General features: G+C 61.7%; 37 protein-coding genes (1 of these 37 cut by a window edge). 16 read left to right on the top strand and 21 right to left on the bottom strand.

Annotated elements, in window-relative coordinates:
• From GGR38_RS13405 to GGR38_RS13390, 5 genes are all read left to right on the top strand, one after another.
• Positions 1–105, top strand: a 105-nt coding sequence (locus tag GGR38_RS13405; protein WP_183626314.1) for a 4Fe-4S dicluster domain-containing protein, incomplete at its 5' end; no start/stop codon positions are given.
• Positions 106–128: 23 nt separating this feature from the next.
• Positions 129–257, top strand: coding sequence for a hypothetical protein (locus GGR38_RS24440; protein ID WP_281379414.1), 129 nt, complete (start codon positions 129–131; stop codon positions 255–257).
• A gap of 112 nt (positions 258–369) precedes the next feature.
• On the top strand, positions 370–1,272 hold the full coding sequence (locus tag GGR38_RS13400) for a hypothetical protein (RefSeq protein WP_183626312.1): 903 nt from the start codon (positions 370–372) through the stop codon (positions 1,270–1,272).
• Between the two features lie 214 nt (positions 1,273–1,486).
• Complete coding sequence (locus tag GGR38_RS13395) at positions 1,487–1,813, top strand: UrcA family protein (protein WP_183626310.1); 327 nt, start codon at positions 1,487–1,489, stop codon at positions 1,811–1,813.
• Between the two features lie 79 nt (positions 1,814–1,892).
• The gene (locus GGR38_RS13390; protein WP_183626308.1) at positions 1,893–4,025 is read left to right on the top strand and encodes a discoidin domain-containing protein; all 2,133 of its coding nucleotides are present in this window, start codon (positions 1,893–1,895) and stop codon (positions 4,023–4,025) included.
• 107 nt (positions 4,026–4,132) lie between these two features.
• Here GGR38_RS13390 and GGR38_RS13385 read toward each other — a convergent pair whose 3' ends face one another.
• Entirely contained in the window at positions 4,133–4,606 is a 474-nt protein-coding gene (locus GGR38_RS13385) for an Lrp/AsnC family transcriptional regulator (RefSeq protein ID WP_183626306.1), read from the bottom strand.
• Positions 4,607–4,965: 359 nt separating this feature from the next.
• Between GGR38_RS13385 and GGR38_RS13380 the strand changes: the two genes are divergently transcribed.
• The 4 genes from GGR38_RS13380 to GGR38_RS13365 are packed head-to-tail and all read left to right on the top strand — an operon-like array spanning position 4,966 to position 9,320.
• Positions 4,966–5,628: a haloacid dehalogenase type II gene (locus tag GGR38_RS13380; protein ID WP_183626304.1), complete on the top strand. Its 663-nt coding sequence runs from the start codon at positions 4,966–4,968 to the stop codon at positions 5,626–5,628.
• 59 nt (positions 5,629–5,687) lie between these two features.
• Positions 5,688–6,734, top strand: a complete 1,047-nt coding sequence (locus tag GGR38_RS13375; protein ID WP_183626302.1) for a phosphotransferase — start codon at positions 5,688–5,690, stop codon at positions 6,732–6,734.
• Complete coding sequence (locus GGR38_RS13370; protein WP_183626300.1) at positions 6,734–8,056, top strand: aspartate aminotransferase family protein; 1,323 nt, start codon at positions 6,734–6,736, stop codon at positions 8,054–8,056. Before GGR38_RS13375 ends, GGR38_RS13370 begins: the two co-directional genes overlap by 1 nt.
• A 58-nt stretch (positions 8,057–8,114) precedes the next feature.
• Complete coding sequence (locus GGR38_RS13365) at positions 8,115–9,320, top strand: acetyltransferase domain-containing protein (RefSeq protein ID WP_246404626.1); 1,206 nt, start codon at positions 8,115–8,117, stop codon at positions 9,318–9,320.
• Between the two features lie 32 nt (positions 9,321–9,352).
• Here GGR38_RS13365 and GGR38_RS13360 read toward each other — a convergent pair whose 3' ends face one another.
• Complete coding sequence (locus GGR38_RS13360) at positions 9,353–11,158, bottom strand: tannase/feruloyl esterase family alpha/beta hydrolase (protein WP_183626297.1); 1,806 nt, start codon at positions 11,156–11,158, stop codon at positions 9,353–9,355.
• 3 nt (positions 11,159–11,161) lie between these two features.
• Positions 11,162–12,670 carry a patatin-like phospholipase family protein gene (locus GGR38_RS13355; protein ID WP_183626295.1) on the bottom strand — a complete coding sequence of 503 codons (1,509 nt, stop codon included), beginning with the start codon at positions 12,668–12,670 and terminating at the stop codon, positions 11,162–11,164.
• 391 nt (positions 12,671–13,061) lie between these two features.
• On the opposite strand from GGR38_RS13355, the gene GGR38_RS13350 reads away from it, so the two are divergent.
• Positions 13,062–14,645 carry an MFS transporter gene (locus GGR38_RS13350; RefSeq protein WP_221227100.1) on the top strand — a complete coding sequence of 528 codons (1,584 nt, stop codon included), beginning with the start codon at positions 13,062–13,064 and terminating at the stop codon, positions 14,643–14,645.
• A gap of 66 nt (positions 14,646–14,711) precedes the next feature.
• Here GGR38_RS13350 and GGR38_RS13345 read toward each other — a convergent pair whose 3' ends face one another.
• From GGR38_RS13345 to GGR38_RS13330, 4 genes are all read right to left on the bottom strand, one after another.
• Positions 14,712–15,614: a glycoside hydrolase family 130 protein gene (locus GGR38_RS13345; protein WP_183626293.1), complete on the bottom strand. Its 903-nt coding sequence runs from the start codon at positions 15,612–15,614 to the stop codon at positions 14,712–14,714.
• A 4-nt stretch (positions 15,615–15,618) separates the two neighbouring features.
• Positions 15,619–16,410: an SDR family NAD(P)-dependent oxidoreductase gene (locus GGR38_RS13340; protein WP_183626291.1), complete on the bottom strand. Its 792-nt coding sequence runs from the start codon at positions 16,408–16,410 to the stop codon at positions 15,619–15,621.
• Positions 16,411–16,477: 67 nt separating this feature from the next.
• Complete coding sequence (locus GGR38_RS13335; RefSeq protein ID WP_183626289.1) at positions 16,478–17,566, bottom strand: flavin monoamine oxidase family protein; 1,089 nt, start codon at positions 17,564–17,566, stop codon at positions 16,478–16,480.
• Positions 17,567–17,583: 17 nt separating this feature from the next.
• Complete coding sequence (locus GGR38_RS13330; protein ID WP_183626287.1) at positions 17,584–18,330, bottom strand: SDR family oxidoreductase; 747 nt, start codon at positions 18,328–18,330, stop codon at positions 17,584–17,586.
• Between the two features lie 123 nt (positions 18,331–18,453).
• Here GGR38_RS13330 and GGR38_RS13325 point away from each other — a divergent pair, with 123 nt between their 5' ends.
• Positions 18,454–19,383 carry a LysR substrate-binding domain-containing protein gene (locus tag GGR38_RS13325; protein WP_183626285.1) on the top strand — a complete coding sequence of 310 codons (930 nt, stop codon included), beginning with the start codon at positions 18,454–18,456 and terminating at the stop codon, positions 19,381–19,383.
• A 60-nt stretch (positions 19,384–19,443) separates the two neighbouring features.
• Here the strand turns inward: GGR38_RS13325 and GGR38_RS13320 are convergent, their stop codons facing one another.
• Genes GGR38_RS13320 through GGR38_RS13310 form a run of 3 tightly spaced genes read right to left on the bottom strand, consistent with a single transcriptional unit; the run spans position 19,444 to position 22,398 of the window.
• Positions 19,444–20,268 carry an alpha/beta hydrolase gene (locus GGR38_RS13320; RefSeq protein WP_183626283.1) on the bottom strand — a complete coding sequence of 275 codons (825 nt, stop codon included), beginning with the start codon at positions 20,266–20,268 and terminating at the stop codon, positions 19,444–19,446.
• A gap of 40 nt (positions 20,269–20,308) precedes the next feature.
• A complete protein-coding gene (locus tag GGR38_RS13315; protein ID WP_183626281.1) occupies positions 20,309–21,682 on the bottom strand; it encodes a sensor histidine kinase in 1,374 nt (457 codons plus the stop codon).
• Positions 21,679–22,398, bottom strand: coding sequence for a response regulator transcription factor (locus GGR38_RS13310; protein ID WP_183626279.1), 720 nt, complete (start codon positions 22,396–22,398; stop codon positions 21,679–21,681). Before GGR38_RS13310 ends, GGR38_RS13315 begins: the two co-directional genes overlap by 4 nt.
• A gap of 133 nt (positions 22,399–22,531) precedes the next feature.
• Between GGR38_RS13310 and GGR38_RS13305 the strand changes: the two genes are divergently transcribed.
• The 3 genes from GGR38_RS13305 to eat all read left to right on the top strand — a co-directional run bounded on the left by GGR38_RS13305 (position 22,532) and on the right by eat (position 27,953).
• On the top strand, positions 22,532–24,103 hold the full coding sequence (locus tag GGR38_RS13305; protein WP_183626358.1) for a carboxylesterase/lipase family protein: 1,572 nt from the start codon (positions 22,532–22,534) through the stop codon (positions 24,101–24,103).
• A 73-nt stretch (positions 24,104–24,176) separates the two neighbouring features.
• The gene (locus GGR38_RS13300) at positions 24,177–26,366 is read left to right on the top strand and encodes a TonB-dependent receptor (RefSeq protein ID WP_183626277.1); all 2,190 of its coding nucleotides are present in this window, start codon (positions 24,177–24,179) and stop codon (positions 26,364–26,366) included.
• A gap of 210 nt (positions 26,367–26,576) precedes the next feature.
• Complete coding sequence (gene eat, locus GGR38_RS13295; protein ID WP_183626274.1) at positions 26,577–27,953, top strand: ethanolamine permease; 1,377 nt, start codon at positions 26,577–26,579, stop codon at positions 27,951–27,953.
• A gap of 39 nt (positions 27,954–27,992) precedes the next feature.
• Here eat and GGR38_RS13290 read toward each other — a convergent pair whose 3' ends face one another.
• The 4 genes from GGR38_RS13290 to GGR38_RS13275 all read right to left on the bottom strand — a co-directional run bounded on the left by GGR38_RS13290 (position 27,993) and on the right by GGR38_RS13275 (position 31,947).
• On the bottom strand, positions 27,993–28,793 hold the full coding sequence (locus GGR38_RS13290) for an ABC transporter ATP-binding protein (RefSeq protein WP_183626272.1): 801 nt from the start codon (positions 28,791–28,793) through the stop codon (positions 27,993–27,995).
• Positions 28,794–28,804: 11 nt separating this feature from the next.
• Entirely contained in the window at positions 28,805–29,743 is a 939-nt protein-coding gene (gene ntrB, locus GGR38_RS13285; RefSeq protein ID WP_183626270.1) for a nitrate ABC transporter permease, read from the bottom strand.
• Positions 29,744–29,755: 12 nt separating this feature from the next.
• Entirely contained in the window at positions 29,756–31,039 is a 1,284-nt protein-coding gene (locus tag GGR38_RS13280) for a CmpA/NrtA family ABC transporter substrate-binding protein (protein WP_183626268.1), read from the bottom strand.
• A gap of 419 nt (positions 31,040–31,458) precedes the next feature.
• Positions 31,459–31,947: a MarR family winged helix-turn-helix transcriptional regulator gene (locus GGR38_RS13275; protein WP_183626266.1), complete on the bottom strand. Its 489-nt coding sequence runs from the start codon at positions 31,945–31,947 to the stop codon at positions 31,459–31,461.
• Between the two features lie 95 nt (positions 31,948–32,042).
• On the opposite strand from GGR38_RS13275, the gene GGR38_RS13270 reads away from it, so the two are divergent.
• Entirely contained in the window at positions 32,043–33,212 is a 1,170-nt protein-coding gene (locus GGR38_RS13270; RefSeq protein WP_183626264.1) for an MFS transporter, read from the top strand.
• An 18-nt stretch (positions 33,213–33,230) separates the two neighbouring features.
• Here the strand turns inward: GGR38_RS13270 and eutC are convergent, their stop codons facing one another.
• From eutC to GGR38_RS13240, 6 genes are all read right to left on the bottom strand, one after another.
• Positions 33,231–33,986, bottom strand: a complete 756-nt coding sequence (gene eutC, locus GGR38_RS13265; protein ID WP_183626262.1) for an ethanolamine ammonia-lyase subunit EutC — start codon at positions 33,984–33,986, stop codon at positions 33,231–33,233.
• A complete protein-coding gene (locus GGR38_RS13260) occupies positions 33,979–35,379 on the bottom strand; it encodes an ethanolamine ammonia-lyase subunit EutB (RefSeq protein WP_246404624.1) in 1,401 nt (466 codons plus the stop codon). Before GGR38_RS13260 ends, eutC begins: the two co-directional genes overlap by 8 nt.
• Before the next feature lie 317 nt (positions 35,380–35,696).
• Entirely contained in the window at positions 35,697–35,864 is a 168-nt protein-coding gene (locus GGR38_RS13255) for a hypothetical protein (RefSeq protein WP_183626260.1), read from the bottom strand.
• The gene (locus tag GGR38_RS13250) at positions 35,861–36,211 is read right to left on the bottom strand and encodes a LacI family DNA-binding transcriptional regulator (protein ID WP_221227099.1); all 351 of its coding nucleotides are present in this window, start codon (positions 36,209–36,211) and stop codon (positions 35,861–35,863) included. Before GGR38_RS13250 ends, GGR38_RS13255 begins: the two co-directional genes overlap by 4 nt.
• Positions 36,212–36,366: 155 nt before the next feature.
• A complete protein-coding gene (locus tag GGR38_RS13245) occupies positions 36,367–37,389 on the bottom strand; it encodes an aromatic ring-hydroxylating oxygenase subunit alpha (RefSeq protein WP_183626256.1) in 1,023 nt (340 codons plus the stop codon).
• A gap of 90 nt (positions 37,390–37,479) precedes the next feature.
• Positions 37,480–38,445, bottom strand: coding sequence for an AraC family transcriptional regulator (locus GGR38_RS13240; protein ID WP_183626254.1), 966 nt, complete (start codon positions 38,443–38,445; stop codon positions 37,480–37,482).
• A 342-nt stretch (positions 38,446–38,787) separates the two neighbouring features.
• Here GGR38_RS13240 and GGR38_RS13235 point away from each other — a divergent pair, with 342 nt between their 5' ends.
• Positions 38,788–39,537, top strand: coding sequence for a dienelactone hydrolase family protein (locus tag GGR38_RS13235; protein ID WP_183626252.1), 750 nt, complete (start codon positions 38,788–38,790; stop codon positions 39,535–39,537).
• Between the two features lie 290 nt (positions 39,538–39,827).
• Here the strand turns inward: GGR38_RS13235 and GGR38_RS13230 are convergent, their stop codons facing one another.
• On the bottom strand, positions 39,828–42,104 hold the 3' portion of the coding sequence (locus GGR38_RS13230; protein ID WP_183626250.1) for a TonB-dependent receptor. It continues 72 nt past the right edge of the window; the window shows 2,277 of its 2,349 coding nt (coding positions 73–2,349); its start codon lies off the right edge, out of view; it ends in the stop codon at positions 39,828–39,830.

Below are 42,104 nucleotides of genomic sequence, written 5' to 3'. Positions count from 1 at the left end.
CAGAACTGCGTCCATTGCAAAACCTGCGACATCAAGGACCCCACGCAAAACATCACATGGATCGCGCCCGAAGGCGGCGGCGGGCCCAATTATCCGAATATGTGAAGAAGGCTGCATTGATGGGATGAATGCTGATTATCCATGTCATCGCCTTGCCCGGCCTTGCTGCCGTTGAGGAACGGGCTTCCTTCCCTGCGGGCTCGATGATAGCTTCGGTCAAGGCCGTCGACCGGGGTGACGTCTGCATCGCGGTCTGAGGGCCGTGTTCGGTCACAGCGGGCATCGATATGAGGCTGCTGCTGAAGAAGGGGCATTTGGCGTGATGGCGGAGACGGGCGGCCACGCGTTCATGAAGGTCCATAGGCGACAATGAGCGCAGACATAGCACTGGCCTCTTTGTTCGCATGGGACACGGGGGCGGCCATCCCGCCCGACAGCTATGCCCGCCTGCGCGAAGATCCTGCCTATCCGCGCGCAGTCCGCCGGCTGATCCGAACCATGCTTGAAGCCGCTGCTGACGATCCGGCCCTGGACGGAATTTTCAAGGATGCCGGACGAAAGGTCGCTGCGCTGGCGGCTGCGCATCTGCATATGTCGGGCGGGATATCTCTGCCGCGTCTGAAGACCTTGATGGCGGAATTCGGGCTGGCCAGTCCCGGACGAGCCCGTGCACTTCTCCACTACATGATCTATCTCTGCTTTGTGGAGCCTGTGCCGGTGAGGGAGGCTGGCGCACCGGCGCGCTATCTCGCCACGGAGAAGTTTCTGGCCACCTATCGTAGGCATCTGGCGTTGCTTGCAGAAGCTTTGGCGATCCTTGCCCCGGCGGCCGGGGAAATCGCATCAGACATCGAAAATCCGGTCGTGTTCGACAGCTTCATCCGGCATCTCATGCACGGCTTCCTCTGTGAAACCCGTCAAGGCCATGATGTCGAGGCTTATCATCACGTGTTCCTGCACCGTAATGCCGGAACCCAGATCCTGTACCAGCTTCTTGATGCGGCGCCTGATCGCGTCTTCCCGCCGGATGCGGCCGTTCCCTTCGCGATCGCCACGCAGGCGCGCCGGTTCAAGGTATCGCGGATGCATGTCCGCCGGATGCTGGCGGCGGGAGAGACGGCGGGCCTGATTGCGGTCAAGAACCGGGCGGTCCTGTTTACCCCTGCGGGCCGAACGGCGGTGGAATGGGTCTTTGCGACCAAGGTGATCGTTTATCTGGGCGCGGCGGCGCGGACTTTGCGCGACCGTGCCGCAGGCGGCATCGCCGCCTGAGCAGAACGAAGCGCAGGCGGTCAAAAATGTGCCATTGGGGCAGCCGCAATTTCGCGCTAATTCTATCATCGAGACGGGCAAGGGTTCGTTTTTTTCAGCGATTTTGCGCCGCCGATGAAGCAGAATTTCCCGACAACCTGCGTGCCCGACCTCCGCAAGGCTGCGAGCGCGCAACCGCCTGTCCGTTCGGCAGGCCCAACGCAGGAGCAGATCCATGGCCAAGATCATCATCACGCTTGCCGCCGCCGCTCTTGGCAGCAGCATCACTCCTGCTCTGGCCTACGGCAGCCTCAATCCGGCCGATCCTGCCGTGCAGCCTACGCCGGTCGCCGTGGCCTATGCCGATCTGAATCTGGGCTCAACGGCCGGGCAGGCCGCGCTGCATCGGCGGATCGTGCAGGCCGCCGCCCAAGCATGTCTGAATGCCGGTGACGGGCTCAGCGCTCCGCGCGCGGTGTATGAACAAAGAGCATGCCGCGCCCGCGCCATGTCGGGCGCGGAAATCAAACTGGCCGCGCGCGGGCTGCCTGTGATCCATTGATCGAAGCTCCAAAACGCGGGCCCAGCCCGGCTCATGCTGTTACGCCTGTTGATTACTGCTTTCGGACGTTTATTAGCGCATGCGCTTTCCGTTCCGAATCTGCCGTCGTCGCCTTCTGCCGATCCTGCTTGGTCTTGCCTGCCTCGATCAGGCGCCGCTGCTCGGCAAGGACACCCTGCCGGTTTCCCTCGTAGTCCATACAGAGGATACGTCGGGCCGTCGCTTTGATCCGACCGAAGCTCTGGGGGCCGGGATCGATGGCGGCATCGGCGGCGCGGCAGATCGTCTTTTGACCCGGCACAATGTCGCCGCAATGCGCAGTGCCCGGCTGACCCGACTGACCTATCGGTTGCGCACTGAGCTGGGCATCGAGAACTGGCACTGGAATCCCGAGGGGCAATGGAGCGATCCCGCCCACCAGCAGGGCTACTGGACATCAAGCGACCGCGCAAAGAAGCCGATCCGTGTCTCATGGGGCTACAAGCTCCCGCGTCGGGGCGATACGATCGATAATGCCAATGATAGCGATTACTCCCGCCTGACCGACGGCGACGAAACCAGCTTCTGGAAGTCCAATCCCTATCTCGATGCCGCCTTCCTCAAGGATGGCCGACCGCATCAGCAATGGTTGCTGCTCCGCTTTGACAACCCCGTCGATATTGACGCTGTCCGGATCGCCTGGGGCACGCCTTATGCCACTGCCTACAAGGTCCAGTACTGGTCGAGCGACAATGACTATGGGCCGGGGGCGCATTGGGTCACCTTTGACCATGGCGTCCTGACCGGCGGGACGGGCGGCGATGTCGTGCTGAAACTGGCCGAACACCCGGTCAGCGTCAAATATCTGCGGGTTCTGCTCGAACAAGGATCGCATACCGCGCCGCCGGGGGCCAGGGACTGGCGCGACCGGGCCGGTTTTGCCGTGCGCGAGATCGGCGCCGGGCGGATCGGGCCGGATGGCAGGCTGGTCGATCTGGTCCGCCATGCCGCCGACAAGACGGGGCAGACATTCACTCATGTCTCCTCCACCGATCCGTGGCACCGCGCCACGGATCGCGATCCTCGCCTTGAACAGCCCGGACTGGACCGGGTGTTTCACAGCGGTCTTGGCAACGGTCGACCGATCATGCTGCCGGTGGGCGTGCTGTACGACACGCCCGAGAATGCGGGGGCGGCGCTGCGCTATGTGCGCTGGCGGCACTATCCGGTGACCCAGGTGGAATTGGGGGAGGAGCCGGACGGGCAGTTTGGCAATGCGGACGATTATGCCGCGCTCTACCTTGCATGGGTGGACCGGCTGCGGCCCATCGCCCCCGCCATCCGCTTCGGCGGCCCCAGTTCCCAGAGCGCGTTGAGTGAAACCTGGCTCAATTCGGACCCCGACCGCTCATGGAACCACCACTTCATTCGGGCTTTGCAGGAGCGTGGCCGCCTGTCGGGCCTGCAATTCTACTCTTTCGAATTCTACCCCTTCGATGACATCTGCCACGATATTCCCGTCAAGCTTATCGAGGAAGATCGCCTGATGGAGCGCCTGATGGCGCGATTGACCGCCGAGGGGGTGGGGCCGGAAATTCCCCGGATTATCACCGAATACGGCTTTTCCGCCTATTCCGGACGCGCCATGGCGGAAATGCCCAGCGCCCTGCTGATGGCCAACATCCTTGGCCAGTTCTTGAGCGAGGGGGGCAGCGCCGCCTATCTGTTCGGCTATGGTCCGAACGTGCCGGTCAACCAGAACATGCCCTGTGCCGGTTATGGAAACATGGCCTTGCACATGGCGGACCGTAACGGACAGGCGGGCACACCTTTGCCCAGCTATCACACCGCACGCCTGCTGACCGGCGATTGGTTGATGTCCAAAGGCATGCATCAATTTTTGCCGGTTGAGATTTCGGGGGGCTCCGATCCGGCGGTCCGCATCTTTGCTGTTCGTCGCCCTGACGGACAGCTTGGCCTGCTGGCCATCAACCGCAGTCCGGATCGCACGGTCGATCTGCATATCATGGCTCGGGACGCGAAAGGGGAAACGCGCCCGATCGCCGGTCGCGTGAATGTCAGCCTCTTCGGGCCTGACCAATATGCCTGGATCGATCAGGGGCCGCTCAGCCGTCCGGCCCGTTCCGTCCCGCCGGTAAGCACGTCGTCCCATATGCGCAATCTAGACTTAGTTCTGAAGCCAATGACTCTGGCGGCTGTGATCGCGCCCTGATCGATGGCGCGGGTTTCGGAAATGGAGGCCGAAACCCGTGCGATTTCAGGTGACCGACAGATCCGTGCCTGGTTATTGGCGTATAGACATGCCGGTTGAAAAATCGGTCAAAAAAGCTCCTCTATCGGATAGCCTTCCCGAATGATCGGTGTACCCAGAACAATATAGCTGGAAAACTTTCCTATTCCTGCGTCGCTTAGCAAAAGTGATTCCATGATGCCGTGATAGTGACTGACATTGCGCGCGACGATTTTTACCAGATAATCATAGCCGCCGGTCACATGATGGCATTCGACGATTTCACGGATATTGCGGGCGCGCTGAAGGAAGCGTTCGAAATTGGCAACGCGGTGGCCTGTCAGTTTGATTTCGGTGAACACTGTCACATATTCACCCAGCATTTCGAGCGCGATACGGGCGCCGTAAGACTTGATGTAGCCAAGGGTTTCCAGTTTCTTCACCCGCGACAGGCAAGGGCTGGTGGAAAGGCCGACCGCATCGGCCAGCGTGACATTGGTCACGCGGCCATGTTCCTGAAGATAGGATAATATCTTGAAATCGATCTGATCGAGCTTTTCCATTTCATTCCCTAACGGACCGCCGGCGCTTTTGCGCCAGAAAATCGGCAGCGGTAAACACGGTCAAATTTAGGCTTGTCGCGGCCGCAGTTTCCACCGGGAAATACGGCGGAAACGTCAGATAATCGCAGCGCCGGATTCAAAAATGCCAACTTTATGCCGCTTGGAATAACGGATCGAATCGCGCATGCGGATACGCGTCAGGATGCATGCAGCTCTTGAGTTCACAATGCTCCGGACCCGTTTCGTCGCAAGGCCGTGCGGCAGGATAAAATCCTTCCGGCCGCCGCGACAACGGCAGAACGCCATGCTGCCTCGGGTCTAATCTTGCTCTTGTCAGGAAAAGCAAGGTGCGATCTTTCATGTTCAGGCCCAAATACATCAGTTTCGACTGCTATGGCACCATGATCAACTTTATCATGGGGCCGACCGCGCGCACGATTTTTTCAGACCGGATCGACCCGGCCGGAATGGATGACTTCATCGATTCCTTCCGCGCCTATCGCCTGGACGAAGTATTGGGCGCGTGGAAGCCGTTCTACGATGTCATCGCCAATGCCGTCGAGCGGGCCTGCATCAAGCATGGCGTCCCATATGAAGCGCGCGATGTGCAGGCGCTCTATGACGCCGTGCCCACATGGCAGCCCCATGCCGATGTGCCGGGGCCGTTAAGCCTGATTGCCGAACACTATCCACTGGTCATCCTTTCCAACAGCATGGTGGATCTGATCCCGCACAGCGCGCGCCATATCGGTGTGCCTTTTCATGCAGTGCTGACGGCCGAGGAGGCGGGGGCCTACAAGCCACTGATGCGCCCGTTTGAATATATGCTCGATCGGTTGGGCTGCGCGCCCGAGGACATGATGCATGTTTCATCAAGCCCGCGCTATGACCTGATGACCGCCCATGATCTGGGCTTTGGAGCGAAGGTCTTCGTGGATCGCGGGCATGAGGCGCCGACCGATCACTACGGCGTCACCCGCATCAGGGATTTCAGCGAACTCCCCGCCCTGCTTGGCCTTTGACAAAAGAACCGGCTGCGAGGCGAAAAGCCGCATCGCAGCCCATAAAACATAGGCGGAAGATGCTGCTCGACCCCACTCTGACCACCCAGCCGCCGCAGCTTACCAAGCAGGATGCGCAAGTCTTGGCCCGGCGTTTCTATGGCCGCGATCTGATGGCCTCTGACCTTTCCGGAGAGCGCGACCGCAATTTCAAAATGGTGGGTCAGGACGGCAGCCAGTATCTTCTGAAAGTTTCGAACCCTGCCGAAGCCCGCGATATTGTCAATCTTCAAACCTGTGTTCTCAATCACCTGGCGGGTAATACTTCAGGCTTGTCGGTGCCGCGCCCCGTGGCCGCGCTTGACGGATCTTATGAGATGCCGATCACGCTTGATGACGGGCGGGCCTCCATCCTGCGCATGCTGACTTTCCTGCCCGGATTGCAACTCGGGCAATCCAGACGGACGGCGCCGCAGCGGCGGGCCCTTGGCCAAACCCTCGCCAGACTGGATCAGGCGCTCGAAGGCTTTGCGCACCCTGCCGCGCAGCATGATATATTGTGGAATGTCGCAGCGGCCCACCGCTTGACCGGCATGATCGACAGCGTCGCTGATCCATCGGGCCGCAGGCTGATGCAGCGCTTTATGGCGCAGTATCAAACCGAGACGCTGCCGCAACTCCGGTCTCTGCGGGCGCAGGTCATTCATAATGACTATAATCTTGGCAATGTGCTGGTGAACCCGGCCCAAACCGACCAGATTGCCGCGATCATCGACTTTGGCGATGTCGTCCATGCCCCGCTGGTGGGGGAAATCGCGACGGCGGCCGCCTATCAAATGGCCGACGGGGCCGATCCCCTGCTCAGCGCCGCCGAGATTATCGGAGGCTTTCACGAGGTGCTGCCGCTGTACGAGGCAGAGCAGGCGGTTCTGCTCGACCTTATCACCGCGCGGTTCATGATTACCGTTTTGATCACCGAATGGCGCGCCGCCCGTTATCCGGAAAATCGCGAATATATCATGCGCAACAACGGCCTTGCCTGGGCCGGGCTGAACCATCTGGCGGGCCTTTCCCGCGATGAGGCAAGCCGACAATTGCTGCAATTCTGCCTGTCAGGAGACGAATAATGAGTGTTGTAGACCTGTCCTCAGTCAACGCCTTCATCCCCGGCCAGGTTGAGCTTGACCCTCATGAAGCGCGCATGGTCGAGCAACGCACGCGCCTGCTGGGCCCGGCCTATCGGCTGATGTATCAAAAGCCGCTCCATTTTGTGCGGGGCGAGGGCGTGTGGCTTTATGATGCCGATGGCCGCCGCTATCTCGACACCTATAACAATGTCGTCTCGTTGGGGCATTGCCATCCCGATGTGGTGGAGGCGATCACCAGACAGGTCGCGACGCTTTGCACGAACACACGCTATCTGCATGAAACCATTCTCAAACTTGCCGAAGGTCTGTTGTCGACAGTGCAGTCTGATCTGTCGCACATGATGCTGACCTGCTCGGGCAGCGAAGCGAATGATCTGGCCTATCGCATCGCCAAGGTCCGCACGGGCGGCACGGGCGTCATCATCACCGAAACCGCCTATCACGGCATTACCGATGCCGTTTCGCAATTCTCCCCGACCCTTGGCACTGCGGTTCCTCTGGGCGCCCATGTCCGCACCGTGGCGGCGCCCGCCGCCTATCGCAGCGGCCCCAATGTTGCCGAGCGCTTCACCCGCGACGTGGAGGCCGCCATTGCCGATCTTAAGCGCCATGGCATCCAGCCTGCTATGTTGATCGTGGATTCGATCTTCACCAGCGATGGAATCCTGTCCGAAGAGCCCGGCTTTCTGAAAGGCGCCGTCGAGGCGATCCGCAAGGCGGGCGGCATTTTCGTGGCCGACGAGGTTCAACCCGGTTTTGGCCGCACCGGCAGCCACATGTGGGGCTTTCAGCGACATGGTGTTGATCCCGACATTGTCACGCTGGGCAAGCCGATGGGCAACGGACAGCCGATTGCGGGATTGTTGACGCGCCACGATGTCGTTGAAAAATTCGGCAACAACTCGCGCTATTTCAACACTTTTGCTGGCAATGCCGTGTCATGCGCCGCCGCCGCCGCCGTCCTGAAGGTCATCCGGCGCGACCGGATCATGGACAATGCCCGTGATGTGGGCGCCTATCTGCTTGAGCGTGTATCTGCGCTGCGTTCGCGCCATGATTGTCTAGGCCATGTTCGCGGGGCGGGGCTGTTTGTCGCGGCAGACATCGTTTCCGACCGTGAAACGCAAGCCAATGACCGGGCGCGCACCACCCGCGTGGTCAATGCGATGCGCGACAATGGCGTTCTGATCAGCGCATGCGGGAAAGATCACAATATCCTGAAAATCCGCCCGCCGCTGATCTTCAGTCGGGAAAATGTCGATCTGTTCGTCGACGTACTGGACGAGGCACTGGCGGTTTGAATCGATGGTCATCTTTGGCACGACATAAATATTCCGCCCAAGAATAGAGGTGAAGCATATGGCGAGCAGTATTCCCGCTCTTTCCGGCTCTGTCGGTATGGTTACGCCCGAAAAAACGGCGTCTGCGGCGGGTCTCCGGCTCGCCAATATTGATGCGCTGCGAGGTTTCGTGATGGTCCTCATGCTGCTGGACCATTTGCGCGAAACATGGTTCGTCAATTATGTGGTGACCGATCCGATCGACGCCAATACGATCCTGCCCATCATAGGCTATGCCCGTTTTGTGGTGAGCTTCTGCGCTCCGATCTTTGTGGCGCTGACGGGGCTAGGCGTCTATCTTTTCAGCATCAATCATACCGTCGAGGAAACCACCGCCTATCTTTTGAAGCGGGGCTTTCTGCTGATTGCCATTGAGCTGGCCTATCTCTCGCCGCTCTATTGGGGGATTGTGCCCCAGCCAACCTTTTGGCTACAGGTGATCTGGTGCATCGGTCTGTGCATGATCGCGCTGTCTGTGTTGATGCGTCTCCCACGCCCCGCGCTGATCGGTTTTGGCCTGATCGTGGTCGGTTTCCACAATCTGCTCGATCCGATCCGGCTGACGCAAGGCGACGCGCTGTTTCCGCTATGGGCGGTGCTGCACCAAAGAGATACGATTGCTCTTCCCTTCGGCTTTGTGACCAAGACGACCTATCCTATCCTGCCTTGGCTGGGCGTCATTTCGCTGGGTTTTGGCATCGGCAACTGGTTTCGCCCGGATGTCGCGCCTGATCTGCGACAGCGGCGACTGCTGCTGCTCGGCTTTGGCATGATCGGCGGTTTTATTGCCTTGCGCCTGCTCAACATCTATGGCGACAGGCCATGGCATGTGGTCGATGGCGATGCGGTCCGCACCATCATCAGCTTTATCTCGATGACCAAATATCCGCCATCTTTGCTGTTCCTGCTGCCTACGCTCGGCACCGGCGCGCTTTTGCTGGCCCTGTTTGAACGGATCAACGCTTCGCGGCTGGTCGCTGCGCTTGCCGTGTTTGGCGGCGCCCCGATGTTCTTCTACCTGCTTCACCTTACGGTCCTGCGCATTTTCTATCACAGCGCTTTGGCGATCTGGGGGCCGAACAATGGCAAGGCCTACATGTTTGACAGTTATGGTTGGGTGTTGGTCTGGTATGTGGCCCTGATAGTTCCGCTTTATATCCCGACCGCCTGGTACGCCCGCCTGAAGCGCCGCCGCCGCGACATAGTTTGGCTCAAATATTTCTGAGGGCGGCTTTTCAGGGCGCATTTCGGGTTCCGCTAGTTCTGAACGCAAGTGAAGCTGGCGGCGCTGTCCACCGAACCGGTTCCGCGATAGCGCGGCCAGAAACCAAATTCGCACATAGGCCGTGTGCGGTAGGCGTCCTTGTTGGCATCCACCGCAATGGGGCGGTCGGGCGCGCGGCCCGTTTCCACCCAGCGGTTGAGCTTATCAAGACCGTCAAACCGGGCGTTGAACAGGCCAAATCCGTGGCCGAAGCCGGGTATCACATAGAAGCGCATGAAAGATTGGAGATTGACCTTGCCTTGGCGGGCGAGCTGTCGCTCGTAATACGCCTCGCTGTTGTGCGGGGTGATGAAGTCATCAATAGTGCCATGCGTCAAAATGATCTTGCCGCCCTTGCGACGGAATGGCGTCAGGTCGACATCTGTCACGTCCATGATCTGTCCCGACTGTTGCACGCGCGCTTTCCACTCATCTGGCCTGAAGGCGAGCGGATCGAACCCCGGCTGACGGGTAATGACATATTTTATGGTGCCCGAACCGGCATTGTAGAGCAGCGGATCGGCTGAAGTCGGCGGATTGGTGGGAACGGGCCGCAAGCCCAGTGTCGAGGGGCCGTGGAACAAGGAACCTTCCAGCAGCGCCCAGCGCGGAAACACCTCGGAACCGGCAATCGGGAAGCCGGGGCGGAACGGGGAAGTGATCTTCTCCACCGCCGCAATCTGCGCGTCCGAAAGGCACACGTCCCCGGTGTCTTTGCCGTCGGCGCAGCGCAGTTTGGCCCGAACGGTGGCGATGTTGAATCGGCTGTTGCAGCCCTTCACATTGCTGATGATCCCGTCTTGGGCTCCGTCAAGACTGTCGCAGGCGGCATAGACCGCGTCGGTCAGCAGTTTGGTCTTGGCAGGGTTCAGCCATCCCGCGCCGCCGTTTTCGTAGAGGGCCTTGCCGACATTCCATGATCCCAGATGCAGCATGGTCACGTTATAGGCCGGATAATTGGCCACCACGCCGTCATAATCGGCGGGATAACGCGCCGCGGCATCGAGCGCCTCGTGCCCACCTTGCGATGCGCCGATGAAATAGAAGCGCTTGGGGGCGCTGCCATATCGCGCTCTGATGATGGTCATGGCCGCATCATGGGTCTTTTTCACGGACTGTTGGCCGAAATTCAGCAAGGCCTCGTCGTTAAGGGCGAAACTGCCGTCAAAACCGGCTGCTCCCATGTGTCCGCCGTCGCTGCCCAGAGTGACATAACCCTGCGCCAGAGGATTGCGCACCGAATCCGGCTGCAGCGCCGCATGGCCCAGACCTGTTACCAGCACACCGTCAAAACCGCCGCCGCCGAGCTGGACCGCTTTGCGGTTCCAGACAGTTGGAAGGTTGACTTCAAACTCCATCTTCGGCGCATCCGGGGACGCGGGCAGAATGAAGCCCTTCACCTCGCAGAATTCGCCATTTGCGTTCGATGAGTCCGGCAGAACAAGCCGCGTGGTGCTGACCACCGCGCCAGAGCTCGGCAATCCGATTTTCGAAGCGGGGATCGACATGCCGGCCAGCCCCGCGCAGGCGTCGGAGGCGGTGCGGACAGATGGCGCAGCGGCATGGCAGGCCGTCACGGCAAAGACATTGACGCATGTCGTGACGGTCAAGCTTGCGAAAAATCGTTTGCTGCTCATTGCATCTCCCCCTTTTCCCGATTCACCACGCATCAGGGCGTCGGATGGTTCCGGTTGGATACGGCCGAACCCGCGTTTCCGCAAAGAAAGACCGCGATGAGAGCGCAGCCGGTTCATGACTTGCAGCGCTCCCAGCCGGTATTCCTGAAATTCCGCCTCCATGCATCACTGATGCTTTAATTCAGGCTTGGTCAGGTTCCATTGCGCCAGATTGCCACGGCTGCGGCCATAATCGATCAGGCAGGCCATATAATCGGGAAAAAATTGGAGAGGGTGATGCAGAGCGTCGACCTCGCTTTGCCACTGTCCGCAGGTCCGCCCAAGATAGACATGCGCCACCGGGTTTTCACCGGGTCGGCCATCGGGGGCCACGATGTTCTGGTTTGAAAGATAGGCCATCGACAGTTTGCCCGCTGCGGCCTCCACTTGCCCCACCGACAGATTATAGATCTGGGTTTCCAGCAGATCGTTGACGGTGCGCAGGCCCAGCCCGATCAATTTCCATTTCGTGGTCGGGATCGCGGGATCGCCCTCCGTCCACGGCGGCGTATCCAGAAAAGTGTTGACGATCAGGGTCAGATCAGACCCATCGCTTCCCTTGGGAAGGAATACCCCGAAACGCGCGCCGCCGTCGATGAACATATGCTGGCGCGAGGCAATATCGGACGGTTTGTCCTCGTCATCAAACTCGCGATAGCGCAGCGTTACCGGCATGGCCCCAACCGGCACGGATGACGAAGCGATCAGCGCGGAGACATAGGTGTTGCGCACCAGAGTCATGCGCGTTTGACTGGCTTCTCCTTCGAAGGCCTTGAGCGCCAGCCCGGTCAGGTCGAGGGCGTAGCCATTGCCGTCGTCCACATCGGTGACTCCGACCAAAAGCACACGGCCACGACAGGCTTCGGTGGCCAGCTGGGTGATAGTGTCGGGGCTGATCATCCTGAACAGGCGTTTGCGTAAAGGAGTAAGCTGGGCGCGGGCGCCGTCGGTTATCAGCGAGAGGTCGCCCAAGGAACCAAGTTTGAGGATTTCACCTTCTCGTCCAATACTATAGGCCAAAGCAAGGTCTTCAAGATTGCTGCGCCCCTTGACCAGAGGCGGCTGGTTGCCCGCCCCCGGCAAACTGTGCAAAGGCAGCGCTTTGGGGTTGATCCAGCTGTAATCCCGGTCCTTTGCCACAGGCTGGCGCGCCAGAAACACAAAGGTTGATTGCAGCGAGCCTGTACTCACCCCGGTCACCACTTCGGGTTCCGGCGGCAATTGTCCCTTGTCCTGCAAGCCGAGGAACAGGCCCGCGCCAAATGTACCATGCGGACCGCCGCCCGACAGCACTATGGCATAGCCCTTGGCCAGCGGTTTTCCGGCATCGCCGGAAATGTCCTTTTGCATCAGATCGGCGCAAATTCCGGCATGGGTGCTCATGTCTCGGTCGCGAGCGGTGATCACAGTTTGCGCGAAGGCGGACAGGCGGGCGCCCTGAACCGGCTGTGGCGCAGGGGCGGCGGGCATACCGACAGGTCTTGCCGTGCCGTTTCCAGTCATTTGCTCGTTAAGGTTGGCGGGAATGCGCTTGGCCGAAATGGCGATATTGCCATTGAGCGCCGGGCGTTGATGTCCGCAGGCGGCGAGCAGCGAGAATATCAAGGCGGCCAATAGAGGACGAGAGAATTTCATGATACCTCCGCTTATTGGTATTTTACCGTCGCAAGGCAAAGTATTCATTAAAGGTTGAATCCATCATTTTAACGAAAATGGTCTTTTATATCGAATGACAATCAAAGCAAAATGCGCCTGCTTTGCCGGAGAGTAAAGCGGCCACATTCGAAATGAGCCGAAATTGGCTGTTGAGGCGCCGCCAATCTGTCGTCATCCGGCTCAGTTCCAGTTTTCAAGGTCAGTTCTATAGCTGATGCAGCCCAACCGGCCCTTGCCGTATCGGCAAGGCTCAAAATAGTGACATATCTCTTCGCCATTTCTGCCTCCCACATGGCCATATGGAGACCCTTGCGGCTTTTCCTTGACCCGCGATGTGATTATCACCGTCCCCACGGGAGAGGTAAGGCCAATGGAACAGATGAAAAGCACGCTATCGGATCGACAGGCGGTATGGGCCTTTATTGCGGGTTGCATCGCTGTAACATTGGGCGTTTGCGCTCATTGGCCGATGTTCTCGATGGCGCGGGCGATGAATTATCAACTGGCGGGCATGCCGATGGACAATGCCATGCTTTTCGGCATGGCGCTGATCGTTGTGGGAACAGGGGTGGCCGCCTATGGGTTGTTGCCGCGTGATGTGGCGGCGCAGCGCGAAAAGGCCGCCGACATTGTCGTGGCCGCGCCCGAGGATGCCCATCTGGGCCCTGCGCATTGGGGCCTGATGGGTGTGCTTACGCTGGCCCTGATCATCGATGTGATGAAACCGGCCTCGCTTGGCTTTACGGTGCCGGGCATGATCAGCGAATATGGCGTGCCTAAAAAGACCGTCTCTCTGGTGCCGTTTTTCGCGCTGGCGGGCACGGTGGTGGGATCGGTGCTTTGGGGGTGGATAGCCGATCTCTATGGACGCAAGGCATCGATCCTGCTCTCGGCGGTGATGTTTGTCGGCACTTCGATTTGCGGGGCCATGCCCAGCCTGGCCTGGAATATCGCCATGTGTTTCATGATGGGGGCTGCGGCGGGGGGCATGTTGCCGGTGACCTATGCGCTGCTGGCCGAAATGATGCCCAACCGGCATCGCGGCTGGAGTCTGGTGCTGGTGGGCGGATTGGGCGCGGTGGGCGGCTATTTCGCGGCCAGCGGCCTGTCGGCCTTGCTTCAGCCGGTCTTTGGCTGGCGGATACTTTGGCTGGCCAATCTGCCGACGGGGCTCACTCTGGTCTTGCTGGGCGCCTTCATCCCGGAGTCGGCGAAATTCCTGCTGGCGCGTGATCGTGTGCAGGAAGCCGAAGCGGTGATGCGCCGGTTTGGGGCCAAGGCGCGGCGGGCAAATGCCGTGGCGGAAAACGGACCGCGCGGGTCCCATGCGCTCGTAGGCTTTGAGCTTTACGGCAAACTGACTGCGCTCAGCCTGTGCGCGCTGTCTTGGGGGCTGATCAATTTTGGCCTCTTGCTGTGGCTTCCCGCCGATCTGGTGGCGAAAGGCTATTCGGTGGGCCTGTCCAGCCGCCTTCTGGCCGAGAGCGCCTTGATCGCCTTTCCGACGGTATTCATCGCCGCGCTGCTTTACAGCCGGTGGAGCACCAAGTGGTCGCTGACATCGATGATTGTCCTGACTCTGCTCGGACTGGGGCTGGTCCTGCGGCTGGAACTGGTGGGCAGCGGCAGCCCGGTCCTGCCTGTTGCTCTGCTGATCGTCGGCACGAACGGCATCATTGCCATTGTCTTGCCCTATACGGCCGAGAGTTTTCCTTTGCGGGTGCGCGGGCGCGCCACGGGCTGGGTGGCGGCTTGGACCAAGGGCGGCGGATTGCTGGCGCAGGGATTGACCATCAGCGGCATCATGCTTTCGATGCGCGTATCATCGCTGCTGGTGATGCTGCCTACATTGCTGTCGCTTTTTCTGATAGCATGGTTCGGGCGGGAAACGCGCGGGCGCGATCTGCGTGATCTGGACGCGGCCCACGACCTGATCTTTGAGGCTTCCACCTAGGCGCGGATCGCGCGCTTTCCCGGCCGGCGCCTTCCTCCATCTGCATTGCCCGCCGCTTGGATGACCTCAGCGGTCATAGCGCCTGATCCGCGCACGCCGCAAGATGCGGTCTTCGAGTGAATAATAGAGCCATATGTCATCACCGCCGACCACACAGGAGGCGGCAAAGGCAATGTCGGTGTCGGCCCGGTCGCGGGCAGGGGGCGGCACCAGCAAGGGTTCTATGCCGCGCGCGGTGACGCGGCTGAAATTGGGGGTAAAGCTGATCCACCCGATACGCCAGCGCGCATCCATCGTGGCGCCATTATAGAACATGACAGGGTCGCAGCCTGGCAGCTGCACGACGGGACCGGTCGAAAGATGCCAATTGTCCCAGGCGCTGTCACGGACCGAAAAGGGGTCCTTCACCACCGTCCAGGGGCCTCCGGCGCTTGGCCCCACCGCCAGCCCTATCCGCGATGCATTGTCCTTGGCATATTCATAGAACAGGCGAAACTCTCCGTCGCTTCCCTGAACCAGCGTCGCCTCCTTGATATTGCCCTCGCCCGGCGGGGCCTTGAGCATCACCCGTTGCCATGTCAGATCAATCAGGTCCTTGCCTTTCGCCAGCAGCAGCGCGCCTTGAGAGCGACCGGCATCCACCCCGGTGTAATAGATGAGATAATCGTTTCCGGCCTGAACCAACGTGGGGTCCTCGCACCCTCCGGCATCATCGGCCATGCTGCCTGGGGAAAGGGTCGGCGCCTGTGCCATCTGAAAGCACAGGCCATCCTGCGAGGCCCCCGACCAGATCACCCCCGTCGGGTCCTGCGGGCCAAGCGGGCGAGGCAGCACCCGCACCAGCAGCCGATAAAGATCACCGTCCTGCCAGACAAAGGGGCTCATCAGATCGTGATGGGCCAGACGCCCCTCCGGCCCGGCAATATCGAGCGTGACGTCCTGCAATTCTTCCACCACATAGGCCGCCATCGCGTCAGGCCCCCAGCGCCACGGTCAGCGAAAGCGCGCCGTCAACGGTCACCGTAGCGCCCGTGATATAGTCGGCGGCAGGCGACAGCAAAAAGAGGATCAGATGGGCCACATCCTCGGGTGTGCCTGCCCGCCCCCATGGAATAGCCGCCTCCTTCGCCTTCAACTCTGCCGGATGGTCAAGCGCGCTCTGGTTCATAGGGGTCAGGATCATGCCCGGAGCCACGCCGTTGACCGCAATATGCTGGGGCGCCAGTTCCAGCGCCAGAGTCGCCGTCAATTGCGCAAGGCCGCCCTTGGCCACATCGTAATCAAGGCCGCCCGGGCGCGGGGCCCTCTCGTGGATCGATGAAATGTTGACGATCCGTCCCGCCCGTTTCGCCGCCGTCAGCGCACGGACAAAGCGGCGGCAGGTGAGAAACGGGCCGTAGAGATCGGCCTTCAACAGCCGGTCAAACTGGGCCAGCGCCATATCACGCAGCAGAATGCCCGACATGTTGAGCCCCGCTGCATTGACAAGCAGATCGGCCACGCCAAATTCCCGCTCTGCCACGCTGAACAGCGCTTCGACATCCTCTTCCTTGCCGACATCGGTCTGGATCGCCATGGCCCGCCCGCCATGCGCCGCAATCTGGGCCACCACCGCATCGGCGGCGTCCTGATCGCGCAAATAGGTGAAGGCGACAGGCACACCGGCGCGCGCCAGCTTGAGCGTGGCCATCCGGCCGATGCCGGACTCGCCGCCGGTCACGATGGCGATGGATCGGTTTGGAAACGGGATCTGGAAATCGGGCATGTCGTTTGAAATGCGCGGATAGGCATAAGGTGCCGTAAACAGGATTTTGCGGCGGTCGATTGGCGTTTCATGTCAGAATGGCTTGGGCCGCCCGCTCCGCCGCCACCGCCGCGCCTGCCAGATAGCCGGGCTCAACCGGGCTTGTCTCACTGCCTGCCGGAACAAGGCGGCTGGCCCAAATGCCGGTCACCCATGGTTCGTCGGATGGTGTGATGTATCCCCCGGCAAATCTGTCCGCGTCGGTCGCGGTCAGCGGATCTGCTGCCCAGTCCTTGATCAACGTTGCCTGCGGGTATTTTGCCTGCGGGCCAAAGATTCGCGCCAATTGGCCCAGACATGCGCCCGTCAGATCCGCTTCGCCCCGCGCGGCCCGTTGTTCGGCGGCCACACCGATGAAGCCCATCAGCGCTGCTGCTCCCGACACGGTTGTGGCGTCATGCATTTCCACAATCGGCCCGACCATGCTCTGCGCGGTGCCGGACAAGCCATCTTCGCGCCAGAAGGGGCGATCATAAAAGGCGAAGAACTTGGCATGGGGCGCCATCCATGTCGGCGTGGCGCGCCAACGGGCCATGGTCTGATCGGGCATGGCGGGCAGAAATTGCACCGTAGCCGCCAGCAAGCGGGGCGGAACCGCCGCCACAATGCGCCCGGCATGCACAAGGCCGGTCCGCCCGCCGCTGTCGCGTGTGATCAGCACCACGCCATCATCGCTCAGGCGTGCCTCTGTCACCTTTGTGCTCAGGCGAATCCGGGCGGGTTCAACCTGCGCGGCCAAAGCGCGGATCAGCGCCGCCGATCCCCCTAGCAGGCGGCGCGATTGCGGCTCCTGCCGGATCGGGCGGAAACGATGGGATGGTTCGCGCGACATGCGCTCGAACACGACATCGCCTTGGCTGTGCTGAAGGAAAGAGCCAAGGCCCAGTTCGTCCACCAGCCTGCCGATATCGGGCTGGGTGTCGGGCCAGAACCACGAAGGGCCAAGATCAAATCCATCCGGGCTGGGGTGGCCATGGGCATCCACCGTAATGATGCGCCCGCCCAATCGGTCGCGCGCTTCAAGGACCACGCAATCAAGGCCTGCCTTTTTCAGCAGACCCGCCGCCCGAAGCCCCGCCACCCCCGCGCCGATAATCGCCACGTCTGCTTGTGTCATTGTTTCATCCTTATGAGTCAAAGCTCCGCCCGGCCGCCATCCATCACCATTTCTGCCCCCAACATATAGGATGAGGCATCGCTGGCCAGAAAGACCACTCCGGCCGCGATTTCTTCGGCACGCCCCATCCGGCCCATGGGCACCTGTGCGCCCACACGCTCGGCATAGGCGCGAAACGCTTCCTCGCTCTGGCCGCTCTGGCGGTGGAGCGGGGTTTCGATGGAGCCGGGGCTGATGGCGTTCACGCGGATCCGGCGGGGCAGCAATTCGGCCGCCATGGTGCGTGCAAAACTTCGCACCGCTGCCTTGGAGGCGCTGAGCAATGCCCGCCCCGGTGCGCCCACCTGATTGAGCCATGAGGTGTTGAGGATGATCGAGCCGCCTTCGCGCATGAGGGGCAGCACGGCCTGCACCGTGAAGAAGGTTCCCTTCACGTTGATGTCCATGATGCGGCTGTAGGTGGCTTCGTCGCATGTTTCCAAAGGGGTTGCGATGGCAAGGCCCGCATTGGCAAACAGAATGTCGAGATGGCCAAATTTCGCGTCCACTGCGTCACGCATCCGCTGCAGGTCATCGAGATTGGACACATCCCCCTCGATGATGAGAACATCGCTCCCCAGTTCGGCCCGCGCCGCCTCCAGAGCGTCGCGACGGCGGCCTGTGATCGCCACCAGTGCGCCTTCGCGCCGCAACGCCCGGGCGCTCGCCAGCCCGATGCCGCTGGAGCCGCCGGTGATCAGTGCTGTCTTGTCTTGGAGCGTCATGGTCAAACCCTTGTCGTGGTGGCCCGCCATGGAGGAAGGGGGGGCGCGAGACGAGGCAATCGAACAACATCGCAAAGAAAGAAAAACTTTCTCGTGAGGCCCGCAAGGTCTATTGGCCATGATATGCGCCATCTCACCCGCCTCAAATCGCTTCAGGCCGTCGAGGCCGCCGCTCGCCACGGCAGTTTTGTCGGTGCCGCCGCCGAACTGGATGTGACGCCCCCCGCCGTGGGTCAGTTGGTGCGCTCGCTGGAGGATTGGGTGGGCTATCGCTTGTTTCGCCGCTCGCGCTCAGGGGCGGAGCGCCTGACGCCGGTGGACGAGGCGCGCGAGGCGCTTGAGGATATCGCCAAGGGTCTTGATCTGCTCGAAGCGGGCTTGAGCAAACTGCGCGGTCGTCATGCGCGCTCGGTGGTGCTGGTCACGGCATCTCAGGCCTTGGTGGCCAACTGGCTGCTGCCCCGGCTGGAGGATTTTTCCGCGCTGCATCCCTCGATCGATGTTCGCCTTGATGTTTCGGACCGGGTTATCGATCTGGCTCATGGCGAAGCGGATATCGGCATCCGCTGCGGCCTTGGCGATTGGAAGGGCGTGCGCGCAACCCGTCTGATGGGCGAGGAGATCATCGCTGTCTGCCATCCGCGCCTGTTGCCCGCGGATCAGGCGCCCACCGCCGGCTGGATTGCCGAACAGGTGTTGGTGCATGACGCCACGCCGCATCCGGGCGGGGATTTTCCTTCCTGGTCCGATTGGCTGGCGCGCAGCGGGGCCAACCAGACGACCGCATCGCGAGAGCTGAAGATCAATTCCACCTCTGCCGTTATTCAGGCCGCCCTGGCCGGGCGCGGGGTGGCCTTGGTGCGTAGGGCTTTAGTCATGCAAGACCTGGAGGCGGGCAGATTGCTGCACCTGATGCCGGATTGCCGCTGGCCCGTGGCATGGGCCTATTTTGCAGCGGCGGCCCCCAAGGCGCTGCGGCGCCATGAGGTAAAGGCGTTTCATGACTGGCTGGTCCACACCGCCCATTCCAGCAGCTCACCGCAGTCGGACTGAGGCCGGATCGGGGCGGTCCGGCACGGATGACGGCAAATCCCGCCGCCGTGCCTGGGCCTATCATGCTCCCAGAAAACCGACCTGCCGCAGCCATGCCTCGCACAAAACAGGCCAGAGGGAGACCGGCTGGTTTTTCGTATCAAGCGCGAAGCCATGCGGCGCATCAGCGAATATATGCAGCTCTGTGGAACCTCCGGCGGCGTGCCATGCCGCGCGGAGCCTGAGCGCATTTTCTATGGGCACAACCGGGTCGCTGTCCGAATAGACAATGAAGGCAGGCGGTGGCGAGGACAAAAGCTGTGCGTCGGGCTGAAGCCTGTCATAGAAGGCCTGCTTTTCGATCGGAGGCAGCGGTGGTTTGTTGGGGATGATCGTGCGGCCCTTGGCGTTGGTCGAAATCGGCGCATAGCCAATGATCGCCAGATCAGGGCGTGTCGGCGGGGATGGCTGCGGCCATTCCTCAGGATAGGCCGCAAACAGGCAGGCCGCCAGATGCCCGCCCGATGACAGGCCGACGACACCGAGGCCATCGGGGGCAAGGCTGCTGGCGCGGATCAGGCGTAGGGCTTCCATCGCATCGTCAAGGGGCGCTGAAACCCCATGGGTGGCGTTGGGAAAGCGATGCAGCAGGACGAAGGCGTAAAAGCCAAGACCCGTCAGCCAGTGTGCGACCTGAACACCTTCGCGCCCGGCCATGAGCGCGACATAGCCGCCGCCGCCCAGCACCAGCATCGCGCGCCCATTCGGCCGGGCGGGGCGAAAGCCAAGCAGCACCGGCTGCTCAACCCCGGTTACGACCGCGATCTCGGGCGCGCAGGTCGGATCCTCAAACGTCACCGCAGGCGTTTTTGCCCTCAAGGGCCAGACCAAGTCAGCATTCAGCATGTTTTACCTCAAATGTGGCGCGGGCAGCTTAGGGCGACATTCAAGTATTTTGCAATCCATCGGGCGATGCTACGGCCCCGCTCAGCGTGACGGTGGCGGCCAGACCATCGCGCGTGTTCGCCAGCGCAACGCTGCCCCCGAAAGTCGAGGCCTGCGCGCGCGCGATGGTGAGGCCGATGCCGGTGCCGCCGGTCTGCCGTGATCGGCTGGCTTCGCCGCGCACAAAGGGCAGGAACATGCGTTCCAGATCATCGGGCGGGATGCCCGGCCCCTTGTCGCGGATCACGATTTGGACCATGCGCTCTTCGTGAATGCATTCAAGCACGGCCGACCCGCCATAGCGCAAGGCATTGTCGGTGAGATTTTGCAGACAGCGGGCCAGCGCGCTGGGTTTGACTCTGACGCAGACCTTGTCGACCCGGCCAAGGCTTGCGGCTTTTCCCTCCTCCTGCGCATCCTCGACAATGCTGGTCAGCAGAGAGTCAAGATCAAGCCAGGCCCAGTCATCAGCGGATTCACGCGATTGTGCGAGGGCCAGCCCATCGCCGACCATCCGCTCCATTGCGGCCACATCGGCAATGATCTTGGCCTGCTCGATGGATGCAGGCATCGCTTCGGCCCGCAGACGCAGGCGGGTAAGCGGGGTCTGAAGGTCGTGGCTGATGGCCGCCAGCATGTCATCACGTTCCAGCATCATCGTGCGGATGCGCTGCTGCATGGCGTTGAAGGCATCGTAAGTGTCGCTGACGTCGCGCGGCGCATCGGCGGAAATGGGCGCGGCGTTGATATCCTCGGCAAAGCGGCGCGTGGCGTCCTTCAGGCGCCGCATGAAATTCAGCGTCATCCGGGCGACGAAACTGGCGATGATGAGGCTGGCCAAAGTGGTGATCGCCAGCGCGGAAGGCGCGAAGGCCAGACCGCCGCCATGCCGGGCCGACAGCACGGGAAGGCCAAAGATGAAGGGCCGCCCGCTGGGCGCGCGCATCACCACCAGCCAGCAATCGGGCAGGTCCTTGAAGAAACCCCGCGCGCCGGACGCCTGCACCGCGTGATAATCGCCAATGCAGTCGGCCACCTTGCCGTGCAGTCCGATGGCGGCGCTGGTCGTCGGCAATCTCTGGCGCAGCATGGCCGTCAGGTGATCGTCGGGGCCGGCATCGGGGGGAAGATGGCGCAGGAAGCGGGCGCCGAAAATCCTGCCATGCTCCAGATCCTGCGTGGTCTTGGCCTCGTCGCGGGCGAAGCGCGAGGCAATATCCTCCGCGCTCATCACCAGACTGCCGTACTGGACCGCTTCGACCCCCCGGCGGCGGTATTCCTCGGCTCCCCACAATGCCAGCGTGCAGGCGATGCTGGACCCCAGCGCCAGAATGAAGGTCATTTTCGCGGCCAGCGTGTTGAAACGAAACATCATTCGTAGCTCACATCGGCCGCCAGCATGAAACCGCGATTGCGCACCGTCATGATCAGATGCGAACCATCGCGCTCACCGGCCAGTTTGCTCCGCAGGCGCGAGATGCGATTGTCGAGCGAGCGGTCGAAATAGACCGTCTCGCGCCGCTCGGGCATCAGGTCCTCGCGGCTCAGTTCGATCCGGGGCGCGTCGATCAGGCGCTTCAACAGGTCGAACTCGCCGGTCGAGACCATCACGATCCGATCATCGGAGGTGACCAGTCGGCGCTGGACCAGATCGAGCCGCCATGGGCCAAAGCGGGCATAGCGCAGCTTGCCGGTGGTCATGCTGTGCCATGCCGTGGCCCCGCGCAACAGATTGCGGATGCGGGCCAGCAATTCGCGCGATTCAAAGGGTTTGGCCAGATAGTCATCGGCGCCCCCCTCCAGCCCGACAATGCGGTCGATGGCGGAACCCTTGGCCGTCAGCATCATGATCTTGTTGGCATACCCGGCCTGACGCAATTGCGCGCAAAAGGCCAGACCATCGCCATCGGGCAGCATCACATCGAGCAGGACCAGCGCGGGCGGCGCCTCGCGAATGCGGGCCGAAGCACGGCTGAGCGTGCCGACGGATTCATTGGCGATCCCCGCCTGATCCAGCAGGTTGGCCAGCAATTCGCGTAAGTCGCCATCATCCTCGACGATCAGGACGCATTGTTGTTTAGCATCAGACATGCCCCTCTCATACATCACATTTTCGCCTCCGATGAGGTGATGAGACAAACTGATACATACCGGCCCAAGACTTGCCCTGCGCTCCATGCCATCAAATTGGAATTAAGGTTCCATAATGAAAAAGGGAAGAGAGATGCAAGGCAAGGCACGACTTTTCGTGGCGGTGCTGCTGTGCGCGGCCGGTTCAGCGCAGGCCGGGACGGTTGAGACGACAGGGGGCATGGTAAAGGGCATCGATGATGCCGCGGTCAGCACCTATTACGCCATCCCTTACGCGGCCCCGCCGGTGGGCGATCTGCGCTGGCGCGCACCGCAAAATGCCGCGTCGTGGCAGGGTTTGCGCGATGCCACGCGCCCATCGGCCGAATGCTATCAAGGCCCGCCGGGGGCGTTTGGCCCCTATAGCGCGGAATTCATGATTAAGGGCAATGTCTCGGAAGACTGCCTTTACCTCAACGTCTGGACCCCGCGAAAGGCGAGCGGCAAGCTGCCCGTGTTTTTCTATATCCACGGCGGCGGTTTTGGCAGCGGGTCGGGCACGATCCCGGTCTATGAGGGCCGCAATCTGGCCGGTCGCGGGGCGGTGGTGGTGACCATCAACTATCGTCTGGGCGTGTTCGGCTTTCTGGCCCATCCGGAACTGACCCGCGAATCCGGCATGGCTTCCTCGGGCAATTATGGCCTGCTCGACATGATCGCGGCATTAAAATGGGTGAAGGCCAATATTGCCCGGTTTGGCGGCGATCCGGATGATGTCACCATCTCGGGCCAGTCCGCAGGGGCGGCGGCGGTCAATGATCTGGTGCTTTCGCCGCTGGCCAAGGGGCTGTTTCAGCGCGCCATTGCGCAGAGCGGGTCGGGCATCGGCATCCGCTCCGCGCCGCTGGCTGAGGCGGAGAAGGTCGGCGCTGACCTTGCCGCCAAGGTCCACGCCGTCAACATTGCCGATCTGCGCAAGATCGACGCCGCCACGCTGGAAAAGCTGACCAATGTTCCGCCGCCGTCCACCTCAGGCACTATGCGCATGCCTGCCATTTCGTTTGCGCCCAACAATGATGGAGTGGTGCTGGCGGGGGATCCGGGCGATGTGAAGGCGCCGGTGCAGTCGCTGGTGCCTTTCATGACCGGGTTTAACGCCGATGAGGCGCTGCCAACCGGCGAGAAGATCACGCCTGCGGTGTTCGAGGCTAATGTGAAGGCGCGCTATGGCGCTGTGGCCGACCGGCTGATCGCGCTTTATCCCCATGCCACCGATGCCGAGGCGGAGGCCTCGTCGCGGCTGCTGGCGCGTGATCGTTATATGGCCAACCTCGTGCTGTGGGCCGAAGGGCGCGCCGCCAACAGCGGGCAGCCGGTTTACACCTATCTCTTTACGCAGCCCTATCCGTCCCTCGGCGGCAAGAGCTTCGGTTCGTTTCACACCGCCGAAGTACCCTATGTCATGGGCGCTCTGGGCAAAGGCGGACGCGTGTTTACGGCGGCAGACGAGGCCGTATCGCGCCATATGCAGGACCATTGGCTGGCCTTTATGAAGACCGGCAACCCCTCGCTGCCCAACCTTGTCTGGCCGCGCACCGGCAGCAGCGAGGCCCGCGTCATGGCCATCGGGCCGGATGGCGGACTGCGCCATGGCGTATCGAGCCTCGAACGCTTCATGGCCTTGCGCGATTTCGTGACCGGCGGCGGCCAGCTTTCCCTGTTCTGAACAACAGGCACCCCGCTGGCCCTGCCTTGGGCTGGCGGGCAATAATCCGAATTAAAAAAGGGGAGGATATTCCATGAATTCGCACGTCCTGAAGGCTTCGGGCGGCATTGGCGCGCTCGCATTTGCCTTGATAGCCATACCCGCCGCCGCGCAGAATGCCGCGTCGGTGGCGCCCGCCAATTCCGATATTGTCGTCACCGCCATGCGGTCGGAAAGCACGTTGCAGAAAACGCCGCTGGCGGTGACGGTCTATTCGGGCAAGGATCTGTTGCAGCGCGATGTTACCAATATCAACGCCCTACAGGCGGTCGACACCAGCCTCCAGATCACCAATAACACCGGCACCGCCTTTATCGGCGTGCGCGGCACGCAAAGCACCAATACCACCGAGGTCGGCAATCCCAGCGTCAGCGTTGCGCGTGATGGCTTTTTCACCAACCGTCCGTTCACGCTGGGCCTGTCCTTCTATGATCTGGCGCGGGTGGAAATCCTCAAAGGTCCGCAAGGCACTTTGTTTGGCCGCAATTCCACCGGTGGCCTTGTCAACATTATCACCGCCAAGCCCAAGCTGGGCAAGGCCGAGGGCTATGTGTCGGCCACTGCTGGCAATTACGCTTTGGTCGGCGGAGAAGGGGCGATCAACCTGCCCATCGGCAAGACGCTGGCCATCCGCCTTGCCGCCTTTGGCCGGTCGCGCGACGGCTATCGGGAGTTGACGGGCCTGAACGGGCGGGGGGATGATGATCGCTCGGCCTCGGGCCGCGCGCAGGTCTATTGGGAGCCGAGCAGCGCCTTCGACCTGCTGGTCAGCTATCAGCACGACAAGCAGCGCGGCGTGGGCGATGTTCAGGCGATCGGTACGCTGGGTTCGACCTTCACCGGCGATCCCAAACGCTTTGCTGGCTATGAGCCGACCTCGATCCGAACCGATGTGGATCGCGTGACATGGGTGGCCAATCTGCACAACCTGCCCTTTGACGGGACGCTGACCTATGCGGGCGGCTATGACAACACCCGCTATCGGCGCGTGGGCGACACATCGGGCGTTGATCCGACCGGCACCTTTGTGCTGACCCAGTTCGGCACCGATCAGCATGTGCGCACGCAAAACCATGAGGTTCGTTTTGCCACCTCCACCGCCAATCGGTTTTATATCCAGATGGGGGGCTTCTATTTCCGGGAGGAAAATGGTCCGCTGACCTCAGGCCAGATCATCAAGAGCGGGACCTATGCCGATCAATATGTGATCAGGTTCAACTATAACGTGGTTTCCATGTCCAAGGCTCTGTTCGGACAGGCTTCCTATGCCGTGACGCCCACGATCAAGGCCACCGTCGGCGGGCGCTATTCGTGGGATTCGGTGACGCGCACCGGATCGAATGATCTGCGCTGCGATATCGCCGGGATACCCTCGTTCCTCTATGGCGCCTTGGGCTGTGCCGGAACGCCGCCTGTGCAGAATACGCCCGCCAATGGTCGGCAAACGGCCTCCAAATTCACCTATCGGCTGGGGCTGGATTGGGACGTTACGCCCCAGAACATGCTCTATGCCAAATTCGATACCGGCTATAAGCCCGGGGGCTTCAGCACCGATCCCACCAATCCGAACAACCAGTTCGGCCCGGAAACGGTGCAGTCGTTTGAATTTGGTTCGAAAAACCGCTTCTTCGACGGGCGGCTGACCTTCAATGCCGATGTGTTCTATCAGGTGCTTGATGGGTTTCAGGCCACATTGCCACGCAGTCTGGGGGCCGGAACGATCAATGCGGGCAAGACCAATACGTATGGCGCCGAAATCTTCGCCCGTGCGGCGCTGACCTCCTCCACCCATATCGACCTCAGCACCACCTTGCTGCACAGCCGCTTTGACAAGAATGTGGCCAAAGTTGACGATGGTTCGGGCACGCTGATCAACATCAGCGACAACCGTCTGCCCAATGCCCCCGATGTGGTTATTGCCGGGGGTATCGATCAAGACATTGCGTTGGGCCACGGCAAGGTGACGCTGCGGCTCGATGGGCGCTATTCGTCGCAGGTCTATTTCGATTTCGTCAACCGGGCCGACACGCGCGCACCCGCAGTTGCGGTCGGCAATTTCACCATCGGTTATGAACAGGGGCCATGGCGCCTTCAGGCCTTTGTCAAGAATTTCACCGACGCTCTGGTCTATGCGCGCATCAACCGCACCAGCCTGATCACTGCCCAGACATGGCAGTTTCAGGCGCCCCGCACCCTAGGCGTGCAGGGCACCTATCGCTTTTGAATCCTTTGCGGGTGCGATGTTCTGTCGCACCCGCCTTTATCGGCAAGGCTTGCGGCCTTTGCATGGATTATGGCGTCCCCTCGCGCCGTCGGTTTGCCCCTGGAGTGGGCAAAGGGGGGAATTCGGCCCATTGCGGACCTCGTTCAATGCGTGCGTGATGCAGCCCTGCACGGAGACGGTCGTCAATTCCGCTGAGCACGGGGTCTGATCATGAAACAACAAGGGGACGTGACGCTTGCGAAGAGTCTGGGCAGTTTTCAATTATGGGGCATTGCCGTTGGGCTGGTGATATCGGGTGAATATTTCGGCTGGAGCTATGGCTGGGCAACAGCCGGAACACTTGGCTTTCTGGTAACGACGATCTTCATCGCCGCCATGTATGTGGCCTTCATTTTCAGCTTCACCGAACTGACCACCGCCATTCCGCATTCGGGCGGTCCCTTTGCCTATAGTCGTGAGGCGTTCGGCCCCTTGGCCGGGACGGTTGCGGGGATGGCCACGCTGATCGAATTCGTCTTTGCGCCGCCCGCCATTGCGCTGGCGATCGGCGCCTATCTCAATGTGCAATTCCCCGCAATTCCGCCCAAACTGGCCGCGCTGGGGGCTTATGTCGTGTTTATGGCTCTCAATATTGTCGGCGTACGGATCGCTGCAACCTTTGAACTGGTCATCACCTTGCTGGCCGTGGGTGAATTGCTGGTGTTCATGGGCGTGGTCGCGCCTGCCTTTGAATGGCGCCATTTTGCAGCCGCAGGATGGGCTGGACAGAGCAGCTTTGCCGCCACTTCGCTGTTTGGCATTGTGGCTGCGGCGCCGTTTGCCATCTGGTTTTTTTTGGCCATCGAGGGCGTGGCCATGGCGGCCGAAGAAGCGCGCGATCCGCATCGAACTATTCCGATTGCCTATATCACCGGCATCGTCACGCTCACGCTGCTGGCCTTTGGTGTCATGCTGTTTGCGGGCGGATCGGGCGATTGGCGCAGCCTGTCCAATCTAAATGATCCTTTGCCGCAGGCGATGATCCGCGTTGTCGGGCAATCCAGCTCATGGCTGCATATGCTGGTCTGGCTGGGCCTGTTCGGGCTCATCGCCTCGTTTCACGGCATCATCATGGGCTATTCGCGGCAGATCTTTGCTTTGGGCCGGGCGGGCTATCTGCCGCATTATTTTGCGCGGCTTCATCCGCGTTTCCGCACGCCGCATATTGCCGTTATGGCGGGCGGATTTGTGGGCATCGCCGCCATCTTCAGCGACAATCTGATCACCGTCGGCGGGTCCTCGTTGACCGCGGGCATCGTGACGGTGGCGGCCTTTGGAGCGCTGACGATCTATATCATGAGCATGGCCAGCCTGTTTCGCCTGCGCCGCAGCCACCCCGCGATGGAGCGGCCCTATCGCGCGCCTCTATACCCGTTTCTGCCCGCAATCGCTTTGATATTGGCATTGATTGCGACGATCTCGATGGTCATTTTTAACCCGGTCATCTTCGCCATCTTTGTCGCGATCATGGTCGTAGGGGTTTCCGGCTCGGTCCGGTTTCGCCACCGCCATGCCCGGATTTCTGCGGGATCTTCGCAGGCAGCCTGATGGTGTCTTGCGCACCATCAGGCTGCGATGAGGCTTGCTTCAGGCCGCCTGCGCGGGGTTGCGATAGCGTTCGTGCAGGAAGTGGATGATTTCGCTGCGCGCATGGGCGTAATTGGGCAGGTCGATAACGCTGAGCCGATCACGCGGGCGGGGCAGATCGACCGCAAGATCCTGACCGATGCGCGCGGCCGGGCCGTTGGTCATCATCACCACGCGGTCTGACAAGAGCACGGCCTCGTCCACATCATGGGTAATCATCAGCACGGTGTTGTTGAGCCGCGCCTGAAGCTCCATCACCACATCCTGCAAGGCGGCGCGGGTGAGGGCGTCGAGCGCGCCAAACGGCTCGTCCATCAGCAACACGCGCGGCTGCATGGCAATGGCGCGGGCGATGCCGACACGCTGCTTCATGCCGCCGCTGATCTCGCCGGGGCGCTTCTTGGCGGCATGGCCCATCTGAACCAGTTCCAGATTGTGCTGCACCCAATCCTTCTGCTCGGCCTTGCTCTTGCCATTGGCGGTCTTGGATACAGCCAGAGCGACATTCTCCTCCACTGTCAGCCAGGGCAGCAGCGAATGGTCCTGAAACACCACGGCGCGATCCGGGCCGGGGCGGTCGATCACATCGCCGTCAAGAAAGATCACCCCCCGCGTCGGCCTGTTCAACCCGGCCACGGCATTGAGCAGGGTGGATTTGCCGCAGCCCGAATGGCCGATCAGCGCCACGAACTGGCCCTTTTCGATGTTCAGGTCGATGCGGTCGAGCGCGCAGAACAGGCCGTTCTTGGTGGGGAATTCAACGCTCACGCCTTCAAGCGCGAGATAGGAACGTTGCTTCATGGGTGTGATCCTTATCCGTTGCGGGCAATCAGGCGGCCAATGGCGCCAACGATGCGGTCCAGCGCGAAACCGACCATGCCGATCCAGACCAGCGCGACGATCGTGTCCGAAAGGAGCGAGCTGTTATAGCTGTCCCAGATGAAGAAGCCGATGCCGGTGCCGCCCTGAACCATCTCGGCGGCCACAATGGCCAGCCAGCTCATGCCAACGCCGATGCGCAGGCCCGTGAACATGTGCGGCACGCAGGCGGGCAGCACGATGCGCACGAAATATTCCATCGGGTTGAGCGCCAGCACCTTGGCCACGTTGCGATATTGCTGGGGGATGTTCTGAACGCCGACGGCGGTGTTCATAATGATCGGCCAGATCGCCGTGATGAAGATGAGGAAGATGGCCGATGGCTGGGCCTGCTGGAAAATCGCAAGGCTGATCGGCAGCCATGCCAGCGGCGGCACGGTGCGCAACACCTGAAACAGCGGGTCGAGCGCGCGGAAGGCATATTTGTTGGTGCCCACCAACATGCCCAGCGCGACGCCGACAATGGCGGCCAGCGTATAGCCTTTCAGCACGCGACCCAGCGATTTCATAATATGCGCGCCAATGCCCACATCGCCGCCATCCTGAATGTCGGGGATCAGACCGTGGAATTCCACGCCTTTGAGCGGATGCATGATGACTTCATGCGATTCCGCCCAGACTTTGGATGGGCTGGGCAGCGCCGAGTCCGGCCCACAGGCCAGCGTCCAGAAGGCCAGCAGGAACGCCAGCATGAAACCCGTGGGCAGCACCGCCGAGGCGAATTTCTGCGCGGCGACTGCGAGGGGATGGGTGGGCTTTGGCATGGGTGGAAAGAACCTGCGGGCAATGGCTGTTTCGGGATAAGGCAGGATCACCGCCTCGCCCGTTGTAGAAACGGGCGAGGGGCTAGCTATGTCGAGCTTGCTGGCCATGGACTGTCTCCCTTAAACGCGCTTGATGGCGAGGCTTTTGAGATAGGCTTCCGGGTGGCCGGGATCGAAGGTCTTGCCGTCGAAGAATTTTTCGACGCCCCGGCTGTCCGAAGGCGGCACAGGAACCCCGCCCACCTTGGCGGCGGCCGCGCGCCAGATGTCGGCCCGGTTGACCTTGGCGATGGCCGCGCCCTTGTTCAGGTTCATCGGCAATTTGCCCCAGCGCTGCTCCTCGGTCAGGAACCACATGTCGTGGCTCTTGAAGGGGAAGGAGGCGTTATTGGCGAAGAACTTCATCTTATAGGGCGCGTTGCCCTGCATGCGCCCGTCGCCGAAATCGAAATTGCCCTGAAGGCGGCTGGCAATGTCGCCCACCGGAACCTTGAGATAGTCGCGGCCCGAGATCATCATGGCCAGACGGCTGATATTGGCGGGATTATCGGCCCATTTCTGCGCTTCGATGATCGCGGCGGTGATGGCGATGGCGGCGTTGGGATGCGCGGCCACCCAATCGCTGCGCATCGAAAAGCTCTTTTCCGGGTGGTTCATCCACATCTGGCCGGTCGAAACGGCGGTATAGCCCAGCTTCTGATCGACCAATTGCGCATTCCACGGTTCGCCCACGCAAAAGGCGTCCATCGTGTCGGCCTTCATGTTGGCCACCATCTGCGGCGGCGGCACGGTGATCAGGTCAATGTCCTTGTCCGGATCGATCCCGCCCGCGGCCAGCCAATAGCGGATCCACAGGTCATGCGTGCCGCCGGGGAAGGTCATGGCCATGGTGATCTTCTTGCCGCCCGCCTTCTTGCTCGCGATCACGCCCTTCATCTTGGCGGCGTTGATATCGGCCTTGGCGGCCATATAGGCCTTGTCCACGCTGATGCCCTGACCATTGACGTTCAGACGGGCAAGGATGCTGATCGGCGTGGCCTTGGCCTGAACTCCCAGCGTCAGGAAATAGGCCATGGGGGTCAGCAGATGTGCGCCATCAATGCCGCCGCCCCCGCCGCCCAGCACCAGATTGTCGCGCGTTGCACCCCAACTTGCCTGCTTGGCCAGTGTCACATCGGGCATGCCATATTTCGCAAACAGGCCCAGCTCCTTGGCCACGATCAGCGGTGCGGCATCGGTCAGCGCGATGAAGCCCAGCTTGGCGCCCTTGACTTCGGGCGGGCCTGCTGCAGCCATGGCCTTGCCGGCAAAAAGCGTTTCGCCGGCCGCGGCGGCGGCCAGACCGGCCCCGGTCTTGAGCAGGCGGCGGCGGCTGAGAGTGGTGAAGTCATCGTCTTTTGCCATTGTCCCGTTCCCCTTGTTTGCACGATCCAGTCTTTATTCAGCCAGTTTTGACGAGGTAGGGCGTTGCGGGCGCAATTTATCGTCGCCGAAATCGCCGCTTTTGCAGGATTTCAGCGCCAATAGACCCAAAAACGCAAAAAACCGCCTCGATCTGATTTCCATTCTGGAAATAGATCGGGCGGCGCCATTGCCACAAAACTGCTGCTATTCCGTTTTTTTGGAAAGACCCGTCCTTGGATGATTCCCGAAATGCGAGTCAAAATTAATTCTGTATTGGGCGATTCCGCAAGTATCTATTGCAGTGCAGCATAGGAATTACGTCATTTGGCGTACACATGCGCGGACGGTGGTGCGCGGTTGAGGTCCGTCATTTGCGGGTTTTGTATTCGCTTCAATTGCTTCCGCCGCGCCCTGCGCGATCACCCCTGTTGCCCTGCCAACAGCTTTTCCAGCAAGCGCGAGAGCTGCTCCCTTTCTCCGTCCTCCAGGACGGCCAGTGCCGCCTGCTGGTTGGCGACATGGGTGCCCACCGCCCGATCTATCAGCGCCAGTCCTTCGGCGGTCAGCGCGACCAGCGTGCCGCGTTTATCGGCCGGATTGGGCTGGCGGGTCACAAACCCGGCCTTTTCCAGTCGGTCGATCCGGTTGGTCATGCTGCCCGATGAAATCATGGCGGCCTCATACAGGTCGGTCGGGGTCAGGGCATAGGGCGCGCCGCTGCGGCGCAGGGTGGCCAGCACGTCGAACTCGCCCGGTTGCAGGCCAAAACCGGCAAAGACCGGATTGAGCCGGTCGCGCGCGATGACCAGCGCGGCCTCGCCCAGACGGCCCAGCAACACCATGGCGTCCGTATCGAGATCGGGCCTTTCGCGGGCCCATTGGTCGGCGGCTTTCTGGGCACGATCCATGGCGATCACCTATCTTGACGTCGAGATAAATATCTCTACACCGAGATATATCGAACCCATGCGCGCCCTGCAAGGCCTGCGCAAAGGAGCCCGTCATGACCCGTTCCCGCCCCGGCTGGATATTTCCGGCCGCGATCCTGCTTGTCGGGATCAATCTGCGTCCCTCCATGGCGGTTATCGGCCCGCTGCTCGACAGGCTGCAACAGGATACCGGCCTGTCGGACACTGGGGCCAGCCTGCTCACCACGCTGCCGGTCGCCTTGATGGGGGCGATCCTGTTGGGCGCGGGGCGGATGCGTGCCCTGTTGGGCGAGCGGGGTGGGATTGCCTTGGGGTTGGCCCTCATTCTGATCAGTGATGCGGCGCGCGGCCTGTGGCCCATGGCGAATGTCCTGTTGGCCACGGCGCTGTCCAGCGGCATGGGCATCGCCTTGGTTCAGGCCCTGATGCCTGCGGTTATCCGTCATCGCGGCGGGCGGCGCACTGCGGGTCTGATGGGGCTTTATTCGACCGCGATTATGGGCGGGGCGCTGATGTCCGGGATGGCCGGGCCGTGGTTGGCGCAGGCTTGGGGATGGCCGGTGGCGCTGGGCCTATGGGCGGGGCCTGCTCTGGCCGGATTGCTGGCATGGCGCGGCGTGGCGGAACCAAGGGCGGCGGCAATATCCCGCGCGTCATCGAGGCTGCACCTTTCCCGTTCGCTGCGTGCCTGGTTGCTGCTGGCGTTTTTCGGGCTGGGAACGGGCGCCTACACGCTGGTTCTGGCTTGGCTGCCGCCGTTTTACACGCGATTGGGCTGGTCCGCGCAAGGGGCGGGCGGGCTGCTGGGGGCGGTGACCTTTGCCGAAGTGATGGCGGGGCTGGCCGTGTCCTTCTGGATCGACCGCGCGCATGATCGCCGCCCGGCGCTTTTCTGTGCGATTGCCGCGCTCTTGCTGGGGATGCTGTGTCTGGCTCTGGCGCCGCTGGGGCTGGCATGGCCGGCGGTGGTGCTGGCCGGACTGGGCATCGGCGCGTTGTTCCCGCTCTCGCTGATCGTGGCGATGGACCATGGCGAAGGGCCGGACGAGGCTGCCGCCGTCGCTGCTTTCGTGCAGGGCGGGGGCTATGTTCTGGCCGCGATGCTGCCGCTGCTGGCGGGGTTTCTGCGCCAGAATTTGGCCGACCTTGCCCCCGTCTGGTGGCTGATGGCGCTGCTTAGCCTTGTTCTGGGGCTGATCGCCATGGGCCTGCGGCCAGGCGACCGCATCGGGCCTTCCGCCTGATCAATGTGGCGCAGGCATTCAATATGCGGGGCCTTCTCCCGCCGTCAGAGCCTCTCCGCCCGCCAGCGCTACCCCCGTGCATCGCGCTGCGCGCGCGCGCGACAGGATGCGGACGATTTCGTCGGCCGCATCGGCAATCGACCAGCCATGGGGCGGGCGGATATTGGAAATGCAGTTGCGCTCACTGTCCAGCCTGCCGCGCCGGGGCGCCCAGGTGAGATAGGCGCTCAGGCTGTCGGCGGCGGACAGGCCGGGCCTTTCGCCGATCAGCACGACCACCATTTCGGCGCCCATCGCCTCGCCGATCTCGTCGCCCAGCGCCACGCGGGCCTGATGGGCGATGACCATCGGCCCGATCCGCCAGTCATGCCTAAGCCGCTCGACCATCGCCCGTGCCAGCGCAGCGCCATGCGCCATAGTGGCGGTGGCCGACAATCCATCGGCGATCACGATGGCCAATTGCGCCTGTTCGACCTGCAAACGCGCGGCATCCTCGGGCCGCAATCGCCGTCCCAGATCCGGGCGCAGCAGATAGGTCGCGCGGTCGGGAGCAGCGCTGTGAACGCTGATCGTGGGCCAGCCTGCCAGCCCCTGCTCCACCGCGCCGGGCGTCAGCGCATCATACACCGCATCACGCGCCCGCGCATGGGCCAGTTGAAATTCCAGCATGGCGGCGGTCGGCACCGAAGATCCGACCCGGCCGATGGCGACGCGGGCATTGGTGAAAGCGCGCAGTCTCTGACGCAAAGGCGCTATATCCGGCCGATCAGCCACAAAGTCCTCCCAGCGCCGGCACGCTCCGCACCGAGGCCAGGAACGGATCGCCGCGCAGCAGTTTCCCGCCCGGATCGGTCAATCCCATCCTTTCCAGCCATGCGGCAAATTCAGGCGCAGGCGCCAGCCCCAACACCGAGCGCAGATAGAGCGCATCGTGGAAACTGGTCGATTGATAACCCAGCATCACATCGTCGGCCCCCGGCACGCCCATGATAAAGCTGACCCCGGCCACGCCAAGCATGGTGGCGATCGTGTCCATATCATCCTGATCGGCTTCGGCATGGTTGGTATAGCAAATGTCCAGCCCCATCGGCAGGCCCAGCAATTTGCCGCAGAAATGATCTTCCAGCGCGGCGCGCAGGATCTGTTTGCCATCATAGAGATATTCCGGCCCGATAAAGCCCACCACCGAATTGACGAGCAGGGGGCAATAGCGTCGCGCCACCGCATAGGCCCGACATTCCAGCGTCTGCTGATCCACGCCATGATGCGCGTTCGATGACAGGCACGATCCCTGACCCGTTTCGAAATACATCACATTCTGCCCCACCGTGCCGCGCGCCAATGCCTGTGTTGCGTCATGGGCTTCATCCAGCAGCGCCAGCGAAATGCCAAAGCCGCGATTGGCCGTCTGCGTCCCGGCAATCGACTGAAAGCACAGATCGACCGGCGCCCCCGCCCCGATCAGCGCCAGCGTATTGGTCACATGCGTCAGCACGCAGGTCTGGGTCGGCATGTCCATCCCCATCCGCAGATCGTCGAGCAGGGTGAGCAGGCGGGCGATGGTGGGCAGATCGTCGGTGGCCGGATTGATGCCGATCACCGCATCGCCCGATCCCATCAGCAGACCATCGAGAATGGAGGCTGCCACGCCTTGGGGATCGTCAGTCGGGTGATTGGGCTGAAGCCGGGTGGAAAGCCGCCCGCGCAGGCCGATCGTGTTGCGAAAGCGGGTAACATTTTCGATCTTGCGCGCGGCAATGACCAGATCCTGATTGCGCATCAGCTTGGACACTGCCGCCGCCATTTCCGGCGTGATCCCGCCTGCGGCCGAGGCGAGGGCCGCTCCGTCGGTGGCATCGTCGAGCAGCCATTCGCGAAAACCACCAACCGTGAGGTGGGCAATCGGAGCAAAACCGGCGCGGTCATGGCTGTCGATGATCAGCCTTGTCACCTCATCGCGCTCGTATGGCACCAGTTGATCTTCGAGAAACAGGACCAGCGGCAGGTCGGCCAGCAGCCAGCGCGCGGCCACCCGCTGCTGCGCACTGCCCGCCGCGATGCCCGCCAGTTCATCGCCGGAGCGCGCCGGCGACGCGCAGGCCATGACTTCGGCAAGGCTGTCAAAGCGATAGCGCGTTCCGGCCAGATCAATGCGATAGGCGCTCAAATTGGATCTCCCTGCATTGACCGGCAATATGGGACTTATCGAGAGGCGGGCTGCCAATCCGTAAAGATAACATGCCGATGATGCCGGAATGGGGCCCCCTTGTCAGGCCCTGTTTTCCATTACGCAGGTCGAAATGTCCTTGAGCGATGCGGTGGAATCATCGCCTACAAACACATCGCAGATGGCTTCAACCTGCCCCTCCTCGGCCGGCGCCACACAGGTCCTGGCAATCGAGAAATCGGCGTCTTGGATCAACGCCGGCCCAGCCATTCCCGCAGCCGCGCCCGCAGCGGTTCATCCCACAACACCAGCGACGGTCAGGCCACGACGACCAGGAAAGGCACCAGCAGCAGACGGATCCCCAGCATCCGCTCATCGGAAGGGTGCTCGTTGATGACGTAGTTCATCCAGACGTAAAGGAAGGGGAAATGGGTGACATAAATCGGATAGGAAATCCGCCCGCTCAGCTTGCACAGGCCCATCATGCCCCGGCCCGCACCAGCTCCCCGGCCAGAGCCAGCGCTTCCTGCCGCGATACCGCCTTTGATCGCCGGATCAGCAGTTGCAGTCCCCGCTCGGCCGCCGCCACGGTAATGGCGGCAATGGCGCCGCTGATGAACATGCTCTCCACATCGAAATGGATGAAGCCGATGCGCGCAATCGCCGCTCCCTTCAGGCGCAGCCCCATGGGATCGGGCCTATAGCCCAGCGCCTCGATTGCCTGCATCACCCTTTCGCGCGTTGCCTCGGCCAATTTGCCCTTGCCGTTGAACACATTGGACACGGTCATGGTGGATACCCCGGCGTGTCTGGCCACGGCGGCAATGGTCACGCGTTCTTTTCGGGGCTCCTGCGGCGGCATGGGGGTGGCCCTAACATCTTGAAGCCTGCTGCGCGATACGATTTTGCCAAAGCCGGACCAGCCAACTGCCGATATGCGCGGGTCTTGCTGTATCTGGTTCCGCTTGCCTGCTTCACCGCTTCGCGTCAGCCGTCGGGCTGCTCGGCCCGGATCATGGCGCCCAATTTGCGCCGGGCCCGGATTGCACCGGCATCGGGGGCGAGCACCAGGGGCCGCAGATCCATGAGTTCGGCGGTGCCAATCGCTTTTTGCTGAGCCTCGACCATGGGCTTGTCTTCCTCGGTAAAAACCCGCGTCACCAATTGTGCGACCATCGCATTGTAATCCGCATCATCCTTGCGAAATTCGCGGCAATTGGCGAAGAAGTAATGCGTGGTTGCGGGGCCTTCGGGGGTCATGATGTGAAAGGCATTCGTACTGATGGCGGCCCCGTCAGGCCCGTCGATCCGGATGGTCAGTTGCATGGCGCTGGGGGCGGACCAGACGACCTGCGTGACCTGTCTGGCGGGGGCGGATGGATCGGGCATTTCGCGGGCAAAGGCGGGGGGCACGGTGTCGGATTCCACCTGCCAGGTGATTGTCACCTGCCGCTCATCTTCGGACACTTTGGCGGTCGAGCGCGAGATGGAGCCGCCGCCCAGCGTATCGGCGTGAAGATAATCGACATGGCTCAGATCCATGATGTTGTCCGACAGCAACTGGTAATTCGCCTCGACATGCAGATAGCCTTGCATCTGCGCGCTTGCCGGTGCTTCGGACAATATCGCATAGTCGGGAATGAGCGCCGGGTCTGCCCTATCGGTATGACCCATCCACACCCAGACCATCAGGCCCCGCTCCTCGACCCGATAGGAGCGGATGGGCGCATTGGGGGGGATGCGCCCATCGCCATGAGGATTATGCAAGCAATGCCCATCGGGCCCGAAAGTCAGTCCATGATAGGGACATTGCAGCCTGTCTCCCCGGCGCTGCCCCATGCTGAGAGGGACGAAGCGATGGCTGCAACGATCCGCCAGCGCGTGGATCGCCTGATCGTCATCGCGGTAGAAGACGATCCGCTGTTCCAGAATGGTGCGCGATAGCAGCGCTTCGCCATCAATCTCGCGGGACCATGCCGCCAGATACCATGCGTTTTCCAGAAAGCCCAAGCACCCTCTCCCTTGTATCGTTGGGGCTGAGATAGGCAGCGTGGAGGGGATGTTCTATGCCTTTTAGTGTCAATATTCGGCTCAATACTCTCAATCAGTCGTTGACACATGCGCGGCCAGATAGGCTCGCGGCGACGCGCCGTAACGCTGGGCAAAGGCCGTGCGAAACGCCCGTTCGGACTGGTAACCGGCAAGTTCGGCCAGTTGCGCGATCGGCATCCGGTCGCTCAACATACGATCGCGGGCAAGGCCGAGGCGAATGCCCAGCAGGTAATCCAAAGGCGATTGCGCCAGCAGCTTCGTAAAGTTGCGCGCAAAGGTGGAGCGCGCCATATTGGCTTCCTTTGCCATATCCGCGACGGTCCACTTGGCCAGCGGATCGGCGTGAAGGCGCGACATTACCCGTCCGATGCGACCGTCAGACAGGCCTCTGAGCCATCCGCTGGCGGTTGAGGCATGGCTTGTGATGCGCGCGCGCAGAAAGCTGGTGAACAAGAGGTCGGCCAGATGCGAGGCGGTTGCGACATAGCCGGGAAGCTGGGTGCATTCCGCCCCGGCCAGATAGGTTGAGATGCTTGTCAGCCAAGGGAAAATCGCATGGGTTTCTTTGTGCAGAACAAAGGATGACGGGAGTTCGGAGAGGACCGGATTCTGTTCCGGTTCGCGAAGGAAATAGGCGAGCGACAGCATCCTTGTATGCGTTTCGCCATCGCCGGATCGGATATGGATGGGCGCGTCGCGGCGCGTGGATGGACCAAACCGATCTGCCCCATGCGGCGCAAGCAGATCGAGCAGCGGCCCTATCGGTGCACGGGGTGAGGATGCCATGCTGTGAGGGGTGCCTCTGACGATAATGGCCGTATCTCCGGCCGACAGCCACACGCCTTCATGTCCTTCGGCCTTGAACCAGCAACGCCCTTCCAGAATGGTCAGGCTGCATGCGAAATCAGGGGCGGCCTCGTTCAGGCTAAAGCCCCATTCGCCGCCAAATTCGAAAATTCCGATCGAATTGGCCAAAACCTTTGTCGAGAGCAGCACATTACCCAGCAGATCCATGGCAATCCGATTCAATTAAAGCCTGTCGACATCCGTGAAAGAGATAGGTTTGGCAGGAGCGTTCAATGCCTCGCCCCGATACCCTATATCGGGGATCACATAGGTCAATAAGGTGCGATCTTGGGGCCGCCGGATTTGGCCCGAACTCCAGGGTTATGCTGTTTGCTCGGGCCTCTCCCCCGGTTCGAACATTACTCCGGCTGGCGCAGAATGCTGCCTGTTCTGATCATAGCTGTCAAAGCGCGAAAATGGGCTGGCCGCGCCGCGCCGCGTTATGCCATGGCCTTTATTCGAAGAAGGGGTATGGGGAGCCCAAACCCTGCCCTTGCAAAGGACGATGACATGATCCTGCGTAGTGATGAGAAACTGGATGTGCTGGTGCCCGGCGGCGGGGCGATGCGGATGCATCTGTTTCGCCCTGCGATCGAAGGCCGATTTCCGGGCGTGATGCTGTTCTCGGAGATCTATCAGGTTACCAATCCCATCCGCAGGCTGGCGGCCATTCTGGCTGGGCATGGCTATGTCGTCGCCGTGCCGGAAGTGTATCACGAGTTCGAGCCTGCCGGTACGGTACTCGAATATGATCCGGCGGGGACGGACCGCGGCAATGAGCTGAAATATCTCAAACCGCTGGCGGGTTATGATGCTGATGCAAAGGCAGGGCTGAGCGCTCTTATCGACCATCCCGCCTGCGACGGCAGAGTAGCGACTTTTGGCGTTTGCCTTGGGGGGCACCTTGCCTATCGCGCAGCGCTTGACCCGCGTGTGTCGGCAGCGGCCTGTTTTTATCCGACCGATATTCATTCCGGCTCTCTGGGCCTTGGCCGCTCGGATGACAGTCTTGCGCGCATGGCCGAACTGAAGGCCGAGACGATGTTCGTCTGGGGGCGACAGGACCCTCACGTCCCTTATGCCGGGCGCATGGCCATTCGCGACCGCCTTGAGGCGGTGGGTGCGACCTATGAATGGCATGAAGTCAACGCCCAGCACGCATTCCTGCGGGACGAGGGGCCGCGCTACGATCCTGCCCTGTTCTTTCAGGGAATCGCATGGACTTTGGCGCTCTACCATCGAGCATTTGCGCGAGGTTGATGGGGGCGCTCACTCCTGAGCGCCGCCCAGACGATGGCGGGATCATTGGCGTTGGAGGAGTGCCAATGTGCCCCGATTTGCGCCTGAGGCATGGGGCAGGGAGCCGGGCAGATGACGGGCAATGTCTTCTGCTAACCGGCTGATCTTGACCGGTTGCAAAAGATCATCGCAGAAAGCGGGGCCTTGCTGTTTCCGGCGAGCGATGAGGCCGGCTTTATCAATGGCGTTGATCTGGTTGTTGATGGCGGTATGTCGGAGGCGTTATGGTGTCGAATGCCTTCGAGGCATGATCAGGCTTTTGCGCGCAGGGTCACGCCGAACATGCGCGGATCGCTGGGCGTGCCGACGATAAGGCCGCTGTTGCCCGCCTGAACCGTGACATTTTGCAGGTAATTGGCCTTGGTCAGATTGCGGGCAAAGACTTCGATGCTGAGCCGGGGATTAATCCGCACCCCGGCCGAGGCATTGACCAGCGTATAGCCCGCGATGGTCGTATAGGCGCTGTCGGTCGCCTCGCCATAGACCATTGAGCGGAAGGTGGCGTCGGCGCGGGCGTAAAGCTGGCTGGCGCCCAGATCATGCGTCACCTCGCCGCCCAGCGATCCGGTCCATTTGGGCAATCCGGGCAGCGATTTTCCGGTGAGATCGCAGGATGCGGTGGCCGACCCGGTCAACTCGATCGGGCATGGCCCCGCCGGATAGGAGGCATAGCGCCCATCGGCATAGGCCAGAGAGCCGCGCAGGGTGAACCACGGCGCGACCTGAAGGTTCGCATCGGCCTCCACCCCGCGCACCGTCACGCGCGGAATATTGGCCAGATAGGAGCGCAGCGCGACAACGGCGGCATTATCGACCACATTGGCCTGAAAATCATGCACCACGGTGGAATAGGCCGCCAGATTGAGTGTGGCTCGCCCGCCCAGCCACTGGCTCTTGATGCCGGCCTCCCATGTGAAATTGCGTTCCGGGCGGATGACGGCGGTGGACAGGATCGGATCGCCGCTGCCATGGCCGCTCACGCCCGCCGGATAGACCGGCAGGCCCGACATGTTGATCCCGCCCGATTTCTGACCGCTGGCTCCGTTGATATAGATTTGCAGGTTGCGCGTGGCCTTCCATGCCAGATTGATGCGGCCCGACAGACCTTCTTCCGACACCGAGGCCGTGCAATATTGCGCGCGCAGAATCGAATTCTTGTCGGTAATCAGCGAAGCCGTGGTGGTGGCAAGGCCCCCGCTGACATTGGTGTTATAGGTGCCATGCTTGGTTTCCCACGTCTCGCGCAGGCCCCCGGTGAGGGCCAGACGGGGCGTGATATGCCACGTCGCCTCGCCAAACACCGCCAGCGAATCCGAATGGAAATCGGTGGTGCCATCCTGACCATAGCCTTCGAGCAGGTTGGACGGGCGCCCGGCTGGCAGCAGCCAATAAGCCGCCTGCGCGCCATAGATGCTGATCGGGTGGCCCACGATCTTCTGGTGGAAGTAATAGAGGCCGCCGACATAATCGATCTTGCCCGGATCGGCGTTGCTGAAGCGGATTTCCTGGCTGACCTGATCCTGACGGCTGGGGATATGCTGGGTTATTTGCACCGGAACGCCGGTATAGTCGCGGTCATTGGCCGCGTCCCAGTCCCAGAAACGCCAAGCTGTGACCGAGGTGATGGCGAAAGGTCCGCTTTTCAGCTCGGCAATCGCGCTGGCGCCGCCTTCCTGCGTGTTGACGCCCACGCCCGCGTCAATATCGGTCACGCGGGCGTAGGGATTGGTTGAGGGCACCGAATAGCCCAGCCCGGCGGCCAGCGCGGCATATTGCTGGGCGGCGGGTTTCAATGTGGGGGCCACGCGGACATAGACCTGCGTGCAGCACTCGCCCTTGAAACTGGCCCAGTCGCCGATCAGTCGGATCGACAGGTTGCTGGCCGGGGTCAGCAGGATTTGCCCGCGCAGCGCGGCATTGTCGATCGCGTTCTGCCATGTGCCATAGCGCTGGTTCCAGATTACCCCGTCGCGCTTGGTCAGCGAGCCCGACACGCGGAAGGCGGCCAGATCGGCCACCAGAGGGCCGGTGATCGCCCCCTTCAACTGGCGGAAGTTCTGCTGGCCATAGCTGGCCTCGGCCTCGGCGCCAAAGGTGAAGCTGGGCTTTTTGGTGATGATGGAGATCGCGCCCGCCGTGGTGTTCTTGCCGAAAACCGTGCCCTGCGGCCCGCGCAGCACTTCGATATGGTCAATGTCGGTGAAATCGAACGCCGCCGTGGCCGGGCGGGCGTGATAGACCTCGTCCACATAGAAGCCCACGCCCGGCTCCAGCCCGTCATTGGCCTGGCTGACCGACACCACGCTTGAGCCGAGGCCGCGAATGGTAAAGGCGGTGTTGCGCGGATTGGCGCTGGAATAATTGAGCGAGGGGACCAGCGTGGAGACCTGTTGCAGATTGACCGAGCGTGTGGCGTTCAGCAGGTCCGCGCTCACCACCGAAAGGGCCAGAGGCACATCCTGCGCCAGTTCGGCGCGACGGCGGGCGGTGACGGTGATGTCATCGGGGGAATTGGGCAGGGCATCATC

The sequence above is a fragment of the Novosphingobium sediminicola genome (assembly GCF_014196525.1).
Classification (GTDB): domain Bacteria; phylum Pseudomonadota; class Alphaproteobacteria; order Sphingomonadales; family Sphingomonadaceae; genus Novosphingobium; species Novosphingobium sediminicola.
Note: the sequence above shows the minus strand (reverse complement) of the source record. Positions and strands in the feature narration are given on the sequence as shown.

Bases quoted from the DNA above. Each gene is read 5' to 3' on its own strand.
- GGR38_RS24440 (WP_281379414.1), top strand. From the start codon at position 129: ATGCTGATTATCCATGTCATCGCCTTGCCCGGCCTTGCTGCCGTTGAG.
- GGR38_RS13400 (WP_183626312.1), top strand. From the start codon at position 370: ATGAGCGCAGACATAGCACTGGCCTCTTTGTTCGCATGGGACACGGGG.
- GGR38_RS13395 (WP_183626310.1), top strand. From the start codon at position 1,487: ATGGCCAAGATCATCATCACGCTTGCCGCCGCCGCTCTTGGCAGCAGC.
- GGR38_RS13390 (WP_183626308.1), top strand. From the start codon at position 1,893: ATGCGCTTTCCGTTCCGAATCTGCCGTCGTCGCCTTCTGCCGATCCTG.
- GGR38_RS13385 (WP_183626306.1), bottom strand. From the start codon at position 4,606: ATGGAAAAGCTCGATCAGATCGATTTCAAGATATTATCCTATCTTCAG.
- GGR38_RS13380 (WP_183626304.1), top strand. From the start codon at position 4,966: ATGTTCAGGCCCAAATACATCAGTTTCGACTGCTATGGCACCATGATC.
- GGR38_RS13375 (WP_183626302.1), top strand. From the start codon at position 5,688: ATGCTGCTCGACCCCACTCTGACCACCCAGCCGCCGCAGCTTACCAAG.
- GGR38_RS13370 (WP_183626300.1), top strand. From the start codon at position 6,734: ATGAGTGTTGTAGACCTGTCCTCAGTCAACGCCTTCATCCCCGGCCAG.
- GGR38_RS13365 (WP_246404626.1), top strand. From the start codon at position 8,115: ATGGCGAGCAGTATTCCCGCTCTTTCCGGCTCTGTCGGTATGGTTACG.
- GGR38_RS13360 (WP_183626297.1), bottom strand. From the start codon at position 11,158: ATGGAGGCGGAATTTCAGGAATACCGGCTGGGAGCGCTGCAAGTCATG.
- GGR38_RS13355 (WP_183626295.1), bottom strand. From the start codon at position 12,670: ATGAAATTCTCTCGTCCTCTATTGGCCGCCTTGATATTCTCGCTGCTC.
- GGR38_RS13350 (WP_221227100.1), top strand. From the start codon at position 13,062: ATGGAACAGATGAAAAGCACGCTATCGGATCGACAGGCGGTATGGGCC.
- GGR38_RS13345 (WP_183626293.1), bottom strand. From the start codon at position 15,614: ATGGCGGCCTATGTGGTGGAAGAATTGCAGGACGTCACGCTCGATATT.
- GGR38_RS13340 (WP_183626291.1), bottom strand. From the start codon at position 16,410: ATGCCCGATTTCCAGATCCCGTTTCCAAACCGATCCATCGCCATCGTG.
- GGR38_RS13335 (WP_183626289.1), bottom strand. From the start codon at position 17,566: ATGACACAAGCAGACGTGGCGATTATCGGCGCGGGGGTGGCGGGGCTT.
- GGR38_RS13330 (WP_183626287.1), bottom strand. From the start codon at position 18,330: ATGACGCTCCAAGACAAGACAGCACTGATCACCGGCGGCTCCAGCGGC.
- GGR38_RS13325 (WP_183626285.1), top strand. From the start codon at position 18,454: ATGCGCCATCTCACCCGCCTCAAATCGCTTCAGGCCGTCGAGGCCGCC.
- GGR38_RS13320 (WP_183626283.1), bottom strand. From the start codon at position 20,268: ATGCTGAATGCTGACTTGGTCTGGCCCTTGAGGGCAAAAACGCCTGCG.
- GGR38_RS13315 (WP_183626281.1), bottom strand. From the start codon at position 21,682: ATGATGTTTCGTTTCAACACGCTGGCCGCGAAAATGACCTTCATTCTG.
- GGR38_RS13310 (WP_183626279.1), bottom strand. From the start codon at position 22,398: ATGTCTGATGCTAAACAACAATGCGTCCTGATCGTCGAGGATGATGGC.
- GGR38_RS13305 (WP_183626358.1), top strand. From the start codon at position 22,532: ATGCAAGGCAAGGCACGACTTTTCGTGGCGGTGCTGCTGTGCGCGGCC.
- GGR38_RS13300 (WP_183626277.1), top strand. From the start codon at position 24,177: ATGAATTCGCACGTCCTGAAGGCTTCGGGCGGCATTGGCGCGCTCGCA.
- eat (WP_183626274.1), top strand. From the start codon at position 26,577: ATGAAACAACAAGGGGACGTGACGCTTGCGAAGAGTCTGGGCAGTTTT.
- GGR38_RS13290 (WP_183626272.1), bottom strand. From the start codon at position 28,793: ATGAAGCAACGTTCCTATCTCGCGCTTGAAGGCGTGAGCGTTGAATTC.
- ntrB (WP_183626270.1), bottom strand. From the start codon at position 29,743: ATGGCCAGCAAGCTCGACATAGCTAGCCCCTCGCCCGTTTCTACAACG.
- GGR38_RS13280 (WP_183626268.1), bottom strand. From the start codon at position 31,039: ATGGCAAAAGACGATGACTTCACCACTCTCAGCCGCCGCCGCCTGCTC.
- GGR38_RS13275 (WP_183626266.1), bottom strand. From the start codon at position 31,947: ATGGATCGTGCCCAGAAAGCCGCCGACCAATGGGCCCGCGAAAGGCCC.
- GGR38_RS13270 (WP_183626264.1), top strand. From the start codon at position 32,043: ATGACCCGTTCCCGCCCCGGCTGGATATTTCCGGCCGCGATCCTGCTT.
- GGR38_RS13255 (WP_183626260.1), bottom strand. From the start codon at position 35,864: ATGATGGGCCTGTGCAAGCTGAGCGGGCGGATTTCCTATCCGATTTAT.
- GGR38_RS13240 (WP_183626254.1), bottom strand. From the start codon at position 38,445: ATGGATCTGCTGGGTAATGTGCTGCTCTCGACAAAGGTTTTGGCCAAT.
- GGR38_RS13235 (WP_183626252.1), top strand. From the start codon at position 38,788: ATGATCCTGCGTAGTGATGAGAAACTGGATGTGCTGGTGCCCGGCGGC.